This window comes from Paracoccus benzoatiresistens (assembly GCF_026913015.1).
GTDB classification, from domain to species: Bacteria; Pseudomonadota; Alphaproteobacteria; order Rhodobacterales; family Rhodobacteraceae; genus Paracoccus; species Paracoccus benzoatiresistens.
This window is the reverse complement of record NZ_JAPTYD010000015.1, coordinates 1-57,540: the sequence shown is the minus strand read 5'-3', so window position 1 is coordinate 57,540 and position 57,540 is coordinate 1. Positions and strand designations below refer to the sequence as shown.

Sequence of the window (57,540 nt, the reverse complement as noted above, 5' to 3'; positions counted from 1 at the left end):
AGAGCGCGTGTCGCGTCTCGTGCCACTCCTCTCCGATCCGATGCTGTCCGTACGCATCGAGGCGGCCAAGCAGATGGTGGACGCCCCCATCGCCCGCCTGCCGCCCGCCATGGAGAAAGCCTATCGCCGGGCCATGGGCGACTGGCAGGCCGCCCTCGGCACCCGCATGGACTTTCCGGAAACCCATATGGTGCTTGGCAGCGTGGCGCTTGCGACACGCAACATTCCCGCAGCGGAAAGCGCCTTCCGCGAGGTCACGCGGCTGGACCCCCAGCGGGCAGAGGCATGGATCATGCTTGTGCGCCTTGCCGCCGCCACAAGTGGAGATGAGGCCGCGCGGCAGGTCCTGACGGAGGCGCTTGCTGCCGTGCCGAAGGACCGGACGCTTCGCGGGTTCGAAGCCGAACTGGCCGCCGCAGCGCAAGTTGCAAGGCCGTAGGTCCTTCCCCAGGTGACCCGTGACCGCAGGTACGTGCGCAAGCTGGAGCGTCCGGGCCTGCGCCTGCGGTTCTGCTCCGAGGCAGCTCCACCGGCCACGGCCTCAAGCGACCCATCGCGTCGCTCGGTCACGAATGCGCGGTGACTGCACCATCGCCGGTCCCGCGCTGGCCCCATCACGCTCAGCGAATTGATCCCGTGGTCACGAGAGTTGATCGATATTGGAACGCCCTGCAAGTCATGCAAATCTGGAGTTGTGCATCTGCACAAGCGAAGCACTGGAGATCGGTGCCAATGTCACAACGCGATGATGTTTCTCTGCTCGGACCAGACGAACGGCCCTGGCAAAGGCCGTCTCTGCAGCGTCTCCTTGCCGAGCCGATGCTGCATTTTCTGCTCATCGGCGCCCTGGTGTTCGCGGCGCATGCCGTCTTTGCCCCGGCCCCGCCGCCGCCCGCCGAGCGCATCGAGATTACCCGGGAGATCATCGCCCAGCTGGAAGCGCAGTTCGCGGCGACCTGGACCCGGCCCCCGACCGAGGCCGAGCGCAAGGGCCTCCTCGACGAATATCTGCGACAGGAGGTGTTCTACCGCGAGGCCTTGCTGCTCGGACTTGACCGGGACGACGTCGTGATCCGCCAGAGATTGCAGCAGAAGATGGAGTTCATGACTGTCGTCGGAGCCGAGACCGCCGAGGTGACCGAGGATCAGCTTCATGCTCACTACAAGGAGATCAAGGAAGGTCTTGCCATGCCTCCCCTGATGACGTTCTCGCAAGTCTTTCTGGGCGACACGCACCCCGAGCAGGCCGTGGCAGCGCTTGAGAAGCTCCGTTCGGGGACCGATCCGGAAGCACTCGCCCACGGATCGATCCTGCCGCTCCACATGCGTGGCGCTGTGCCGGCGGAGGTGGACGGCACCTTCGGGCCGGGCTTCTTCGACGCCATCAGGGCTCTCGAGAGCGGCCATTGGTCGGGCCCCGTGACGTCGGCCTATGGCCTTCACCTTGTGCGGCTGGAAGCGCTTTCACCGGCGACAACGCCCCCCTTCGAGGAGGTACGGAGGCTGGTGGAGGAGGATTGGCGCCGTCGGGAGGGCGAGCGCCAGCGCGAGGCCCATTACCAGAGCCTGCGTGCCCGATACGATATCATTCTACCCGAAGGCGCGGCGACGCCATGATGCAGGCTTTGCTGACCGCTGTGGCGCTGGTGCTTCTGTTTCTTGCGGGGGGCGAGGCGCACGCCCATGCCCTCCAGCCTGGCTATTTGGAACTGACCCCGGCAAGCGGCGAGCGCTGGAGGGTCATCTGGAAGGTACCTGTCGTGGCAGGGGCGCCCATGGCCATCGAGGCCGTCCTGCCGGAAAGCTGTGACGCCCGCCGCCCGCCCCAGGCCCGCTTCGAGGGGAATGCCTATATCTCTGTCTGGCAGGCGCGCTGCGCGGGCGGGATCGCGGGCGGGCTGGTCACGATAGACGGCCTGGAGGACACGCGGACCGACGTCCTTGTGCGATATGAGGCGACCCCGGGTCAGGCGGCCAGCATCCGCCTGACGCCGTTGGAGCCGGGCGTCACGCTGCCCCAGCGGATGGGCCGGGCGGGCGTTTTCCGGACCTATCTTCTGCTTGGGATCGACCACATCCTCAAGGGGGTCGATCACCTCATGTTCGTTTTCGCCCTGATCCTGCTGATCCGCGACCGCAGGCGCCTTGTCGGTGCGGTGACGGCATTCACCGCCGCCCATTCGGTGTCCCTGGGGGCGGCAAGCCTGGGCTGGATCGTCGTGCCCGCGCCCCCTGTCGAAGCGGTCGTGGCGCTGTCCATCATGTTTCTCGCAGCCGAGATCGTGCGCCCCGCGGGCGCCGGACTTCGCCTGTCGGAACGACACCCCTGGGCCGTTTCCTTCGCCTTCGGGCTGTTGCACGGGTTGGGCTTTGCGCGCGCGCTGCTCGATATCGGCCTGCCGTCGGGGGACATCCCGCTGGCGCTGCTGGCCTTCAACCTCGGGGTAGAGGTTGGGCAACTGCTTTTCATCATGGCTGTCCTGCTTGCCGGATACCTGCTTGCAAGGCTTGATCCCGCGGCGATCCGGACATTGGGCCGCCCCGGCAGCCTGGGTCGCGGCAGCGTCGGCTATCTTCTGGGCGGGATCGCGGCGGTCTGGTTCGTGGGACGGGTCGCGGCCTTCTGACGCCCCGGCTCAGGCGACGGGCAGGGCCAGGGCCATCAGCCCGACGGCCACGATCCAGGCCGCCGCGACAGCGCCCGCGATCCGGGCCCAAGCGGTCCTGCAGCCATGCCACGCCGCCCCAGATGAACAGGGCGCCCAGACAAAGGCCCACGACCCCGCCCAGCCCGGCCAGTGCGGCCTCCCGGGCCGTGGATGTCGGCAATTCCATCAAAAACCCCGCTGCCAGCCCTGCCGCTGCTGCCATGATGGCGCTAATCGCCCGGCCCAAGGGCAACCCGGAAAGGGCAAGGATTGCGAGGAGCAGCGCGGTCAGGCTGCTGACCTAAAGGACATTCGGACCCGCCAGGCCAAGATGCACGGCCAGCGTCGCGGCCAGGACCGAGGCCGCCAAGGCGGCAAAGCCCGCCTGCGCCGCGGCCAGAGGCTGGCGGGCCAGGAAAACCGCCAGCGCGGCGATGACATGGCCTTGCGCAGGATCGGCGAGAAGGTGAAGGACATTCGCGTAAAAGGGCCCGAGGTCGCCAAGGGCATCATGGGCGCGCACCGCTTCGGGCAGGAATGCCATCGCGATGCCAAGGGTGGTCGCTTGCCGCTTCACAGCACGCCGGCCAGAAAGCCGAACCCGGTCGCCCCGATCACGCCGCCCAGGGCGCGCACCGCAAGCAGGCCGCCCGGGCTGTGCACGAAAAGGCCCAGGGCGATCCCTGCCAGATGGAGGAGCCCTGTGCCCAGCACGAAGCCTGCGGCATAAGCGACGGGGTTTGCCGCGTCCGGCATCTCGGTCGCGTGGGCGTGGCCGTGGAAGACGGCGAAGAAGCTCACCACGGCGGCCGCAACCCAGAGCGGCGGCCGCCGGGCCAGCACCACCGCCATCCCCAAGACAACGGCCGATGCAGCGATGCCCGTCTCGACCCCCGGAAGGGGCAGGCCCGCAACGCCCAAGGCGTCCCCAGGCGACATGACGACGGGAAAGGCGACCCGGCAGAACCAGGATGGCAGGATGGCCGAGGATGGCCCCTCAAAGCCCCACGGCCACTATCGCCGCGACATGGTCCCAGCCGAGGACCGGGTGCAGGAAGCCCGTGACAAAGCCCCCGCCGGCAGCGGCTCCGTCATGGGCCCAAGCCGCGCCGGCGGCAAGGCAGATCGCCAGGGCAAGCAAAGGAATCCGCATCACGCTCTCATGCCCTCGATCCCGGATGCGCGCGGAAGGGGTGGAGGAGACGCTTTTCGACATCCGCCGGGCCGGCGCGATCGGCTGCTCCGGCTCGCGTCCGTGACGGCCGTCCTTCCGCGCCGTCACGTCGGGTTGTACCAGATCGGAGACGTATAGGCGCGTTCCTGGTGAACCATCGGAACCTCAGGGGGGATGTTGGCGGTGCCATAGTACTTGGCATCATAGGCGGTCCAGCGGGGCGTCGGAATTTCCATCACGCGGGCATAGTAGAAGGCGCGCTCGGCCGGATCGAAGTCCGGATCCTGCCAGACGGTGATGAGTTCGGGCGCGCCGATGGTGTTGGTCCAGGTGGCATTGACCACGTCCACCGTGTTGCCCACCGCGGGCAGCTTGCCTTGGGCATCGGGCGTGCGGCCGCCCGACCAGGCCACGTCATAGACCTTTTGCTGCAGCGCGCCGGTTGCATCCATCCAGCCCTTGACGATCTGGATGCGGTCCAGATTCGCCCCGATCGGATCCCTGAGCGCGGCGACGAGGAAGCGGGGCGCTCCGCCCTCGGGCGCCTTCGACAGCTGGCCTCCCATCGGCACGCCGCGGGTGTAGCCCTCAACTCCCGGGCTGCGGGTGTTGACGTCCTCGGGAACGAAGTCCCAGCCACCGAACAGACGCACCGACATGCGCGGGCCGGTGGTGGCATAAACTTCGCGCCGCTCGATGGCGTCGAAGATGGCCTCGCGGGTGTTCTCGGTCGCCCAGACTGCGGCATAGCCCCCCGCCACGATTTCCCAGCCAAAGATGGACAGGCCGCTGGACCCCTTGATGAAGGGCTTCAGCATGCGTTCCGGGTTCGGTTCCTCGGAGGCGACCTTGCTGAAGAAGTTGTCCTCCTCGGCGGCGGTGAGCCCGGTGTGGGCGTCGGTCGAGCCGATCATGCCGAACTGGAACGGGTTCACACCCAACTCCGCCCCGAGCGCGAGCCCGTTCAGCAGTGCGGCCCGCGCATACTCGTATTGCAGCATCTCCGGCTTCTTGGGCACGGACAGGTCAAGATTGCCCTTGTCCCAGGTTTCGTAGCCCGCGAACTCGTCGTTGGGTGACAGCGCCGGGTGCGCCTCGCCATCGCCCTTCATCTGCGTGACCTCGTAGACCCGCTCCCAGGTCGCGCGACTCCGGGCATAGGCCTCGTCGAGGGGCTGGCCCGACACCGGCTCGATCAGCGGGAACATCAGGCCGTTCGACAGGTTGCCGTTATGGGGAATGGCCAGGACGTTGCCGCCGGTCTTTTCCTCATAGGCGGCCAGCCAGGTCCAAAGGTCGCGCGGGTCGTCGCTGCCGCCGGAGCCGACCACCGTCAGCGGCACGACCTGCCGGGCAAGATCGCCGCCGTCGCGGAAGATGACGTTGCGGTGCAGGTTGTTTCCGCCGGTGTTGGACGTCCATTCATAGCCGATGAAGGCGGTAAAGGTGCCCGGATCGTTGGCGTCCTCGGCCGCCTGGATGATCTGGTGCCAAGTATTCGTATAGGCGGGATTGCCGGGCAGATACATGAGGTCCTGGGGAAAGGTGCCCTGGGAAAACGCCTTGATAAGCTCGAGCGCGGCTGCAGGTCCCTGGCCCTGCTGGATCATGTTGTACCAGCGTTGGCCCTGCGGGTTGCTTACGATATTGGGGGCGCCAGCCAGGAGGTCGGTAAAAAGACCCATGTTGTCGGAATGATCCGCCACCACCAGAAAGTCGAGCGGCCGGCTCAGCCGCACCGGTTGTCCGGACGAGGCCGTCACCTGTTCTCCTCGGGCAAACCGATATGCGTCCGTGGGCGACAGGCGCGCGCCGAAGGCGCCCGCATCAAGGGAAAGCATCGTGTGCAGATGCGTGTCGCCGAACAGGGGCCGTGCGGGAAAGTTGCGGTCGGCATAGGGCGAATAGGGTCGCCCTTCCGGCATTCCGCGGATTCGTTCGGGCGTGGCGCTTCCCGCGTCGTCTGCCCGGGCCGTCGCGCCTGCCAGGACCATGGCCATCGCGGACAGGCCGAATCCGAAGGCTATCTTGCTCGTGAACATTGCCTTAGTCCCTCTCAACCAAAAAAGCCAAGCCGATCGGCCCGGCCTGTCCTTGAACACCCTGGGTTCCTGCGCCTGACCGCGAAAAGCCGCAGCCCCTTCACCTGCCCTTGCCTCGTCGAGAAGCTTATCCATGATGCGCGCCACCGCCGGCTTCAGAAACGATAGACCCGTCCGACGACCGGTCCTGACATCTCGACCTCGATCTCTCCGTTCCCTTCGTCCCGGTCGGCTTCAAGGAAGCGATAGCCCCTTGGAACGAAAGCTGGTCGTTGACCTCGTGGCCGACGGTTGCAAGCGCCTGCCAAGTAAACTCGGAGCTTACGCCGAATCCGCCGACATCGACCATGGCGGTGGCGAACCAGTTTTCGGCGAACTGCCCGCGGTAGCGAATTGCGATCGATGGATCGGCCCATTCGTCGCCCGATCCGAAGCTGCGTTCGAGCCCCTGAAGCTGGTCAGGGTCACGTCGTTGTCGGTCCAATAGAACCGGGGCCCCACACCCGGGCGACCCGCGCCGAACCCTGGTCCACGATCTGATAGGTCACATAGGTGTTGAGGCTGGTGATGTCGCTGTCGATGTCTGCTTCCCGGATCAGCGCCAGCTTGTCCCTGGTCTTCGTCCTGCCCAAGTCGAAATAAAGCACGTCGGCCAGCATGCTCCACGGTCCGTTCTGCGCCGCAAAGGCGCCCATGAACGCCATGTCGAGCGAATCAAGCGCATCGCCGATGCTGAGTTCGCCTTCGACCTCACCCAGCGGCGTGTCCAGACTGACGCGGGTGTCGGGGAACCAGCCATACAGGGCGACAGAATATTCCCAATCCGCCACCCCATCCTGGGCCCGAGCCTCTCCGGCCATGAGGGCCGCTACAACTGCCAACGGAAAACGCACGACACATACTCGAAGCTGACCTTCGGAAGCATACATCATCCGCTGATTCGTCTCACGCGATCCTGAAGGAAAGTGACCGAGGCATGATGGGGGGAGCAGTGGGCTACAGGACACGATAATCAGACGCATCGAGCCATGCCCGCGAAAAGCAACGTCTTGCGCCAGTTCGTTCGTGGGGGTCGGCCATATGCTTGCCCATGTATCCGCACTGACGCTGCGGTTGCCAAGGCTATTCGATCAACGCGTTGGGGGACGCCAGGGCCTTGAGTTTCTCGACATCCGTTATGGTAACCCGCGCCCCCTGGTTATGGACGCCATGTTCGGCCAGGGCCCGGAAGGCACGGGACAGGCTTTCGGGCGTCATCCCCAGGTAGGAAGCGATCAGCTTCTTTTCATAAGGCAGCGAGAAGCCCCGAGAGCCTCCGTGCTCATCCGCGTTCCTGAGCAGGAAGGCGGCAAGGCGTTCCCGGGAACTGCGCAGCTTGAGGCTCTTGGTGTGACGGACCATGCTGCGGTAGCCTGCCGCCAGTTCGTTGGCGGCATCCACCGCGAAATCCGGATCGCGCCTGAATGCCGCCCTGACATCCGCCGCCGGGATCAGGACCAGCTTGCAAGGCTGCAGCGTCCTGGCGGACATGAGGTGGCGGGCATCGCGCAGGCATGCGGCAAGGATGAAGCTCGTCACCGGCTCGACGATGGCCATCGTCGTCTGCTGGTCGCTCCATTCGGCGAAGAGCTCCACCCGGCCAGCGGTCAGGACATGAAGGAAGTTGGCGCGCATGCCCTGGCGGACCAGTTGCAATTCGGCCGGGAAGTCCTGGGAATAGGCAGCCTGCATGAGCGCTTCGAAGCTGGGCGTGGCCATGTTCCTGAACAGATCAAGGTCCCGAATTTCCCGAAGTTCGTGGTCATGCATGCCTGCGGTGCTCCTTCTTGATCAGCTTGCGAAGCATACCGGACAGCGGTGCACAACCCTTGACTTAAATCAAGCCCGGCGCTGGCAAATGCCGTCTTGCAATACCCCGTTCAAGGATCCGCGGGCCGGGAATTCCCTGCTTCATCTAAGGTGAAGTGCAAGAACAGGCCGAATCTTCGGCCAGAGATTCAACAGTTGATCCAGATCAAGACTGCCTTGTCGCGGATGTGGTGGCTGGCCTCGAACTGCCCTCGGCAGGATCTTTCGGAGCTGTCAAATGCCGGATCGTGTAACCGCATCCATCCCAGAACAGCAGCGTGCGCTGTGGTTGAGCACCACCGCTTTCACGCTTTGCTTCGCTGTCTGGACCATTTTTTCGATTGTCGGACTGACCATCAAGAAAGAGCTTGGTCTGACTGAATTCCAGTATGGCTTGCTGATATCCACCCCCATCCTGACCGGATCGCTGACGCGCCTGATCCTCGGCGTCTGGACCGAGCGGTTCGGCGGCCGGATCGTCTTTGCCTCGCAGATGATCCTGACGGGCCTTGCGACCTGGGCGCTGACCTGGGCGAACACCTATCCGCAGTTCCTGCTGGCCGCGCTTGGCGTGGGCCTTGCCGGGGGCTCTTTCATCATCGGCGTGGCGTACGTGTCGAAGTGGTTTCCCGCCGGTCGGCAGGGCACGGCCCTGGGCATCTTCGGCATGGGCAATGTCGGCGCCGCCGTCACCAAGTTCCTGGCGCCCTTTGTGCTGGTCGCCTGGGGATGGGAGGCCGTGGCCCAGATCTGGGCGCTAGGGATCGCGCTGATGGGCGTGATCTTCTTTCTGATCGCGCGCGACGATCCGGCCTTCGCCGAGCGCCGCGCCAAGGGCCTGGCCGCACCTTCGCTGGCCCAGCAATTCGCGCCGCTGAAGAACCTGCAAGTCTGGCGCTTCGCCCTCTATTATTTCTTCGTCTTCGGCGGCTTTGTCGCGCTGGCGCTGTGGCTGCCGCATTACCTGACCGACGTCTATGGCGCCGATGTCCGCCTCGCGGGCATGGCGGCCGCGGCCTTCAGCCTGGCAGCCAGCGTGTTCCGCGCCTATGGCGGCATGCTGTCGGACCGCTTCGGCGCGCGGACGGTCATGTACTGGACCTTCGGCTTTTCCGCCGTGCTGCTCTTCATGCTGTCCTATCCGCCGACCGACTACGTGGTTCACGGCAAGGACGGCCTGATCAGCTTCTCGACCCGGATGGGCATGCTGCCCTTCGTGCTCACGCTCTTCGTGCTGGGCTTCTTCATGAGCCTGGGCAAGGCTGCCGTCTTCAAGCACATCCCCGTCTACTACCCGAACCATGTCGGCGCCGTGGGCGGTCTCGTGGGCATGATCGGCGGGCTTGGCGGCTTTGTCCTGCCCATCGTCTTCGGCGCGCTGCTGGACCTGACCGGCATCTACACCTCGTGCTTCGCGCTGCTTTTCGGGATCGTTGTCGTTTCGGCGGCCTGGATGCACCTGTCGGTGCGCGCGATGGAGCGGCGGTCCCACGGCAAGGCGCTGGACCAGCTGCCGACCTTCCCGGAACTGGCCGAGGTCCACGATCCGGCCCGCACCGCCATGCCGCGCGTGCTTGAGGACTGGAGCCCCGAAGAGCCGCAGTTCTGGGCCGAAAAAGGGCGCAGGATCGCGCGCAGGAACCTGTGGATTTCCATTCCCGCGCTGCTTCTGGGCTTCTCGGTCTGGATGGTCTGGTCGATGGTGGTCGCCCGCCTTCCGGCCATCGGCTTCAACTTCACAACCGAGCAGCTGTTCTGGCTGGCCGCCCTGCCGGGCCTGTCGGGAGCGACGCTGCGGATCTTCTACAGCTTCATGGTGCCGATCTTCGGCGGCCGCCTCTGGACCACGCTTTCGACAGCCTCTCTGCTGCTGCCCGCCCTTGGCATCGGCTATGCGGTGCAGAACCCGGAAACGCCCTATGTGATCTTCCTGGTGCTGGCGCTGTTCTGCGGGCTTGGCGGCGGCAACTTCGCCTCGTCGATGGCCAACATCGCCTATTTCTTCCCGAAGGCCGAAAAGGGCAATGCGCTGGCCTTGAATGCCGGACTGGGGAACCTGGGCGTCTCGGCCATGCAGTTCCTTGTGCCGGTCGTCATCACCGCAGGCGTTTTCGGCGCCATGGGCGGCGCGCCGCAGCAACTGTCCGAGGGCGGCCAGCTTTGGATGCAGAACGCGGGCTTCATCTGGGTGCCCTTCATCCTGATGGCGACGGCTGCGGCCTGGCTTGGCATGAACGATATCGCCGATGCCCGCGCCAGCTTCCGTGAACAGGCCGTCATCTTCACCCGCAAGCACAACTGGCTGATGTGCGTCCTTTATACCGGCACCTTCGGCAGCTTCATCGGCTATTCCGCGGGCTTTCCCCTGCTGACCAAGCTGGCCTTCCCCGAGGTGAACGCGCTGCAATACGTCTTCCTCGGACCGCTGGTCGGCGCGCTCAGCCGCGCAGGCACGGGCTGGATCAGCGACCGCTTTGGCGGCGGCCGGGTGACCTTCTGGACCTTCCTTGGCATGATCCTGGTGACCTTCGGCGTCATCAGCGCGCTGCAGGCCGGCAGCTTCATGGCCTTTTTCGCAGGCTTCATGGCGCTGTTCTTCCTGACCGGCGTGGGCAATGCGTCGACCTTCCAGATGATCCCCGCCATCATGGGCCGCGAGATCCCGCGCCTGATGCCCGACCTGGATCCTGTCTCGCGCCGCAAGCAGTCCGAGCGTGAGAGCGCCGCCATCATCGCCTTCACCTCGGCCATTGCCGCCTATGGCGCCTTCTTCATCCCGAAGGCCTATGGCAGCTCGATCGCGATGACCGGCTCTCCGGTGGGGGCGCTCTGGGCTTTTCTGGCCTTCTACGCGCTCTGCCTCGGCATCACCTGGGCCTTCTACACCCGTCCCGGCGGCTTGCTGCACGACATCGAACACAGCCGCGCGGCAGCCGTCGCCGCGCAGGCCGCCTGACAACCCCCAAGGAGACAGCAAGATGAGCCATCTTCTGGATCGCCTGAACTTCCTCAAGCCGACCCGCAAGGACGTGTTCGCGGAAGGCCACGGTCAGACCACCACCGAAAGCCGCGAATGGGAAGATACCTATCGCGCCCGCTGGCGCCACGACAAGATCGTCCGCTCGACCCATGGCGTGAACTGCACGGGATCCTGTTCGTGGAAGATCTATGTCAAGTCCGGCATCGTGACCTGGGAAACCCAGCAGACCGACTATCCCCGCACCCGGCCCGACCTGCCCAACCATGAACCGCGCGGCTGCGCGCGCGGTGCCTCCTACAGCTGGTACCTGTATTCCGCGAACCGGGCGAAGACCCCGCTGATCCGCGGCCAGCTGATGCGGCTGTGGCGCGAAAAGCGCAAAATGCTGTCGCCCGTCGCGGCATGGGCTGCGATCCAGGCCGACCCGGTCGCGCGCGCCAGCTATACCCGGACCCGCGGGAAGGGCGGCTTCGTCCGCGCCACCTGGGAGGAGGCGACGGAAATGACCGCCGCCGCCAATGCCTATACCGCCAGGACCTATGGCCCGGACCGCGTCTTCGGCTTTTCGCCCATTCCGGCGATGTCGATGATCTCCTACGCGGCGGGGACGCGCTACCTGTCGCTGCTGGGGGGCACCTGCATGTCCTTCTATGACTGGTATTGCGACCTTCCGCCCGCCTCGCCCCAGACCTGGGGCGAGCAGACCGACGTGCCAGAGTCGGCCGACTGGTACAATGCAGGCTACCTGCTGCTTTGGGGTTCGAACGTGCCGCAGACACGCACGCCCGACGCGCATTTCTACACCGAGGCCCGCTATCGCGGCACCAAGTCGGCCGTGATCTGCCCCGACTATTCCGAGGCCGCCAAGTTCGGCGACATCTGGCTGAATGCCAAGCAGGGCACGGACGCCGCGCTTGGCATGGCCTTCGGTCACGTGATCCTGCGCGAATTCCACCTGGACCGGCAGGCCCCCTACTTCAAGGACTACTGCCGGCGCTATACCGACATGCCGATGCTGGTCCGCCTGGATCGCAAGGGCGACCGGCTGGTTCCAGGCCGACAGCTGCGCGCGGCCGACCTGGCGGGGGGACTGGGGCAGACGGCCCATCCCGACTGGAAGACCGTCGCCATCGACGAGACCAGCGGCGACCTTGTGGTGCCCAACGGCTCGATCGGGTTCCGCTGGACGGACGAAGGCCGCAAGGCCACCGTGCAGGAGCCCGGCACCGACACCGGCGTCACCCATGCCGAGGACATGGAGACCGGGCGCTGGAATCTGGAACAGCGCGCCGGGACGCGCGACGTGCACCTGAAGCTGAGCCTGATCCCCGAGGGGGACCACGACGACGTCGCAGCCGTCGATTTCCCCTATTTCGGAGGCGCTGCGACCAACGGCTTCGAACTTGACGATCGCGGCGACATCCTGACCCGCAACGTGCCCGTCCGCCGGATCACCCTGGCCGACGGCAGCGAGGCTCTGGTGGCGACGGTCTTCGACCTGCTCTGCGCGAACTACAGCCTCGACCGGGGCCTGGGCGGTGGCGATGTCGCGCGCGACTTCGACGCCGACGTGCCCTTCACCCCGGCCTGGGCCGAGCGCGTCACCGGTGTCCGCCGCGACAAGATCATCCAGGTCGCGCGTGAATTCGCCACCAATGCCGAAAAGACGAACGGCAAGTCGATGATCATCATCGGTGCGGCGATGAACCACTGGTTCCACATGGACATGAACTATCGCGCCGTCATCAACATGCTGGTGATGTGCGGCTGCGTGGGCAAGTCCGGTGGGGGTTGGGCGCACTATGTCGGGCAGGAAAAGCTGCGCCCGCAGACTGGATGGACGGCCCTGGCCTTTGCGCTGGACTGGGCGAGGCCGCCGCGGCACATGAACTCGACCAGCGCGTTCTATGCGCATACGGATCAATGGCGCTATGAAACCGTCCGCGCCTCCGAGATCCTGTCGCCGACGGCGCCCGAGGGTGACTGGGACCGCTTGTCCCTGATCGACTACAACATCCGTGCCGAGCGGATGGGCTGGCTGCCATCGGCGCCGCAACTGAAGACCAACCCGCTCGAGGTCGGCCGTGCCGCCAAGGAGGCAGGCGTTCCGGTCAAGGACTATGTCGCCGCGAACCTGAAATCCGGGGCGCTGCAGATGTCCTGCGAGGATCCGGACGCGCCCCAGAACTGGCCGCGCAACATGTTCGTCTGGCGGTCGAACCTGCTGGGTTCGTCGGGCAAGGGGCATGAATACTTCCTCAGGCATCTTCTGGGCACCGAGCACGGCGTCCAGGGCAAGGATCTGGGCGAGGAAGGGCGGCAACGGCCCGTCGAGGCCGTCTGGCATGACCAGGCGCCCGAAGGGAAGCTGGACCTGCTGGTCACCATCGACTTCCGCATGTCCACCACGGCCGTCTATGCCGACATCGTGCTGCCGACCGCGTCCTGGTACGAAAAGGATGACATGAACACCTCGGACATGCATCCGTTCATCCATCCGCTCCAGGCGGCGGTGGATCCGGCCTACGAGTCGAAGACGGACTGGGAGATCTTCAAGGCGATCGCCCGCAAGTTTTCCGAGGTGGCCCCCGAGGTGCTGGGGGTCGAGACGGATGTCGTGCAGCTGCCCTTGCAGCATGACAGTCCGGCCGAGCTTGCCCAGGACGCGGTCCGCGACTGGAAGCGCGGCGAGTGCGACCTGATCCCCGGCAAGACCGCCCCGGCCTATATCGAGGTCCAGCGCGACTATCCCAACCTCTACAAGCGCTTCACCGCCCTCGGGCCGCTGATGGAAAAGGTGGGCAATGGCGGCAAGGGCATTGCCTGGGATACCCGGGACGAGGTGCATCACCTGCAGGCGCTGAACGGCACCGTCAAGGAAGACGGGCCGACCAAGGGCATGGCCCGGATAGAGACCGCCATCGACGCGGCCGAGGTCGTGCTGATGCTGGCCCCCGAGACTAATGGCGAGGTGGCCGTCAAGGCCTGGGAAGCGCTTGGCAAGGCGACGGGCCGCGACCACAAGCATCTGGCCGAGGTCAAGGAGGACGAGAAGATCCGCTTCCGCGACATCGCGGCCCAGCCCCGCAAGATCATCAGCAGCCCCACCTGGTCCGGGATCGAGAGCGAGGAGGTCTGCTACAATGCCGGCTGGACCAACGTGAACGAGTTGATCCCGTGGCGGACACTGTCGGGACGCCAGCAGCTTTATCAGGATCACGAATGGATGCGGGCCTTTGGCGAGTTCTTCGTGACCTGGCGGCCACCGGTCGATCTGAAGACGGTCGGCGCGGATGCGACCAGGTCGCTGGCCAGCGGTGAAAAGCACGTCGTGCTGAACTTCATCACGCCGCACCAGAAATGGGGCATCCATTCGACCTATTCCGACAACCTGCTGATGCTGACGCTGAACCGCGGCGGCCCTGTGGTGTGGATGTCGGAGATCGACGCGAAGAAGGCCGGTCTGGTGGACAATGACTGGGTCGAGGTCTTCAACAGCAACGGCGTGATCGCCGCCCGCGCGGTGGTCAGCCAGCGCATGAAGGAGGGCACGATGTTCATGTATCACGCCCAGGAGAAGATCGTGAACACGCCGGGCAGCCAGATCACCGGCAAGCGCGGCGGGATCCACAACTCGGTCACCCGGATCGTGCCCAAGCCCACCCACATGATCGGCGGCTATGCGCAGCTGAGCTACGGCTTCAACTACTACGGCACCGTCGGCGCCAACCGGGACGAATTCGTGATCGTCCGCAAGATGACATCGGTCGACTGGCTCGACCAGCCCGCAACCCAGGTGGAGGCAGCGGAATGAAGGTACGTGCGCAAATCGGCATGGTGCTGAACTTGGACAAGTGCATCGGCTGTCACACCTGTTCGGTGTCGTGCAAGAACGTCTGGACCTCGCGCGAGGGTGTCGAATACGCCTGGTTCAACAACGTCGAAACCAAGCCGGGCATCGGCTATCCCAAGGACTGGGAAAACCAGAAGCGCTGGAAAGGCGGCTGGACCCGGACAAGGAAGGGCCAGCTGCAGCCCAGGCAGGGCGGCAAGTGGCGCATTCTGGCGAACATCTTTGCCAACCCGAACCTGCCGGACATCGACGACTTCTACGAGCCTTTCGACTTCGACTACGACCACCTGAAATCAGCGCCCGAGATGCAGGCGTTCCCGACCGCGCGCCCGCGTTCCAAGATCACGGGCCAGCGGATGGAAAAGATCGAATGGGGCCCGAACTGGGAGGAGATCCTGGGCGGCGAATTCGCCAAGCGGTCGCAGGACCAGAACTTCGAGGGCGTGCAGAAGGACATCTATGGCGAATACGAAAACACCTTCATGATGTATCTGCCGAGGCTGTGCGAGCACTGCCTCAACCCCGCCTGCGTCGCATCCTGCCCTTCGGGTGCGATCTACAAGCGCGAGGACGACGGCGTCGTGCTGATCGACCAGGAGAAGTGCCGCGGCTGGCGGATGTGCGTCTCGGGCTGCCCTTACAAGAAGATCTACTACAACTGGTCCACCGGCAAGTCCGAGAAATGCATCCTTTGCTATCCGCGCCTGGAATCCGGCCAGCCCACGGTCTGTTCGGAAACCTGCGTGGGGCGCATCCGCTATCTGGGCGTGATGCTTTATGACGCGGACCGGATCGCCGAGGTGGCCTCGGTCGAGGATGAGGCGCAGCTTTACGATGCGCAGCTTGGCATCTTCCTGGACCCGAGCGACCCGGCCGTGATCGAGGCGGCCCGCGCCGAAGGCATCCCGGAGGACTGGATCAGGGGTGCGCAGAACTCGCCCATCTGGAAGATGGCGATGGAGTGGAAGATCGCCTTCCCGCTGCATCCGGAATACCGGACGCTGCCGATGGTCTGGTATGTCCCGCCGCTGTCGCCGATCCAGAATGCTGCCGAGGCCGGCAAGATCGCGGCGCAGGACGACATGCCCGATGTGCGCAGCCTGCGCATCCCGCTGCGGTATCTGGCAAACATGCTGACGGCGGGCGACGAGGCGCCGGTGGCCGCTGCCCTGGAGCGGATGCTGGCGATGCGGTCCTACATGCGCTCCAAGACTATCGATGGCGTGATCAACCTGGGCGTTGCCAAACGTGTCGGCCTGACCCCGCATCAGATCGACGAGATGTATCAGCTGCTGGCCATCGCGAATTATGAGGACCGCTTCGTCATCCCGACCACGCACCGCGAGCTGGTGGAGGATGCCTATGACCTGAAAGGCGGCTGCGGCTTCACCGACGGCAATGGCTGCTCGTCCGGCCACAGCGGGTCGCTGTTCGGGGGCAAGAAGTTCCGCAGCCCACAGGAGTTCATCGCATGAAGACCTTCAAGGTGCTTTCCGCCCTGCTGAGCTATCCGACCGAGGATCTGGTCGCGGCCATGCCCGCCATCGACGAGGTCCTGCATGGCGAGGGGCTGCTTGGTCCCTGCCGCCTGCAGGATCTGACACCCTTGCTGGAACGGCTGGCGACCGAGGATCTTTATGATCTGCAGGAGCGCTATGTCCTGCTGTTCGACCGTTCGCGCACCCTGTCGCTGAACCTGTTCGAGCATGTCCATGGCGAGGGCCGCGATCGCGGCGGCGCGATGGTCGATCTTCTGGAAACCTATCGCACCGGCGGCATGGATCTGGCCGCGACCGAGTTGCCGGATCACCTGCCGGTGCTGCTGGAATACCTTTCCACGCGGCCCCTGGCCGAGGCGCGCGCCATGCTGGCCGATGCCGGCCACATCCTTGGGGTGCTGTCCGAACGGCTTGACCGGCGCGACGCGCCCTATGCCGCCGTCCTTTCGGCCCTGGTCGCCCTGTCCGAGACCGATTGCGAGCCCACGGCCGAACTGGCGCAGATCCCCGACGACAACCCCGAGGATCTCGCGGCGCTGGATGCTGTCTGGGCCGAGGCGCAAGTGGTCTTCGGTCCGGACCCGAACGCGGGCTGCCCCGTCAGCCGCGACCTTCTTGCCCGCATGGACCCGCGTGCGCCAGTCGCCGCCACTGCCCAGTGAGAGACCTGACATGAACAACTTTCTCTTCGGGGTCTTCCCCTACATCGCCATCACCGTGATGATCCTTGGTTCAATCATCCGCTACGACCGCGATCCCTTCACCTGGAAGTCGAAGTCCAGTCAACTGCTGCGCCGGCGGCAGTTCGTGCTGGGCTCGGTCCTGTTCCATGTGGGGGTGCTGATGATCCTGGGCGGACATCTGGTCGGCCTGCTGACCCCGGTGGCGGTCTTCGACGCCCTGGGCGTCAGCCACGGCGCCAAGCAGGTGCTGGCCATGACCGCCGGCGGCATTGCCGGCGTCATGGCGCTGGCGGGCGGCGGGCTGCTGCTGCATCGCCGTCTGACCGACCCGCGCATCCGCATCCATTCGTCCTTCGCCGATACCGGCATCCTTGTCCTGCTGCTGGCGCAGCTGGTCCTGGGGCTGCTGACGATCCTGGTCTCGATGCAGCATCTGGACGGGCATGAAATGGTCAAGCTGATGAGCTGGGCACAGGGCATTGCCTACTTCCGCTCCGGTGCGGCCGATCACCTGGCCGACGTGAACATCCTCTTCAAGATGCACATCCTGCTGGGGCTGACCATCTTCGTGCTGTTCCCCTTCACGCGTCTGGTGCACATGATCTCGGCCCCGGTCCGCTATGTCTGGCGTCCCGGCTATCAGATCGTGCGCAGCAAGCGCCCTGCAGCGCGGTGATTGCCATGCAGATGAAACCCCTGCTGCCGCCGGTCACGGTAAGTGGCGTGACCATCGACCCCGCCCTGATCGCCGCCGAGGCGCAGAACCATCCGGCTCCCAAGGGCAAGCCGGGTGCTGCCTGGAAAGCCGCCGCCCGTGCGCTGGCTGTCCGGGAGTTGCTGCTGCAGGAGGCCCGCCGCCGCGACATCCTCCCCGATCCCGCCGAGATCGAGGCAGGCCGATGGGAGACCGAGGACGAGGCGCTGGTCCGGCAACTGCTGGAGCAGGCGGTGACGCCCGCGCCTGCCGACGAGGCGGCCTTGCGCGCGCTTCATGTGGCCGCGCCCGACAGGTTCCGCGCGCCCTCGCTGTTCGAGGCGGCGCATATCCTGTTTGCCGCCGCGCCGGGCGATGCGGCCGCCCGTGACCAGGCCTGCGCGCAGGCGCAGGACGTGCTGGCCGAACTGCAGCGCCAACCCGGCCGGTTTGCGGAACTGGCCGCCAGCCAGAGCGCCTGTTCCTCCAAGACAGCGGGCGGCATGCTGGGGCAGTTGAGTTCGGGGGACACCGTGCCCGAATTCGAGGCCGCGCTGGAAGCCGCCGAGGAAGGCGGGCTGGTCCTGGCCGAAACGCGCTATGGCATCCATGTCATTCGGCTGGATGCCCGCGCCGAGGGGGCGGTCCTGCCGTTCGAGGTCGTCCTGCCGCTTCTGCGCGAGGCGCATGAAAAAGCGGCCTGGCTGCGCGCCAGCCGCGACCTGATCGCGGATCTTGCCGCCCGCGCGCAGGTGGTCGGCATCGATCTGGCCTAGGGGGAAATCATGCAGCTTGGATATGTCAGCTTGCCCGGGCGGGGCGCGAACGACCAGTTCCTTTGCCAGATCGCGATGCAGCTTCAGGCGCGCGGCCTTCGTCTTGCCGGGACCGTGCAAAGCAATGTGGAACGCCCCGGGCGGAAGAAATGCGACATGGACATCATGGTGCTGCCGGACGGGCCGGTGCTGCGCATCAGCGAGGACCGGGGCGACCTGGCCCGGGGTTGCCGGCTGGACGCAGGAGTTCTGGAACAGGCCGTGGTCGGTGTCGCCCATGCGCTGCCCGGCGCCGATCTGCTGATCGTCAACAAGTTCGGCAAGCAGGAGGCCGAGGGCCGCGGCATGGCGCCCCTGATCGCCGAGGCGCTGGATCAGGGCATCCCCGTCCTGCTGGGCGTCAACGGGCTGAATCTTCCGGCCTTCCAGGACTTCGCCGGAGGCCTTGCAGCAGCGCTGCCCGCAGAACCTTCAGGCGTTCTGGACTGGTGCCTTGGTCGCGTTCGCTGCATGGCCGCATGAAGGCCGTCATAGGTCCAACAGGAAAACGCCCGGTGCCGAAAGGCCCCGGGCGCTTTGCTTCGTCAAGCCGCGCCTTGGCCCGAGGGTCTGCGCGGCGCAAGGCGCGGGCGCAGGAGGATGGGCGCATAGACCAGCGCGAACACGGCAAAGGCGGCGATCCAGAGGACCGCTGAAAGGTGCAAAAGCAGCATCGGGTTGCCTGCCAGCCCGGCCGTCACGCGCGCTATGACCGAGCCGACCAGGGACAGATAGGCTGCCGTTGTCGTTGGCCCCGCGTGAAGCGTCCGTCCCGTGTGGCCAAGAGAGGCGCGGCTCATGACCGCCAGTGTCATCAGCCCGACCGCGCCGGCAAGCCAGACGTGACGGGCTGGTGCCGCCGCGATCAGGTCCTGCTGTGCTGCGGCTTCGGCCCAGAAGCCCAAGGCCAGCATGCCATAGGCCAGGTGCAGCGACCAAAGCAGCGGCTCGGACCGCACCTGCCAACCGCACCACCGTGACAGCCTCCAAAGATTGGCAAGGCCTGCCGCCGCCATCAGCCATGGCGCCGCCTTGGCGTCAGGCACGGCCACGAAGGCGGCAAGGGCCGCGACGGTCATCGCCAGGACGCCGCCATCCGCCCGACCGAATGGCGTCGGAAGCGTTTCGGCGCCCCGGGCCGCTAGCCAGTTGCGGGTGAAGCTGGGGATGATCCGCCCGCCGATCAGGGCGATCAGGACCAGTGCCGTCGCGAGTCCGAGGCGCATTCCCACCCCCTCGAAGGCACTGCCGAGCCGCGCCGCTTCCAGGTGGAAGATCGCGTTCGCGGTGCCATGAAGACCGATCAGCCCCACCACCGGCAGGTTGCGCCAGTTTCTGCCGGTCAGAACCTCGCGCGCCGTGAACACGACCAGGGCGACGGGCAGCGACAGGTCGATCAGCGCGACCGCCTGCCAAGGCAGCAGATCCGACACCAGCATGGCGACGCGCCCCAGTGTCCACAGCACCGCCAGCCCCAGCAGCGGCGTGCCCATCACCGGAAGACGCCCCGTCCAGTTGGGCACCGCCGTCAGGACGAAGCCGCAGATGACAGCCCCCAGGTAGCCAAAAAGGAACTCATGCGCATGCCAGCTGATCGGATCCAGCCGCAAGGGCAGGGGTGTTCCCCCGGACAGCATTGCCATCCACAACAGCATGGCCCCAACCGCCCAAAGAGCCGCAAGAAGAAAGAAGGGCCGGAACCCGTGGCTGAGCCAGGCCGGCCCCGTGAACTGTCGCATCTTCTGGGCGGTGGTCATCTCTGATCCTCTTGAAGTCAGCCGCCCTGATCGGCAGCAAGGGCTGGAGTGCCCTGTCCCCGTTATGCCAAATCGCCGGTGGCAGGTCCTTGTTCTACGTCAAACGTCGGTCCGATCCGGGTTCATCCCTTTGCCCTCATAGGAATGAAAGATCCGTGCAGGCGCGCGACGGGGCACCGGCTGGCGGCCCTGGCCGGTCGCGTGGGGCAGGATCGCCGTCTTCGCCGCAAGGGTGTGACGGCAACGATCAGGCCGACCAGCACCAGCACTTTGGCAAGACCGCTTCCGCCCACTGCGGCTTCGGACAGTCTGCCCCATGCCATGTCCTTGTTTGCACAATGCGCAAATCCAGAACAACCACCGGGCAACAAGGCTCAACCCATGGGCAGAGAACGTTTCCTGCCGTTGGCGTGATTGTCTGGCCGTTTACCTCGCCCCCGGCACGCGGAACGACGTGCTTGTCACGGATCGGCGGGATCAAGGCCCGCCCTGGGCGCAGCAAAGGAAAGTCATGTCGTTTAATTCGGAAGGAATGTCCCGCAGGTCGCTGCTGGGCATGATCGGCACAGTTGCCGGTGCAGCAGCCATGTACGGCGCCATGAGCACGATGGGCCTGGCGCAGCCCTCGGGCTGGAAGGGCCGGCTGAACCTGCAGGGGGATGCCAAGGGCACCTCGGTGCTGATCCTGGGCGGCGGCCTGGCGGGCATGACGGCGGCGTTCGAACTGCGCCATGCGGGGTATCAGGTGAAGATCCTGGAATACCGCGAAAAGGCGGGCGGGCGCTGCTGGACCCTGCGCGGCGGCGACACCTTCACCGAACTGGGCGGCTTCACCCAAACCGTCGAGTTCAGCGAGGGCAACTACATCAACCCCGGCCCTTGGCGGATTCCTTCGGACCACTTCGCGGTGCTGGATTACTGCAAGCGCTTCGGGGTCAAGCTGGAGCCCTTTATCCAGGTCAACTACAACGCCTATCTGCACAACACCGGGGCCTTCGACGGCAGGCCGCAGCGTTTCAAGGAAATCTCGACCGACTTCCGCGGCCATGTCGCCGAGCTTCTGTCCAAGGTGGTGGAACAGAAGGCGCTTGACGCCAACGTGACCGAACAGGACGCCGAACTGCTGATGGCGGCGCTGAAGCGTTACGGCGCGCTGGACGACAACCACCAGTATGTGAAAGGCGAGGCGTCCTCGGCCTTCCGTGGCTGGGCCAAGGCCGAGGGCGGCGGCGCCGGCGGCAAGCCCGAAACGTCCGAGCCGCACCCCCTGTCGGTGATCCTGCAGTCCAGCATGTGGCGCAATCTGACTGCGGGCGACAACCTGCACATGCAGTCGACGATCTTCCAGCCGGTCGGCGGCATGGACATGGTCGCCAAGGGGTTCGAGGCGCAGGTGGGCGACGTCATCACCTACAACGCCAAGGTGATCCGCATCCGCCACGAGGGCGACAAGGTCTCCGCCACCTGGATCCCCAGCACCGGCGAGGGCCCCGAGACGGTCGAGACCGCGGATTATTGCATCTGCACCATCCCCTTCTCGGTCTTGGGGCAGATCGACCACGACTTTTCCCCGCGCATGTCGGGGATCATCGACAGCATGTACTACGAATCCGCCTTCAAGGTCGGGCTGGAGTTCAAGCGCCGCTTCTGGGAACAGGACGAGCATATCTATGGCGGCATCAGCTATACCAACCTGCCGATCACGCTGATCTCCTATCCCTCGACCGGCTTCTTCAGCGACGGGCCGGGCGTGCTTCTGGGCGCCTATCCCTGGGGGGCCTATGCCTTCCAGTGGAACGCCCTGCCGGCCGAGGAGCGGGTGGCCAAGGCCGTCGAATACGGCAGCCAGATCCATCCCCAGTACAAGGACGAATTCCTGTCGGGCGTTGCTGTGGGCTGGCACCGGGTGCCCTGGGTGCTGGGCTGCTATGGGGAATGGAAGGACCGCAACGCCGACTACATGGATGCCACCGCGATGGACGGCCGCACGCTGATGGCGGGCGAGCATATCTCGTACCTGCCCGCCTGGATGGAGGGGGCGATCCTGTCCGCGCTTGATGCCGTCGAACGCCTGCACGCCACCGTCACCGCAGCCTGAGGAGCGACACGATGAAATTCATGCTTTATCCGCTGGCGATGATCGGCCTGACCGCGCTGCCGGCTCTGGCGCAGGACGCGCGCCCCGACACGGCCGGCTGGTTCGAGGATCCGTCGAAGCTGACCCAGACCGACGGCAAGGCGATCTATGACGCCCTTTGCGCGGCCTGCCACATGCCGGAAGGGCAGGGGGCCGTCGGCGCGGGCCTCTATCCCGCCCTGGCCGGAAACGAGAACCTGCTGGCGGCCGACTACCCGGTCCATGTCGTCACCCACGGCCAGAAGGCGATGCCGCCCCTGGGCGATCTTCTGGATGACGCGCAGGTCGCAGCCGTGGTGAACTATATCCGCACCAGCTTCGGCAACGGCTATGCCGAGGACCCCGCGACCGCCGAAAGCGTCGCCGCCGCGCGCTGAACCCCTGGGCCGGGCGTCCGCGCCCGCCCCTTTGAACCACAAGCAAGGACAAGACTATGACATTCCTGAAGACCGCCGCCGCCCTGACCGTGCTGCCCCTGACCGCACTGCCGGTCCTGGCCCAGGACGTCACCCGCCATCCGATCCCCAATTCGGATTTCCCGATCCTGCAGGCGGTCGAGGTGCCGGCGGGCAAGACCACCGTCTACCTCAGCGGCACGGTGCCTTCGGTCATCAACGAAGGCGCGGACAAGACCAGTGTCGAGGCCTATGGCACGACCGAGGAACAGACCGTTTCCGTCATGAACCGCATCAAGGCGCAGCTTGAAGGCATGGGCATATCGTTAGGCGACATCATCAAGATGCAGGCCTTCCTGGTCGCCCCGGAAGGCGAGGCGGTGGATTTCGACGGCTTCATGAAAGGTTATTCGCAGTTCTTCGGGACCGAGGAGCAGCCGAACCTGCCCGTCCGCTCGGCCATGGTGGTGGATGCGCTGGTCAATCCGGGCTGGCTGGTCGAACTGGAGGTGACGGCCGTGCGCCCCTGAGGCGTGGCGGACCGGGCGCGACAAGCGCCCGGCTCCTTTCCGCCTGCCATGCCGGCGCCCCACCGGGCAGCGGTCGGCGGCCCGCACCATCTTTTCCTCCAGCGGCTCACGGCGTCGCGTCCGCCGTCTGGTGCGCCCGAACGGCATCCGAGCCGTCACAGCCGCACATTCAAGCGCAGCACGGAGAACGGTCACGGCCGCAGCGGCCAGCGGCTGCATGGCCCTGGTGATCCTTGCCTTCCTAGCTACGCTTGTCGGTTCGGTCGTCTTGCTGCTCACGATTCAAGGCGGGGGTTGATGCGTCGCTGCGGGCGACATCCTTGCTCAACCTGGACTGCGCGTATTTCGCGACAGCAAGCCCTATCGGAATGACGACCGGCACGACCTTGTATGCGGTCCGTGCGAGCTTCACGAGCCTGAAGATGTTGGCCAAGGAAACCTCCTGAGAAATGAGAACCCGATATGGGTGCTGCCATCCTGTCCGCAAAGACAAAACATCGGTTGATCAGCGCCGGGCGCCGGAACCGGCCTGCCCGGGCCGCGTTCCGGCAAGCGCATTGAGAGATGATTATGTTGAAGAATATCGCCATTGTCGGCACTGGCCCTACGGGCATCTACTGCCTTCGGCAGCTTCTGGAAACGGGCCAGCCGCTGGCGGTCACGATGTTCGAGAAGGGCGAGAAAGCCGGCATCGGCATGCCCTATTCCCCCGAGAACTCCAGCAAGTCGATGCTCGCCAATATCGCGAGCATCGAGATCCCACCCGTTGTCCAGCCCTACTTGGACTGGCTGCAAGCCCAGCCTGCGGCACGCCTGGCCTCCTATGGGCTGGAAGCCGAGGACCTCGATGATCGCCAGTTCACGCCCCGCCTCCTGCTTGGAGAGTATTACCGCGACCAGCTCCTGACGCTCGCAGACGGGGCGCGGGCGGCCGGCCACCGCATCGACATCCATGAGAGCACCGAGGTGCTTGACATCGTCCCGCATCAAGAGGTTCTCCAGGTGAAGACGGCGGACGGGTGGCATGGCCCTTTTGCCCGCGTGATCCTGGCCACGGGACATGACTTCCCCGATGAGGACGAGGCCACCCGAAGCTACTTTCCAAGCCCGTGGTCCGGCCTCATCACGGCGGAAGTCCCGGCAGTGCCGGTCGGCATCATGGGCACGTCGCTCAGTTCGATTGACGCCGCCATGGCGGTTGTGAACCAGCACGGCCGGTTCCGAAGAAAGGGCGAAGACCTCCGCTTCGAGATTGCAGCCGACACGGATCTGCACATCACCTTGATGTCGCGGTCGGGCATCCTGCCCGAGGCAGACTTCTACTGCCCGATCCCCTACCAGCCGCTGACGGTCCTGACCGATGCAGCCGTGGCCGGCTGCGCTTCGGCCGCCAGTCCGCTGGACGCGGTGTTTGATCTTGTTCGCGCCGAGATTGTTCATGCTGATCCCGCCTACGCCCTGCGCAGCGGCCTGGCTGGCCTTGACGCCGACTCCTTCGCCGCGGCCTATTTCGCCGCCCGCCAGGCCGCCGATCCCTTCCGCTGGGCGCGCGAGAACCTTGACGAGGTCGAGCGCAACAAGGCGGACAAGGTTACCATCCCCTGGCGCTACGCCCTGCTGCGGATGCACGAGAAGGTCGAGGGCATTGTCTCGGAGATGCCGGACGCTGACCGCGAGAGGTTCGATGCGGGGCTCAAGAAGGTCTTCGTCGATAATTATGCCGCCGTGCCATCCGAATCCATCCGGCGGTTGCTTGCCCTGCGCGATGCCGGGATATTGTCGATCCTTCCGCTTGGCGAGGATTACGACCTCAAGCGCGAAGCATCCCGGACCGTGATCGAGACCGACACGGGACAGCATGTCTTCGAAGTATTCATTGATGCACGCGGTCAAAAGGCGCTGACCAGCAAGGACATGCCCTTCCCGACGCTACGCCAGGCCCTGCTGGCGGGCGGGCATGAAGTGCCCGAGGTGGCCGAGGATTACAGCCTGATCGGCGTGCCCGGGTATGAAGAACAGCTGTTGCTGGCATCCATCCCCTACCTGATGCACGACCGGCCATTCGTTCAGGGAATCACGGCCTGCTTCGACATCGCCGGCGCCATCGCGGCTGGCGCCGCAACGGGCCGGCGAAGAAGGCAAGCCGCGGTGGCCTGAACCCGGCCGGAAAGACGCGAGGGTGCGGCCTGTGCTTGGATGGCCAGATCGGTTGCCGGGCGCGGCCAGCGCCCTGCGGCCTTCAGGCTGGTGTCGTCCTCGCAAAGGCGTTTCGCAAAGAGCAACATCACGCGGGTCGCTTCGATGGGCCGCGCAGCCCGTTCACCGCATCTGCGCGACGCCTGCCGCGCAAATGCTTCCGGGCCTTCCGTCCTATCTGGAAGCCTCTGCAAGGGCCTGATCGAGATCGGCAATGATGTCACCGACATCCTCGATCCCGATCGAAAGCCGCACGACATCGGGGCCTGCACCTGCCGCGATCTTCTGGGCATCCGTCAGCTGGCTGTGTGTCGTGGAGGCCGAATGGATCACCAGGGACCGTGCGTCCCCCAGGTTCGCGACATGGCTGAACAGCTTCAGATTGTCGACGAACTTCACCGCCGCCTCGTAGCCGCCCTTGATCGAGAAGGTGAACAGCGCCCCGGTCCCCTTGGGATAGACCCGCCTTGCAGTGGCGTTCCATGGCGAGGAAGCCAGCCCCGCATAGGTGACGGAAGCCACGCGCGCATCTCCCTCCAGCCATTCGGCGACTTTCCGGGCGTTCTCGACATGCTTTGCCATGCGCAGGCCAAGTGTCTCAATCCCCATCAGCGTGTAATGCGCGGCTTGCGGGTTCATCGTCATGCCGAGATCGCGCAGCCCGATCGCGATCCCGTGGAAGGTGAAGGCAAGGCTGCCGAATGTCTCGTGGAACTTCAGGCCGTGATACGCGGGTTCCGGTTCGGACAGGCTCGGGAACTTGCCCGAGGCGGACCAGTCGAACTTGCCGCTGTCGACCACCACGCCGCCCGTCACGGTGCCGTTTCCGGTCATGTATTTGGTCAGGCTGTGAACGACAAGCGTCGCGCCCATCTCGATCGGCTTGCAGAGATACGGAGTGCCAAGCGTGTTGTCGACGATCAGCGGCAGACCTGCGGCATCGGCGATCCTGGCCACTTCGGGGATATCGGTGACATAGCCTCCCGGATTGCTGATCGACTCGCAGAAGATCGCGCGGGTGTCGTCATCGATGGCCGTGCGCAGCGCATCCAGATCGTCCAGATCCACGAATTTCACGCCCCATCCGAAGCGCTTGATGGTCTGGCTGAACTGCGTGATGGTTCCGCCATAAAGCCGGGTCGAGGCGACGATATTCTTGCCCGGCCCCATCAGCGGGAAAAGGGCCAGGATCTGCGCGGCGTGGCCGGAGGAGCAGCAGACCGCGCCTGCGCCGCCTTCCATCGCGGCGATCCGTGACTGCAGCGCGCTTACCGTCGGGTTGGTCAGGCGGGAGTAGATGTAACCGACCTCCTGCAAGCCGAAGAGCCGTGCGGCATGGGCCGCGTCTTTGAAGACATATGCCGTTGTCTGGTAGATGGGCACCTGCCGCGCGCCGGTAGCCGGATCGGGCTCGGCGCCCGCGTGAATGGCGGTGGTGTCAAAACCCCAGGTCTTGGTCATGATCTCTCCTCTTGATCAGCTGAGCCAGACAATCGAAGCGCCTGATCGCATGATGTCCTGCCAGTGCCGTTGTGGGCTATCACCCTCAGCGCGACAAGCATTTCCGCACCGGCGGGACGGACTTGGAAGGACAACATCGGGGACACGAGCCTTGAAGGAAGAAAGGATCTGATACCGTCGCGTTCGACGGCAGGAACATTTCCGCCCCTCGGCGCGGCAACGACGTTCTGCTCGGTGTCGCGCCGTCGCGTCCGTGGTCTGATTTCTCATCACCACGCAATCGGCCAGCGTCTGCCGGCACTGTTGCCCCTCAAATCTTTCGGGATAGGCCGTTGGCTTTCCTCGCACAGGGCAAAGAACATGATGGCTGCTGGCTTGTTCCGCCGTTCGCCAGCATGATGCAGACAGGCCATCCCATCGCTGGCGAGGACTGGCCCGAACGTCACCGCTAATCAGCACCGTCAGCGCAAGCGACGGCCGGCCTGATCGAAGTGGAACAATCGCGCCGGGTCGAAGGTGATGCCCAGTTCGCTGCCCACGGCGCGGTTGTGCTCGCCAAACAGCCTTGCGGTCAGAAGGCCGTGATCCTCGGTATGGACATAGACAAGGGTTTCGCCGCCCAGCCGTTCGACATGGCTGACCGTGCCGCTGATCGCGCCCGGGATGTCGCCAAGACGCAATTCCTCGGGTCGGATGCCCGCGCTGTGCGAGGACAGGCCCAAGGCGCCGGATTTCAGGAAGTTCATCTGCGGCGAGCCGATGAACCCTGCCACGAAGGTATTGTCAGGGTCGTTGTACAACTCCATCGGGGCGCCGATCTGTTCGACCTGGCCTGCCCGCAGCACCACGATCTTGTCGGCCAGCGTCATGGCCTCGATCTGGTCATGGGTGACATAGACCATGGTCGCGCCCAGTTCGCGGTGAAGCTTGGCGATCTCGATTCTGGTCTGGACGCGCAGCGCGGCGTCCAGGTTCGAAAGCGGCTCGTCGAACAGGAAAAGCTTCGGGCGTCGCACGATGGCCCGGCCGATCGCGACGCGCTGGCGCTGCCCGCCGGAAAGCTCGGCCGGGCGGCGATCCAGAAGCGCGTCCAGCAACAGCATGGCGGCGGCGCGTTCGGTCGCTGCGCGGATTTCGGCCCGGGGGCGGCCCGCCTGCTTCAGCGCCAGCCCCATGTTGTCGCGAACCGTCAGGTGCGGGTAAAGGGCATAGGACTGGAAGACCATGGCGATCTCGCGGCGGGCGGGCGGCACGTCGGTGATGTCGCGCCCGTCCAGAGCCACGGTGCCGCCGGTGACATCCTCCAGCCCGGCGATCATCCGCAGAAGCGTGGATTTTCCGCAGCCCGAGGGGCCGACGAAGACACAGAATTCGCCATCCGCCACCCCAAGGTCCACGCCCTTGATCACCTCGACAGGGCCGAAGTTCTTCGTCACGCCGGAAAGACTTAGCTGGCCCATTCCACGTCCCTTACAGTGTCACGATCCGGCCGGTCCGCACGCTTTGATCCGCCGCAAGGCAGATGGCCAGCGAGCGCACGGCATCCTGCATATGGCGCGCAAGATCCAGATCCTCGGCGATGGCGCGGGCCATGAAGGCCTGTTCCCGGTCGCAGAGCTCCTGATGCCCCGGCTCGTCGGCCATGGACAGATCCTCATGTCCCAGGCCCACGCGGTGCACCCGGAGGGTCGAGGTCCGGGTATGGGTGTCGATGTCGTCCGACCGCGCGCTTTCGGGCATGCGGATCGAGACCGCGCCCCGGGGGCTGACCACATCCTTCACGAAGAAGGCGGTATCCGACATCATCGGCCCCCATCCCGCCTCGTACCAACCAAGCGAGCCATCCGTGAACAGAACCTGGAAATGGCCATAGTTGTACATGTCGGGCGCGATGTCATCGGCCAGCCGCAGGCCCATGCCGCGCACCTCGACAGGGGCGGCGTCGGTGATCTGCAGCATCACATCGACATAATGCACGCCGCAATCGACGATGGGCGGCGTCGTCTGCATCAGCGCCTTGTGCACCTCCCAGGTCGGACCCGAGCTTTGCTGGTTGAGGTTCAGGCGAAAGACATAGGGTCCGCCAAGCGCCCGCGCCTCGGCAATCAGGCGCTGCCAGCTTGGGTGATGGCGCAGGATATAGCCCACCACCAGCTTGCGGCCCAGACGAATGGCGGCATCGACGACGCGCTGCGCATCGGCAACGGTGGTAGCAAGGGGCTTTTCGACAAAGACATGGGCACCCGCCTCCATCGCCGCCACGGCATAATCGGCGTGGCTGTCGGAATAGGTGGCGATGCAGACCAAGTCGGGCTTCGTGGCGGCCAGGGCTTCGGCGTAATCCTGGAAAAGGGAATAGCCTTCCAGTCCTGCCGCCAGGGGCCGCGGGCCGCGGTTCACCAGCCCGACGATCTGACAGTTCGGATCCTTGTGATAGGCGAGCGCGTGGCTCTGGCCCATGTTGCCAAGGCCTGCGACAAGGACGCGGATCATTTGACGGCTCCTGCGGTGATGCCCCGGATCAATTGCCGGGAAAAGATCAGGTAAAGGACCAGCACCGGCAGGATCGCAAGCGACAGCGCTGCCAGAACGGCGTTCCAGTTCGACACGAACTGGCCCAGAAAGACCTGGCTGCCCAGGGTGATGGTCTTTGTGGATTCGGATGGTGCAAGGATCAGCGGAAACCACAGGTCGTTCCAGATCGGGATCATCGTGAAGACCGCCACCGTCGCCATGGCGGGCCTGACCAACGGCAGCACCAGCCGAAAGAAGATGCGGTATTCCGACAGCCCGTCGATCCGTCCGGCATTCTTCAGGTCGTCCGAGACGGATCGCATGAATTCCGACAGGATAAACACTGCCAAGGGAAGGCCTTGCGCCGTATAGACCAGAACCAAGGCGGTCAGCGTATTCACCAGCCCCGTCGCCACCATCATCTGCAGGATCGCCACCGTGCCCAGGCGGATCGGGATCATGATGCCAAGCGCCAGGTAAAGCCCCATCAGGGTGTTGCCCCGGAAGCGGTATTCCGACAGCGCGAAGGCCGCCATCGCGCCGAACAGCAGGACGCAGAACAGGCTGAGGCAGGTCACCACAAGCGAGTTCTGGAAATAGGCGACGAAGTCGCCCTGATTGGCCACGGTCCGATATCCTACAAGGTCGAAGCTTTCAGGCCCCGGCAGCGCCAGGGGCTGCGTGAAGATCGCCTTCTTCGACTTGAAGCTGTTCACCACCGTCACGAAGACCGGGAACAGCGCGATCAGTGTCCAGACGATCAGCACCGCATGGGCGGCAATGGCGCGGCCGGGGGAGTGGCGGGTCTGGCTCATGGCTCTGCCCTCAGAACTGATAGCGGCGCAGCCGCGTCTGGATCAGGAAAAGATAGAGGCAGACGCCGACCAGGATGATACCGAACATTGCCGTGGCGATGGCCGCCCCCATATGCGGATCGCCAAGCTGCAACTGGAAGCCGAAAAAGGTGCGATAAAGAAAGGTGCCCAGGATATCGGTGGCGAAATTCGGCCCGGCCAGGGCGCCCTGGCTGACATAGATCAGGTCGAAGGCGTTGAAGTTGCCGACAAAGGTCAGGACCGAGATGATGCCGATGGCGGGCAGGATCAGTGGCAGCTTGATGCGCCAGAACTGCGACCAGCCGGTGATCCCGTCCATCTCGGCCGCTTCGATGATCTCATCCGGGATGGACAGCAGCGCGGCATAGATCAGCATCATCGGAATGCCGACGAACTGCCAGACAGAAATCAGCGCCAGCGTCGTCAGCGCATATTCCTCTTTTCCAAGCCAGGGGGCGAACAGGCTTTTCAGCCCGACCATGTCCAGCAGGTCCGGCGCGATCCCCCAGAGCGGCGAAAGGATCAGCTTCCAGATGAAGCCCACGACGACAAAGCTGAGGATGGTCGGGATGAAGATGGCGGTGCGGTAGAAGGCCGAAAAACGAAGCCTGGGCAAGGACAGAAGCGCGGCCAGCAGGATGCCGATCGGGTTCTGCACCAGCATGTGGACGGCAAAGAACCACAGGTTGTTGCCAAGAGCATTCCAGAACGCCGCTGACCAGCGGGGATCGCCGAACAGGGTGCGAAAATTCTGCAGGCCCACGAAGCCCGTTCCGCCGTCGGTCCTTGTGAACAGCGACAGGTTCAGCGTGCTGAACAGGGGCAGGATCATGATCGCGCTGTAGACCAGAACCGCCGGTGCCAGAAACACGGCGATGTGCCAGCGGACGGGCCGTTTCTTCGCCATGATCGCACCCCTTGAAAGCAAACATTCTCTGCGGAAAAAGGCCGGGACCTCAGCCCCGGCCTTCCGAAGTGCGGAAAGCCCGATCTTGCGGCTTACTGCGCCTTCTGCGGTTCATACCAGGAGGCCAGCCCTTCCTGCAGGCGCTTGGCCGCGTCTTCCGGCGTCTCGGCGCCCCGGACCACGTTGGCCGAAGCGTTCCAGGTTTCGTTTTCCAGGTTCGGCGTGCCGCGCGACAGGATCTGGTAGGTGGACCGGATCGTCGGCTGGCACTTCTCGCGCCACGAGACGAATTCCTTGGCCAGCGGATCTTCCATCTCGACCGCGGTCGAATTCAGAGAGAAGAAGCCCGGCAGCGCGTTGGCATAAAGCGTGGCGAATTCCGGCGAGCCGACCCATTCAAGGAACTTCTTTGCTTCCTCGGGGTGGCCGGTCTTGGCGTTCATGCCAAGCGCGATGTCGGTGTGGTCCGAGATATAGCACTCGTCCCCTGCCTTCGGCACAGGCGGCGGGAAGGCGCCCATGGTGAAGGAAACCTGCGGGTTGAACACCCCGATTTCCCACGAACCCGTCGGATAGATCGCGGCGCGGCCCAGGGTGAACAGGTTCTGGCTGTCAGGATAGGTCTGCGCCTCGAAGCCGTCGCCCAGGTAATCCTTCCACTTCGCCAACTGGACGAAAGGCGCGACCCAGGGCTCGTCGGTCAGCTTCTGCGTGCCCTCGATCAGCGCCTTGCGGCCTTCCTCGCCCTTCCAATAGTTCGGGCCGATGTTCTGATAGCCCATGGTCGCGGCTTCCCACTGGTCCTGGGTGCCCATGGCCATCGGAATATAGGTCCCGTCCTCCTTGATCTTGTCCAGAACGGCGAAGAATTCCTCCTCGGTCGTCGGCGGCTCGATCCCGAGTTCCGCAAAGGCATCCGCATTATAGAGGAAACCGTGGATCACCGAAGCCATCGGCACGCAGAACGTGGCTGCGCCGTCGTCGGTCTGCCATGCGGACTTCGCCACATCCGAGAAATTCGCCATGGACGCAAGCGAGGTCAGATCGGCAAGCTGGCCCTTGTTGTAAAGCTCCAGCGAGGCGTCAAAGGGGCGGCAGGTGATCAGGTCGCCCGCCGAACCTGCGTCCAGCTTGGAATTCAGTACGGCATTGTAATCGGCCGGGGCACTGGGGGAAAAGGCCACCTTGATGCCGGGATTGGCCGCTTCGAACGCCGGGATCAGCGTTTCCTGCCAGATGGTGATGTCATCGTTGCGCCAGCTTTCGATGGTCAGCGTGACATCCTCGGCCCAAGCGGCTCCGCCCAGCACCGTGCCTGCCAGAAGGGCCGTTCCGAGGGTCTTTTTCATCGTCATCTCCCTGTGAAGGACACTGTCGCGCCCGTTGACTATGGTTCCGTCGCGGTCAGGCTTTCTGCAGCAGGGGCGCCAGATGGCCGCCGCTTTGCCGCAGCGCCTGTTCCGCATCATGCGGCGTGCGACCCTGCGCCACCAGGATCGCCCGTTTCACCCCGCCTTCGGACCGCGCCAGGGCGGCCCTGGCCGTGTCTTCATCGACGCGGGCCACGCCCGCCACGATCCGTGCGGCACGGCCGACCAGCTTGGCGTTGTCGGCCTGCACATTGACCATGTAGCCGTCATGCACATGCCCAAGCGCGATGCCCACCAGCACCGACACAAGGTTCAGCGCAGCCTTTTGCGCCGTTGCCGCGCCGAGCCGCGTCGAGCCCGCCACCAGTTCTGCCGCAGTCGCCAGATGCATCGCGATGTCCGCCTGCTGCAAAAGCGGCGAGGGGGCCACATTGGCCAGGCCGACCACGGTGACACCAACGGCCTTGGCGGCGTCCGCCACCGCTAAGGAATAGGGTGTGCTGCCTGATGCCGAGACGACGATCAGCACATCGCCGTTGGACAGACCGCTGCGCCGGAAATCCTCGGCCCCGGCAGATGTGTCATCCTCGACATCGCCAGGCATGTGCGAAAGCGCAGACAGGCCGCCGGCGAAAAGGATGGGTGTGCGGTCGGGGGGGATGCCGAAGGTGCCGGCCAGTTCCAGCGCGTCGGCAAGAGCCATCAGGCCCGAGCTTCCCGCCCCGGCATATCCCAGCCTGCCGCCCCGCCGCAGGGCCGCCGCAGCGACTTCGGCTGCCGCCTCGATCGCGGGAAAGGCTGCGGAAAGGCTCTGGATGGCATCGCTCTGCGCCTGCACGAAAAGCGCGCCGATCTGGGCTGCGGGTCGCAGATGCAGCCCGTCGGCCTGAGGATGGCGCTGTTCGGTAGGACGAGAGTCCATGTGATTCCTCCTCTGGCCAGAGGATGCCAAACCAATACCTTCTGTAAAGTCTCTTGTCTGAAGATTGCTTAAAGGTGGCGTTTGTTCGGTTTGGCAAGATTTCACCTTCCGATTGGCATTGCGCTGGTATTATTGTGGCGGCAGGAGAATCTCATGTCGCTTTATCTGAGCTCTGGCGAGGGTGGCACGGGGTGGCGCGCAGCCCTGGGTCTTGCCGGATCCTCGCTCGACCGGGCCGTCGCGCTTGCCCTTGATCTGGCGCAGGCGTCATGACGCAGGATCCGTTCAGCCCCGAGGGTTTCGAGGAGACTGGCCGAGGCCCGCTTTATCTGCAGTTGCAGCGCCGCATCGCGGATGCCATCGCCTCGGGCCAGCTACGCCCCGGCGACAGCCTGCCGCCGGAACGCGAGATGGCAAGCCTGACCGGCCTGTCGCGGGTGACGGTGCGCAGGGGCGTGCAGGAACTCGTAGCCTCGGGGCAACTTGTGCAGCGGCGCGGATCGGGGACGTTCGTCGCGCGAAAGATGGAAAGGCTGGAACAGGCACTTTCGTTGCTGACCTCGTTCACCGAGGACATGGCCCGGCGCGGCCGTTCGGTCGAAAGCCGCTGGCTCCGGCGCGGGCTTTTCGCGCCCACCCCCGAGGAAATGATGGCCCTCGGTCTTGGCTCCGTCGACCGGGTGGCGCGTCTGGAAAGGGTGCGCCTTTCCGACGGGGTTCCCTTGGCCATCGAGCGCGCATCTCTCTTGCAGCAGGTCCTGCCCCAGCCCGAAGCAGTGGAAGACTCGCTGTATGAAGTTCTCGAGGAGCGGGGCTTGCGGCCCGTGAGGGCCGTACAACGCATTTCCGCCACCAATCTGGGCGAGGAGGATGCAGGCTTCCTGCATGTCACGCCGGGGGTGGCCGGACTGAGGATGGAGCGCATTTCCTACCTGCCCTCCGGGCAGGTGATCGAGTTTACCAGGTCGCTTTATCGCGGTGACGCCTATGATTTCGCAGTGGAGCTGAAATCGGCCGCCGCCACGGACGGGAGGCCCGCATGACCCAAAGCCATATGGCGCGAGAAGTCGCCGAAATTCCCGAAGCTGCACGCCGCTTCCTGGACGGCAGCCGGGACGCCGTGCGGGCGGCAGCGGCGGCGATGCGCGAAAGGCGGCCCGTCGTGGTGACGACCGTCGCGCGCGGTTCCTCCGATCATGCGGCCACTTACCTGAAATATGCCATCGAACTGGAACTGGGCCTTCCTGTCGCCTCGCTCGGGCCCTCGATCGCCTCGATCTATCGGCGTTCGATGTATCTGGCGCAGGCGACCTGCATCGGCATTTCGCAATCGGGCCGCAGCCCCGACATCGTCGAGATGGTTCGCAGCGCCGACCAGGGGGGCGCGCTGTCGATCGCCATCAGCAATGCCCCCGACAGCCCCTTGGCCGAGGCTTCGGCCCATTCGCTGCCGCTGCTGGCCGGTATCGAGCAAAGCGTGGCCGCCACCAAGACCTTCGTCACCAGCGTGCTGGCAGGCCTGGCGCTGCTGGGCGAATGGGGTCAAAACGCAACTCTTTGCCGTGCCGTGGCAGAGTTGCCCGAGGCTTTCGCCAAGGCGCTGGAGTGCGATTGGTCACCCCTTTCGGAACGCCTGTCGCGGGCCAGTTCGGCCTATGTCCTGGGTCGTGGCCCCACCTTGGCCATCGCCAACGAGGCCGCGCTCAAGCTGAAGGAAACCTCGGGGCTCCATGCCGAAAGCTTCAGCGCGGCCGAGGTCCTGCATGGGCCGGCAGCCATCGTGCTGCCCGGCTTTCCGGTGCTGGCCCTGGGCGTTGCGGATGCTGCCCTGCCGCAGCTTGTAGCCACGGCTGAACGCCTGGCCGGGCAGGGGGCCGATGTCTTCCTGACCGGGGCCGAGGCCAAGGGCGCAGTGACGCTGCCTTCCGTGCCGGACCTGCACCCGATTGTTGCGCCCCTGGTGCTTGCGGTTTCGTTCTATGCCTGCGTCGAAGGATTGGCGCGGCGGCGCGGCTTTGATCCCGATGTGCCTCCGCATCTGCGGAAGGTGACGGAAACCATCTAGCGGGCCGCGCCCTTCAAGCTGTTCTGGCCTTGCGCGAATTTTCGGCGCAGAGGAGTTCCTGACCCGTGGCTGTCGTGGTCGGTGGCGGATTGCGGCCTTGCTGCCATTGCGGGCCAGATGTTGAGCGATTCACGCGGCTCCTGAGCGAAAGAGATGGACCTGCCGCAGTTTGGTGCCGCTCCTTTGACAGCATACTGTGCGGCAAAGGAGATAGATCATGGGCACAAGCAGGACGGATGGATTTCGCAAGGATGCTGTGCGAATTGCGCTAAGGAGCGAGCTATCGCGGTGTCCGGTCGCGGGGGACTTGGGGATCGGCATGTCGATCCTGAACAGGCGGGCGAACACGCACCGCGACACGGGTGTGGCATTCGCCGATGATCGCGAGCTTGCACGCGAGAACGAGTGGCTTCGGCGCGAGATCCGCATCTTCAAGGATTTGAGCCGGACCAGAAAACGGCCCGGTGGACTGTTTTTCCGACGAACAAGATCATCTAGCTTTATGCCACCGGGCTGGCGGCGCGCGACATCCGGGTCCATTTGCTTGACCTTCATCGCCTGAAGGTCGCGCCTGCCCTGGTCAGCCGTGTCCCCGACGCCGTTCTGGAGGAGGTTCGGGAATGGCAGAACCGGGCCTTGGACCGGACGTATTCGATCCGTCGTCCAGAAAACGGAGCCCCACCCCGTTTTCTGATCCTCCTCCATCTTCGACGCCTTGCGGATAAAGGTCCGGGATGCCGACAGCCGCACGGTCAAGAACAAGGCCGTCCATGTGGCCCTTGGTGTCGCCCACGACGATTTGCAGCCCGCGATCAGCTGGCCATGATGTTCGGCAATCGCTTCGGCGCTAAACCGCATGGACCGGGCCAGATACACAAAGATCAGGACATTCCAATTTTCATCGTCTTTTTCTCGTTTCGGCATTAGCTTACATAAAATAGCAAAACGTCCACAAAACCTCCCTTGAGTCTTATGCCTGTCACCCTTCAGCCTGGCCAACATCTGCTCTCGGCCGCCATTGCCGCAGCCAGCCGCATCGCGGCAGAAACGGGCGAGCTGCCGCGTTTGAAAGTCGTGGCCAAGGCACTTGGCGTCGAGAAGGAAGCGCTGAAAACGGTCATCTTCGACCGGGATCATCTTCTGGTGGTCATGGCCGATGTGGCCTTGCAACGATTGCTGCACACGATCACGTGCGAGATTGCCTTCTGTTCCTCGCCGGTCGACCAGCTGGAGGCGATCGCTGTCGCTTATGTCGACTGGGCCTGCCTCTACCCCCAGGAGTTCCGGCTTGTCGGAGAGATGCCTGCCAGCCTGTTCGAAGCTCATCCGCGCCTGCTGCAATATGAGCAATCGGTCCATGATCTCGTCCTGAAGATCCTGCAGCGTGCGCAGCACGATGGCTATCTGGATCCGGATGAGGACCTGGTCATGCTGCGGGCGATGAGCCACACCTATCTCTACGGCGTCATCACCAAGATGATGCTCGGCGATCTGGCCCGCTGGACGCCCGGCATCAGCGATCAGGACGCCGCGCGGACCGCGGTGCGCCTGTTCAACAGAAAACTGTTCAAGCCCGGAGACTTCTCCTCCGTTGCCAGACGGGCAGGGGCAGGGTCTCGTCCGCGCCTCAGACCTGTATGACCGCGCGTTCGCTGATCCGGGCGAAGGGTGATCGGCGTGCTTTCACGCAACGCCGTACAGCAACGCCAGGGCAGGCAGCCAGGCGGTAAGGATACCGCTTGCCAGGGTGGCGACAGCAGTTTCGCGGCCAAGCGGCAGCCTGAGCGCGAGAAGCAGGAAGTACAAGAACCATAGCGCGGACCAGCAGGCCCAAGACACACCCAGCCACATCGCCATTCCATCACCGGCGTGCCGCAGGGCGCCCACAGCTTCGGGCAGAACCGAAATGGACACGAGCAGGCTGAACCATCCCAGCCCGCGGCCGTCCGAACCCGTCAGGCGGTTTACGCCGACCCAAAGATAGGTGATGCTGAACAACAGCGTCAGCGCTGCGGTCTTGACGGCTGCCGGCGTGTCTGCCCCGAACATGACCAGCAGCGCCACGGCGCCAGTAATGAACGCCGCGGCAAGATTGATGACCACGATCTCACCTTCCGAGATGCGGTTCATCATCCACAGCCCGTTGAGTGTCAGGACGGCGCCGACAAAAAGAAGCGAAAGCGGAAGAAGCATCAGGCGCTTTCGATCGCCAAGTTGCAGACCGAACGTGCAGTCCAGAACGTTACTGACATGGGCATGGCATCCTACTCCCGGATGCCCTCGCCTACGGCAAAGCACAGGAGAGATTTATGCAGAAATTCTCCATGATGAATGTGGCGCCCGTATAAAGTCTCAGGGACATGCGGCGGCTGCTCTCATGCAAAGTGGTTTGACGATGATGGGGGAACCGGAGTCCCGCCAACCGACCTCTACTGACACAACGCGCGGAAAGCGGCCCGACGGAGGCGCGGCACGAGTTGCAGGACATCCTGCGGGGGCGGCCGTTCGTCGCCGGTTAGAAGTGCCGCATCATCGGCGCGCGGGCACCTGGCTTACAGTCCTTGGTAATGCCCGCTACGGCGGCCTAGAATATCCTCGGCTCGATTTCGCGAGGGTCGGTAACATCCACATGCCAGAACTGCACCGCACCTTCGGGTAAACTCGCCAGGATCCGCTCCAGGTCGGCCTTGTTCATGTAGCGACGCAGGGACCAAGCGGTCGCCTCGATGGCATTGTCTGGCGTGAGATTGTGGTTCTGCCTGACCTTCTTCACCTCTCGCACCAGGGCTTCTCGCTCTACGAAAGGCAAAGGGCGGGTTTGAACCTGCCATCCGGCAACAAAGATCGCGCGCGGGACCGCGGGCAGGACCGATGCGAAATCCAGCCCTTGCTGGGCGGTGAGCCGCCGCCGAAAGACCTGCAACACCCCATCCATCGCGGTATACGCCGAATTCTCGGAGGTGAGGTCCATGCGATCCCGTAGATCATCCAGTATCGCTCGCCATTCCTTTGACGCATGACGGTAGGTCCAAGGCATCGGCATGGTTGTCGCCTATTTTCTGTCGGGTCGGACATCATGCGACCCTAGCTCACGGCGGCTGCTTTGTCCCACAAGGCAGACGCGGCCTGGGCGCCTGACCCGCCAGCATCATCAGGAGAGAGACGGCCATGTGCGAAGACGGGTTTCGATCCGCCCCTGCGGATCACCCGGGTGACAGCAAACGGCACCGGCGGTTTCGACCTGGTGAGGGAACGCACCATATCGGAAATACGTCTCGTCAGAAGCCGACCATGGTGGACCGAGAAGACCCCTGCACTCGTCAAGAGGACGCGATAGATGATGAGAGATGGATTTCTGCCAAGGCTCATGCTCGTGACCCTTGCTGCGATCCTGGTCGCCCTGGTCTGGCGCGGCGTTCCCCTGCTGGAACTGGCCCTGCGGGAGCCCACGGGGCAGCCGAGGGTCGTCGTGCCTCGCGGCGACCTGGCGCCGGCCGAGCAGACAACCATCGCCATCTTCGAGAAAGCCAAGAACAGTGTCGTCTCGATCACCACCGAAAGCCGCGTGGTCGATTTCTGGACCCGCAACGCTTATGACGTTCCGCGCGGCAGCGGCTCGGGGTTCATCTGGAATGCGCAAGGCCATGTGGTGACCAACAACCACGTCATCGAGGGCGCAACCGGAGCAATGGTGCGGCTTGCCGACGGCCGCGCTTATCCCGCCCGCCTTGTGGGGGCGGCGCCCGAACATGACCTGGCGGTGCTTCACATCGAGGCGGGGTCCGAGCAGCCCCTGCCGCTGGCCGTCGGGATCAGCGAGCACCTGCAGGTCGGCCAAGGCGTCTTCGCCATCGGCAATCCCTTCGGTCTCGACTGGTCGCTGACCACGGGGATCGTCTCTGCCCTGGATCGGGAGCTTCCCGGCGAGCGCGGCGCGATGATCCGCGGCCTGATCCAGACCGACGCCGCCATCAACCCCGGTAATTCCGGGGGGCCGCTTCTGGACAGCGCCGGGCGGCTGATCGGCGTCAACACCGCTATCTACAGCCCTTCGGGGTCGAGTGCCGGGATCGGCTTCGCTGTTCCGGTGGACACGGTGAACAGGGTCGTGCCGCAGTTGATCGCCACGGGCCGTTATGCGCCGCCCGTGCTGGGCGTCGCGCATGATCCGCGCGGCGATGCCCTGCTGGCGCGCGCCGGAATGACGGGGGTGATGGTTCTGGATGTCACGCCAGGCAGCCCCGCGGATGCAGCAGGCCTCAGGCCGGCAAGGATCACGCGCGACGGACGGTTGAGCCTGGGCGACGTGATCGTCTCCCTTGACGGTGCCGCGGTGAAAAAGTCCGAAGACCTGCGGGCTGCCCTCGACATGCGGCAGGCAGGTGACGCAATCAAACTGGGAATCATGCGAAACGAACGCAGGATCGAGGTCGAGGTGACCTTGGCTGCCGGGCAGTGACGATGCGCCAGGCGTGGACATTCAAGAGTGCTTGCCGCAGCCCTGCCACTTGCTCTTTTTCCCGCTTCGATCCACAAGCGAACATTCGCGAAACGCTGGACCATTTCTTGTGTCTGACCGCTCCGCGTATCTGATGCGAACATGATCTGCCGGTGTGCCGAGCGGCAGTACGGCGCAATGCCATCCCTGACCGTTGGCTCAGGGCCGCTGTCCACGCTGCACTGCATCCGCGGTGGTACCAGCAATCATCGGTGAGAGGGTATCAAGCCGTCTGAAAGGTTTGTGCTCGCGTCTCTGCCGCACGTCATGCGGGAAGGCGATGACTTTCGCTCGGATGCTTGTGATGGCGGATTGCGAGGCGCCTGTGTTAGAGCCAATGGACGCGCCGAGGGCGCGTGGAGGACAGAACCGTGGATGAGCTGACCCTATCGAGCCGCAGCCGCATTTTCCCCGGCGATAGCGAGATGGCTGCGCTCATGCGCGCCAAGGACTGGAGCGCGACGGACCTTGGCGATCCCGAGCAATGGCCGCAGGCGCTGAAGGTCGCGGTTGGCATCCTGCTGACCTCGCGCTTCGAGATGTGGCTGGGTTGGGGTCCTGAGGTCAATTTCCTCTATAACGACGCCTATCGGCCGACGCTGGGCCTCAAGCATCCGGATTCCCTGGGCATGCCGACACGCGAGTTGTGGGCCGAGATCTGGGACGATGTCGAACCCCGGGTCCGAAGCGTTTATGACCAAAGCAAGGCGACATGGGACCGCGCCCTGCGCCTGATCCTGCAGCGCAATGGCTATCCCGAAGAAACCTACCACACCTTTTCCTACAGCCCAGTCCTGGGCGAGGATGGGAAAGCCGCCGGCCTGCTGTGTGCGGTGTCCGAGGAAACGCTGCGCGTCATCACCGAACGACGCATGGAAACTCTTCGGGTGTTGTCGGCCCGGCTTGCGGGGACGACGGACCGGAACTCGGTCTTGGCGGCGGCTCGGGCGGCCCTGAGCGAGAACCAGCACGACCTGCCGTTCACGCTGACCTACCTGGCGGATGACGCTGCGCCCGGCCCGGCCTTCTCCACCGGCCTGCCCGATGGCTTCGATCCGCAGGTCATCCGCCGAATGCTGCACCTGGACAGCGAGGCTCCGCAGCCGTTGCTCGCGCCCTTGCCCCACGATGCCTGGGACCGCCCGCCCACCCAGGCCGTTGTCGTCCCGCTGACGGGGCAGGGCACCGGCTCCGATCTGGGGGCGATGCTGGTTGGTCTGAACCCGCTGCGGCCCTTCGACCAGGATTATGGCGATTTCCTGAAGCTTGTGGCCGGCCAGATCGCGGCGGGGCTGTCCGGCGCGGCGACCTACGAGTCCGAGCGGCGCCGCGCCCAGTCACTTGCCGATGCATTGCGCATGCGCCAGGACGCCGCCGCTGCGCTGGAGCAGGCGAACGCCATCCTCAGTTCCGAGATCGACAAGCGCACGGCCGAGCGTGACCGCCTGCGCGCCCTGTTCCAGCATGCGCCCAGCTTCATGTGCGTGCTGAGCGGTCCTGACCATGTCTTCGAGTTTGCAAACGAGGCCTATCTGCAACTGGTCGGGCATCGCGATCTGGTGGGCAAGTCCATTCGCGAGGTCCTGCCCGATATCGAGGGCCAGGGATATTTCGAGCTTCTGGGCACTGTTTATCGCACGGCCGAACCCTTCATCGGCCGGGAACTGCCCGTCACGGTCCAGCGCGGCCCGGGAGCGCCGGGCGAGGAGCGCTTTGTCAACCTGGTCTATCAGCCGATCCTGGACGATGCGGGCCGCGTAAGGGGGATCTTTGCGGAAGGGCACGATGTCACTCACCGCAAGCGCGCCGAGGAGGCGTTGCGCGCGCTGAACGATACCCTGGCCGCGCAGGTCGAGGCGCGCACCCATGAGCGCGACATGACGTGGCGGATCAGCGAGGATCTGTTCCTGATCTGCACCCCGGACGGCGTCCTGCAAAGCGTCAACCCGGCCTGGCTGACGGCCTTGGGCCATGCACCGCAGGACTTGGTGGGCACCCGCCTGGACGCGCTGGTCCATCCCGACGACGTCGTCGTGACGGTTGAAGGGGGCCGGGCACTGGCGCGCGGGCAGGTGCTGCGCGACCTCGACCTGCGGCTGCGCTCCAGGGATGGAGAGTTTCGCTGGTATTCGTTGACCTGCGTGCCCGAGGGCGGCCGGATCTATGGCGCCGGGCGCGATGTCACGGCCCGAAAGTCGCTGGAGGAACAACTGCGCCGCTCCCAGAAGATGGAGGCCCTGGGGCAACTGACCGGTGGCGTGGCGCATGACTTCAACAACCTGTTGCAGGTGATCAGCGGCAACCTGCACCTGCTGTCCAAGGACGTCGCGGGCAACGAACGGGCGGAAACGCGGGTGCAAAACGCCCTGGCGGGGGTCATGCGGGGATCGAAGCTTGCTTCGCAGTTGCTGTCCTTCGGCAGGCGCCAGCCGCTGGAGCCCAAGGTGGTCAATCTGGGGCGCTTCCTGCAAGGCATGGACGACATGCTGTGCCGCACCCTGGGCGAGGAGATCGAGTTGAAGACCGTCGTCGCCGCCGGGTTGTGGAACACCCTGGTCGATCCCAACCAGATCGAGAATGCGGTGCTGAACCTGGCCATCAATGCGCGCGACGCCATGGCCGGGCAGGGCCACCTGACGATCGAGGCGACCAATGCCTCGCTGGACGATGTCTACGCGAGCAACAACGACGCCACGCCCGGCGAACATGTGCTGATCGCCGTCACGGACACCGGCACAGGAATGGATGCGGAGATCCTCGACAAGGTGTTCGAGCCGTTCTTTTCCACAAAGCCCGAAGGCAAGGGGACCGGCCTGGGCCTGTCAATGGTGTACGGACTGGTCAAGCAGTCGAACGGCCACATCATGATCTACAGTGAGGTGGGCCACGGCACCACGGTCAAGATTTATCTGCCGCGGAACATCGCGTCCGAGGATGTGCTGACCGACCTGCGCAGCCAGCCCGTGCAGGGCGGAACCGAAACCGTGCTGGTGGTCGAGGACGACGACGAGGTGCGCGACACAACCGTGGCGCTGCTGACCGACCTTGGCTATCGGACCTTGCGCGCACGCGATGCGGCAAGCGCGTTGCAGGTGGTGGAAAGCGGCGCGCCCATCGACCTGGTGTTCACGGATGTGGTGATGCCCGGTTCCCTGCGCAGCACCGAGCTGGCGCGGATGGCCCGGGAACGGCTGCCCGGCGTGGCGGTGCTGTTCACCTCGGGCTACACGGCAAATTCCATCGTCCATTCCGGACGGCTGGATCCTGGGGTGGAACTGCTTCCCAAGCCCTATTCCCGCGAAACGCTGGCCCGCAAGATCCGGCACGTGCTGGCCAATCAGCAGCATGCCAATGGCGTTGCCGGGCGGCAGGCAACCTTGGCCATTGAGCACCGCGATGGCTCGCGGGCCGCCTCTGCCGCTGAGGCGCTCAATATCCTGCTGGTGGAGGACGATGATCTGATCCGGCTCGGCACGGCGGACATGCTGGAGTCACTGGGCCATTCGGTCGTCGCTGTCGGGACCGGGGCGCAGGCCTTGGCCCGCTTGTCACCCGATCTGGACATACTGATGACCGATCTGGGCCTGCCGGACATGAACGGCAGGGATCTTGTGGCGGCTTGCCGCCGCCAGCTGCCGGACCTCCGCGTGGTCCTGGTCACGGGCGATCCAGGGGCGGCTGGCGAGGTAGAGAATGCCATCGCGGTGATCAAGCCCTATGTGGAAGCCGATCTGGAGCGCGCATTGGCGGCCCTGTCCGACAAGGGGCGATAGCACGTCCTGTCCGCATCAGGTTCATCTGGGCCGCAAGCACGCCGCGAAGATCCCTTGTCTGACTTCGGCCTTATTCGCCTTTATCAGCAAGAAAGCCTCTTGCAAGCATGCCGAAGGCTTCAAGGGCCTTGGGCAGGGCGGCGCCTGGATCAGAACTGGTTGCGACCCACAAGGCGGCATTGAGTGCGGCGCCGTTCAACAGACGCGCTGCCGCATCAATGTCGACAGCCTTGACGATGCCGGACTGCGAAAGCTGCCCTAGAGCCCGGCGCGTGTCTTCAAGGCAGGCGTTCTGACTCGGCCAGAGAGAGGGATCCCCGAGGAAAGCTGGGCCGTCCAACAGCACGATTCTCTGGATTTCCGGGTCGAGAGCAGCCTCGATGTAGCTTGCGCCTTGTGCCTCGAGCGCGGCCCATCCCTCTCCGGCATCGGCTCCGGCCGCTGCGGCCCGCGCCGCCATTTCGCCGTCAAGCTGCTCCACCACTGCCGCAAGCAGGCCTGTCTTGTCGCCGAAGTGATGATAAAGCGCGCCGCGTGTCAGGCCCACGGCCGCCGTAAGGTCATCCATGGAAGCCCCCGCAAAACCCTTTTCTGCAAAGGCCTTGCGCGCTGAAGCGAGAAGCTTTGCACGGGTCTCGCCAATCATTTCCGCTCGGGTTCTCTTGGGCATCCCACTCATCCAGGCAGCTTCCATGCGTGCCGTGCATTGACATACGTCATGTATGTAAAATAGACATACGAACCGTATATATCATCACCTCCAGCCCGTGAAGGCTGGTATGCCGATCAGGATCATGAAGTGACCAAACCCACACCCGTTGCCCCTGGCAATCGCCATGCCCTTTACGAAGCGCATGGCTACTCTGCTGCCATCCGTTCCGGCGACCTGCTGTTCGTTTCAGGGCAGGTCGGAAGTCGCGAGGATGGCAGTCCGGAGCCTGACTATTCGACGCAGGTCAGGACGGCATTTGCCAATCTCGAGGCTGTCCTGAGCGCAGGTGGCTGCACCTTCCAGGATATTGTTGATGTCACCAGCTTCCACACTGATCCGGAAAGGCAGTTCGAGGCTTTCATGAAAGTAAAGAACGAAGTCTTCCCTGAAGCACCCTATCCGAACTGGACCGGCATCGGGGTGAATTGGCTGTCTGGGTTCGACTTCGAGATCAAGGTTATTGCCCGAATTCCGGCCACCCCGACCGCCTAGCTGCAAAGCCAGTTTTCAGCGACCTTCATCAGCGGCTTCTGCAGCACGCACACGGGCATAAAACGGCGGCCTGGAGATGCCGAGCATCAGCCAGCCGCCAACAAGGCATCTGCCTGGAGAGGCGGACGAGATGAAGATCCCGTGGCATGAGGGGATCGGCATGTCCCTGTTTGTGAAGTGTAACGAGGCCGGCAAATTCGTCTGGCCAGCTCAGCCGCGGGCGGGGCTCTCGCCCCATCGGCGGTATGGCCGGGCTATCTTCCGGGACCGGACAGCTTGCCGGCCGAAGCCCGACTTCTGATCGCGGGAAAGGTGGGCCAGTCTTCGCCCCCCGCCTGCGAAGCGCGTCGCGCAGGGTCGCGCCCTCAGGCCACGCGCAATCGAAAGTTGCATTATTTCCAGCAATGAAGCCGCCCTTCGCGCCGCTTGGAAAAGCCGGGTCCAAGCAGCTTGACCGCAAACATGTTCCATTCCTCGGAACGATGTGCCAATAATCGGGACGGGAGAGGAGAATCACCATGCGTTTTCTGAAAGCAGGCTGTCTGGCGATGGGCTTGGCCATGGGGGCAACGATGCCCGCCGGTGCCATGACCCTGATCTACGGAGAGGCGGGACCCAACCGGGGGGTGAGGGCCGAGGCGACCCAGTGGTTCGTCGACCAGGTCGCGGAACGGACCGGCGGTGAACTGACCATCGACGTGAACTGGGGCGGGGCCCTGTTTTCGGAAAAGGCGGCGGTCCAGTCGCTGCGTGACGGCGTGGCCGACATGGGCTCGGTCATCGGCGTCTATTTCCCGCAGGACATGATCGCCTATGGCCTGGCCGACCTGCCGATCCCGAACCCCGACCCCTGGGTCGGCATGAAGGCCGTCGACCGGCTGATGCGCGAGAACGAGCAGATCCGCGAAAACCTGGCCCGGCAGAACCTAGTCTATATCGGCACCTATACCACCTCGGCCGTGCAGGTCGGCTGCAAGGGCAAGACGATCACGACGCTGGACGACGTCAAGGGCGTCAAGATCCGCGGCGTGGGCGCTTATGGCAAGGTCTTCCACGACCTGGGCGCGACCCCCGTCGACATGTCGGTCTACGAGGCCTATCAGGGCCTGGACACCGGGCTGATCGACTGCACGCAGACCTATCCTTATCTGGTCGAGGCGCTGAAGTTCGACGAGGTCTTCGACAGCTATACCGAGATCGATTTCGGCCAGATCGGCGCCCTCGGCATCATGATGAACAAGGACAGCTTCGACATGCTGCCCCCCGAGCAGCAGCAGGCCCTGCTGACCGCGGGCGAGGGGCTGGCCGACGAATTCGGGCGGATCCTGACGGATGCGAACCAGCGGTCCGTCCAGATCCTCAAGGACAAGCAGGTTCCGATCGTCAAGATCTCTGATCAGGACCGCGCCCGCCTGGCCGAGCTGGGCGACAAGTATGTCGAGGAATGGATCGGGCGGGCCGATGCGGCCGGTCTGGATGGCCGCGCCCTGGTGGACGAATACACCGCCCTGATCGCCGAATACACCAAGGTGCGCGACGAACAGGGGTATCCCTGGGCCACGAAGGCCGACTGACCGGCCGGTTTCGGCTGTTCCGGGGACGCCGCGCCGACCCGCGCCCGCGTCCCCGGCAACCTCGCCTGGTCCGAACTTGACCAAAGTCCCGACCGTCTTGCCACGTGCCCAATCCGGGAGGTGCGGCCATGAAGGCCATCGAACGTATCATGCTTGAATTCGCCGTGGTGTCTGCCCTGGCCCTGGCCCTGGCGATCACCGCCAATGTCATCGGCCGCCAGATCCTCGGCTGGAGCGTCCCCGACATCGTCATCATCGTGCGCGAGCTGATGATCCCGACCATCATCTTCCCGTTGGGCGTGGCAACCGCCGGGCGCGCCCATATCGCAGTCACCTTCCTGACCGACCGCATGTCGCCCCGCGCGCGTGGCCAGCTGATCATCATGGGCTGGTTCGTGGCGCTTCTGGCGATGCTGCCGCTGATCTACGCCAGCTGGCGCAACTTCTCGGGGTCCTGGATATCGGGCGAGTTCTACGACGGGCTTCTGGGCATTCCCCGCTGGCCGATGAAGCTGGCCTTCCTTCTGGGCCTGATCGTGATGGTCATCCGCCTTGTCCTGGTCGCGCTGAGCGACATCGCCGAACTGCGCCGGACCGGCACCGTTTCCGACGGCGGCCACATCACAGAGGAGTCTGTCTGAGATGGATGCTTCCACCATCGGGCTTGTGGCCTTCGGCCTGGTCATCGTCCTTCTGGCCCTGCGCGTGCCGATCGCCTTCGTGCTGGCGGGCGTCGCCACCGTCGGCACCTTCATGATCTATGCGTTTCGCAGCGGCAGCTTCATGCCGGAACGCGCGGTCAACCCCACCTCGTCGATGGTCGTGAACAGCTTCTTCGAACTGATCCATTCCTACGACCTGTCGATGATCCCGCTGTTCGTGGCCCTGGGCAACATCGCCTATTACACCGGTATCACCACGCGCATCTATGACGCCGCCAATGTCTGGCTGCGCAGCGTGCCGGGCGGCGTCAGCGTCGCGTCGCTGATGGGCTGCGCGGGCTTTTCGGCCATCTCCGGGTCCTCGATCGCCTGCGCCTCGACGATGGGCCGCATCTGCGTGCCGGAAATGCTTCGCCTGGGCTACAACCCCAAGCTTGCCACGGCCTCGGTCGCGGCGGGGGGCACGCTGGGATCGCTGATCCCGCCGTCGGTCCTGTTCATCCTCTACGGCATCTTCACCGAAACCTCGATCAGCAAGCTGTTCCTTGCGGGCATCCTGCCGGGTCTGCTGACGCTGGCGGGCTATATCCTGGTGGTGATCTGGTGGACATCGCGCGACGCCAGTGCCGCGCCGGTCGATCCGACGCCGCTGCCCAGGGGCGCCCGCCTGAAGGCCGCGATTTCGGCCTGGCCCGCCTTGATGCTGTTCGCCGTCATCATCGGCGGCATCTATGGCGGGTTTTTCACCGCGACCGAGGCTGCCGCGATCAGCGTCGTCCTGACCATCCTGATCGGCTTTTTCGAACGCACCCTGACGCTGCGGTCGATGTGGACCGCGATCCGCGAAAGCTTGGTGCAGACCTCGGCCATCTTCCTGATCGCGGCCTGCGCCAAGATCTTCGTGTCCTTCGTGGCCCTGACCGGGGCCGCCGGAATGGTGTCGCAATGGGTGGCCGATGCGGGGCTGTCGCCGCTGATGCTGATGGCCGCGATCTGCGTGCTGTATCTGTTCCTGGGGATGTTCCTGGACCCGGTGGGCATCATCGTCCTGACGCTGCCCTTCGTCATTCCGATGGTGGACAACCTGGGCATGGACCTGATCTGGTTCGGCGTCATCGTCGTCAAGCTGCTGGAGATCGGGCTGATCACCCCGCCCGTGGGGCTGAACGTCTTCGTCATCGGCAACGTGACCGACCGCAGCATCAAGGTGGACACGATCTTCGCGGGCGTGTCGCGGTTCCTGGCGATGGACATCGTCGTGCTGGCCATCCTGGTGCTGGTCCCGGCAATATCGACGATGATCCCCAACGGCTTGTGAGGCCAGATGACCGACCTGCATGATCCCCGCTTCGCGACGACCCTGGCCCGGGGCCTGTCGGTATTGCGCGCCTTCCGCGTGGGCGACGACGGCCTCAGCAACGCCGAGATCGCGCAGCGGACCGGCCTGCCGAAATCCACCGTGTCGCGGCTGACCTTCACGCTGGGGCACCTGGGCTATCTGGTCCAGTCGCCCCGCGACGACCGGTTCCGCCCGGGTCCGACGCTGGTGGCGGTCGGTCATGTTGCCGCGACGTCGCTGTCCTTCCTGATCCCGGCGCATGACCTGATGCAGCGCCTGGCCGAGGAAACCGGGACCCTTGTCGTCCTGGCGGTGCGCGACGCCGACAAGCTGGTCCTGATCCGCACCTGGCGGCCGCGCTACATCGCGTCGATCTGGCTCGAGGTGGGGCAGCGGATCTCTCTGCAGCCCTTCTCGTCGGCGCGCGCCTTCATCGCCGCCGCGACGACCGAGGAGATCGGCCGCATCGCGGCCGAGCAGGTGGCCGACCGGCAGGTGCTGGACGACCTTCTGGCGACGCGGTCCCAGTCCTGCGCCGAGATGGCCCGGAACGGCTTCGTCTTCACCCCGGCGGGCAGCGGCATCCCTGCCGCCTACAATGCCGTCTCCGTGCCCTTCCGCACCAGCAACCTGGCCGAGCCGGTGGTCTTCACCTGCGGCGCCCTGCCGCCCGAGGCCACCGCCGAACGCATGCAGTCCGAAGTCGGCCCCAGGCTGGCCGAGGCGGTGCGCAGCCTGGAGCGTCTGACCGGACAGGCCCCCCACCTTACCCGAACCGAGACATGACCATGACCGACCAATCCCCCGTCCGCTATCGCCGGGAGGGCAAGATCGCCTTTATCGACATCGACAATCCGCCCGTCAACGCCCTGTCGGCGGCGGTGCGGCAGGGGCTGGCCGCGGCGGTGGCGCAGCTTGCCCAGGACGAGGACGCGCGGATCGCCGTGCTGTCCTGCGCGGGGCGGACCTTCATCGCCGGGGCCGACATCTCGGAATTCGGCAAGCCCCCGGTGGCGCCGGTCCTGCCGGATGTCGTGGCGCTGATCGAGGCGTCGGAAAAGCCCATCGTCGCGGCGCTGCACGGCACCGTCCTGGGCGGCGGGCTGGAAGTCGTCCTGGGCGCCCATTACCGCGTCGCGCTTCCGGGCACGCGGATGGGCCTGCCCGAGGTGACGCTGGGCCTTCTGCCCGGCGCGGGCGGCACGCAGCGTCTGCCGCGCCTGGTGGGGCTTGATGCCGCTATCGACCTTGTCACCTCGGGCCGCCAGATCGATGCCCGCAGGGCGCTTGAGCTGGGGCTGATCGACGACCTGGCCGAAGGCTCGGACCCCCGCGCGGCCGGAGAGGCAGGCGCGCGCCGCCTGCTGAGCGAAGGCGTCGGTCACCGCCGCCTGTCCCAGATGGCTGCACCCACGGTCGAGGCCGACATGCTCGACGCATGGCGCGCCAAGGTTGCGAAATCCGCCCGCGGCCAGGTCGCGCCGCTGCGCGCCCTGGAAACCATCGTGGACGGCCTGGCCCTGCCCTTCGACAAGGGAATGGCGCAGGAGCGCCAGGCCTTTCTGGATCTGATGCAGACCCCCGAGCGCGCCGCGCTGATCCACGCCTTCTTCGCGGAACGCCGCGCGGCGCAGCAGGACGATGTGGCGGGGGCCACCCCCCGTCCGGTTCAGCGCGTTGGCATCGTGGGCGGCGGCACGATGGGGCAGGGGATCGCCGCATCGGCGCTGACGGCGGGGTTGGACGTGACGCTGGTGGAACGCGACGAGGCGGCCGCCGCCAAGGCCGCCGCCGGCATTGGCAAGATGCTGGATGGCGCGGTCAAGCGCGGCAAGCTGGATGCCGACGCGGCAGCCCGGATGCAGTCGCAGGCTTTCCGCGCCGTATCGTCCTATGACCCCCTGGCCGAGGTCGATCTGGTCATCGAGGCGGTCTTCGAAAGCCTCGAGGTCAAGCAGGAGGTGTTCCGCACGCTGGACCGCATCTGCCGGCCCGGCGCGGTGCTGGCGACGAACACGTCGTATCTGGACGTGGATCTGATCGCAGGGGCAACGACCCGGCCGCAGGACGTGATCGGCCTGCATTTCTTCTCGCCCGCCAATGTCATGCGTCTGCTGGAGATCGTGGTGGCCGACAGCACCGCCCCCGATGTGACCGCGACAGCCTTCGCCCTGGCGAAGAAGATGGGCAAGATCGGCGTGCGGTCCGGGGTTTGCGACGGCTTCATCGGCAACCGCATGATGCTGGCCTATCGCACGGCCGCCGATCACCTGGTGCTGGACGGCGCCTCGCCCTATCAGGTCGACCAGGCGGTCGTGGCCCTGGGCTTTCCGATGGGCCCCTATCAGGTCGGCGATTTGGCGGGGCTGGACATCGGCTATGCCACCCGGCAGCGCAAGGCGCCCACCCGCGATCCGCGCGAACGCGTGCCGGTCTTCGCGGACCGGCTGGTGGAATCGGGCCGTCTGGGGCGCAAGACCGGGCGCGGCTATTACATCTATGACGACGCCAGCCCGCAGGGCCGCCCCGACCCGGAAATGGACGGCATGCTGGCCGGCATCCGCACCGACCTGGGCATCACCCCCCGCGACTTTTCAACCGAGGATATCCAGGCCCGCTACATGGCGGCCATGGTGAACGAAGGAGCGAAGATCCTGGAGGAGGGCATCGCCGCGCGGGCGTCGGACATCGACGTGGTGTTGCTGCACGGCTATGGCTTCCCGCGCTGGAAGGGCGGGCCGATGCATTGGGCCGATGCGACCGGGCTGGACTGGATCGCCGCCGATATCGGGCGCTACGCCGAGGAAGACCCCTATTTCTGGCAGCTATCCCCCCTGCTGGCCCGTCTGGCGGCCGAAGGCGGGACGCTGGCCGAACCGAAGACCGGAAAGGACGCAGCATGACAGACGCGGTCATCGTCTCGACCGCCCGCACGGGCATTGGCAAGGCCGCGCGCGGTAGCCTTAACCTGACGCACGGGGCCACGATGGGGGGCCACGTCGCGGCCGCCGCGATCGAGCGCGCGGGTATCGACCCTGCCCTGGTCGAGGACAGCATCTGGGGATGCGGCTATCCCGAATACGTCACCGGCGGCAACATCGCCCGCCAGATCGTGATCCGCGCCGGCCTGCCGGTCAGCGTGGCGGGCACCACCGTGAACCGGTTCTGCGCATCCGGCCTGCAGGCGCTTGCCACGGGCGCGCATATGGTCCGGCAGGAAGGCGCGCGGGCCGTGCTGGCGGGCGGCGTCGAATCCATCAGCCTGGTCCAGCCGCCCCCCCGCCACGCGCGCGAAGCCTGGATCGAGACGAACAAGCCCGACCTCTACCTGCCGATGATCGACACGGCCGACAACGTCGCCGCCCGCTATGGCGTCGGCCGCGCGGCGCAGGACGAATACGCCCTGCGGTCCCAGCAGCGCATCGCGACCGCCCAGGCAGCGGGGCTGTTCGCGGACGAAATCGTGCCGATGCAGGTGACGCGCGCCGTCACCGACAAGGCCAGCGGAGAGACCCGGCACGAGGCCTTCACGCTGGATGCGGACGAATGCAACCGTCCCTCGACCACGCTGGACGGGCTGGCGGCTCTGAAGCCGGTCAAAGGCGAGGACAAGTTCGTCACCGCAGGCAATGCCTCGCAACTGTCGGATGGGGCGGCGGCGCTGATGGTGATGGACGGCGATCTGGCCGCGCGCGAGGGTCTGACGCCGCTTGGCGCCTTCCGCGGCTTCGCCGTCGCGGGCTGCGAACCCGACGAGATGGGCATCGGCCCGGTCTTCGCCGTGCCGCGCCTGCTGGAACGCGCGGGCCTGACTGTGGACGACATCGACCTGTGGGAATTGAACGAGGCCTTCGCCAGCCAGGCGCTGTATTGCCGCGACCGGCTGGGCATCGACCCCGAAAAATACAACGTCAACGGCGGCTCGATCGCCATCGGCCATCCCTTCGGCATGACGGGCGCGCGCATGGCAGGCCACATCCTGCTGGAGGGGCGGCGGCGGGGCGCCAAATGGGGCGTTGTCACCATGTGCATCGGCGGCGGCCAGGGTGCCGCAGGACTTATCGAGATTTTCTGAGGACACGCGACATGGACATGAGCTTTTCCCCCCAGGACCAGGCCTTCCGCGCCGAGGTCCGCCAGTTCCTGCAGGACCGGCTGCCCCAGCGGCTGTCCGAAAAGGTCCGCCTGTTCCAGGAGCTGACCAAGGCCGAGATCGAGGAATGGCACGCCATCCTGAACGAAAAGGGCTGGTTGGCCGGAAACTGGCCGCGCCAATTCGGCGGGGCGGGCTGGACCGCGATCCAGCGCCACATTTTCGAGGAGGAAAGCGCGCTTGCCCATGCGCCGCGCATCTTGCCCTTCGGCATCGCCATGCTGGGGCCGGTGCTGCAGAAATTCGGCAGCAAGGAACAGCAGGACCGCTTCCTGCCGCGCATCCTGGACGGGCAGGACTGGTGGTGTCAGGGCTATTCGGAACCGGGTTCGGGATCGGACCTGGCCTCGGTCAAGACCACGGCGGTGCGTGACGGCGATCATTACGTCGTCAACGGCCAGAAGACCTGGACCACGCTGGGCCAGCACGCCAACTGGATCTTCTGCCTGGTCAGAACCGATCCGGCCGCCAAGGCGCAGGAAGGCATCAGCTTCCTGCTGGTCGACCTGAGATCTCCGGGCATTACCGTGAGGCCCATCGTGTTGCTGGACGGCAACCCCGAGGTGAACGAGGTCTTCTTCGACGACGTCCGCGTCCCCGCCGACAACCTGGTGGGCGAGGAGAACAAGGGCTGGACCTACGCCAAGTATCTGCTGACGCATGAACGCACCAACATCGCAGGCGTGGGCTTTGCGACGGCCGGTCTTGCCGCGCTGAAACGCATCGCGCGGGGCCAGATGTCCGGCGGCAAGCCGCTGTCGCAGAACCCGCTGTTCGCGGTCCAGATCGCGCAGGTCGAGATCGACCTGATGGCAATGGCCACCACGAACCTGCGGCTTCTGGCGCAGGCGGCGGCGGGGCAGGTGCCCGGCGCCGAAAGCTCGATGCTGAAGCTGAAGGGCACCCAGATCCGGCAAGCCATCAACGACCTGACGCGCCGCGCGGTGGGACCCTGGGCGCTTGCCTTCCCGTCCGAGGGGCTGGAGGGCGCGAACGACGACCTGCCGCCTGGCCCGCCCGAGGCCGCCGGCGCCACGCGCGCTTATCTGAACAACCGCAAGCTGTCGATCTATGGCGGCTCGAACGAAATCCAGCGGGGGATCATCGCGAAATCCCTGCTGGGCCTCTGAGGGGGATCGGCTGATGGACTTTGGCTTTACCGAGGAACAGACGATGCTGGGCGACAGCCTGGCCCGGACGCTGGAACGCAGCACTGATGCCGCCGCCCTGTTCGACCTGGGCGCGGGCGCCGCGCTGATGACGGAAGACGCCGGCGGCTTTGGCGGCACCGGCCCGGACATCCTGATGGTGTTCCGCACCCTTGGCCGCGCCGGCGCGGTCACGCCGCTGCTGGACAGCGTGGTCCTGGGCGCGGGCATCCTGTCCGCCGCGGGCGAGGGCGATCTGGCCGAGGCCGCAGTCGGGGGCGAGGCCCGTATTGCCGTCGCCCTTGACGAACCCGGCCAGCGATACGAAGGCACGGTCTCCACCACGGCCATCGACGGCCGCCTCACCGGCGAGAAGTCGGTGGTCCAGGGCGCCGAGGACGCGACGCATCTGATCGTGCGGGCGACCGACGGCCTCTACCTGATCGAAGGAGGGGCCGAGGGGCTGAGCCTGCGTGGCTATGGCCTGATGGACGGTGGCCGCGCGGCCGAGGTGTCGCTGAAGGACGTGCCCGCCCGCCGCATCGGCGATGCGGATCTGCTGGACCGCCCGCTGGCCGCCGCGATCCTGGCGCTGTGCGCCGACGCCCTGGGGGTGATGGAAAGGGCGGTCGATCTGACGACCGACTATCTGAAGACCCGCAAGCAGTTCGGCCGCCCCATCGGATCCTTCCAGGCGATCCAGCACCGCATGGCCGACCTGCTGACCGAGGTCGAGCAGGCCCGTTCGGCCGTCTGGAACCTGGCCGGAAACCTGGACGGCCCCGACCGGGACCGCCATGTCGCCGCGACCAAGTCGCTGGTGGGCCGCACCGCGCGCCTTGTCGCCGAGGAAACGATCCAGCTGCATGGCGGCATCGGCATGACCGAGGAATACGAGTTGGCCCCCATGGCCCGCCGCCTGCTGGCCGCCGACGCCAGATTCGGCGACAGCGACCACCATCTGGAACGCTTCATCGCGGTTTGCGCGGCATGACCGATGCGCCGGGCCTGATCGTCGATGAAACCGGAACGCAGCGGCTGGTCGGCTATACGCTGGACGTGGGCCAGCCGGACCGGCGCGCCCGCTGCCATCTGGTCGTGGACGACCGGCACACCAACCGCCACGGCGTCCTGCATGGGGGCATCGCCTCGATGCTTCTGGACAGCGCCTGCGGGGCCACGGCCAGCCTGACGATCGACGACAGCGGGCGGCGGCCGTTCCTGACCATCTCGCTCAACATCGACTTCGTGGGTGCGGGGCGGCAGGGCGGCGTGACCGCCACGGGTCGCGTGATCGGGGGCGGACGCAGCCTGCTGTTCGTCGCGGGCGAGCTGGTCCATGACGACGGCACCCTGATCGCTACCGCGTCCGGGGTCTTCAAGCGCGTGCCCGGCGGGACGGGGGAAGGCTGATGTCCGATCCGATCACCGTCGCCGAGCGGGGCGACCATCTTCTGGTCACGCTGGACAATCCCGGCCGCCGCAACGCGCTGGCCCCCGCGATGCATCCTGTCCTGCGAGAGGCGCTTGCCCGCGCCGCCGCCGAGGATCGGTTCGGCGCGGTCGTGCTGACCGGCGCGAACGGCTATTTCTGCGCAGGGGGCGATCTGAACGCCCTGTCGCAGCGGGCGGCCATGACCCGCGACGAACGCCGCGCCCGCATCGACGACCTGCATGCCACGATCCGCGCGATCCGCGCCTGCCCGCGCCCGGTGATCGCCGCGGTTGAAGGGGGTGCCGCGGGCGCGGGATTTTCGATTGCGCTTGCCTGCGACCTGCTGGTCGCGGCCGAGGATGCGACCTTTGCCGCCGCTTATGTCCGCGTGGGGCTGGTCCCGGACGGAGGGCTGACGGCCTCGCTGGCGCGGCGTGTGCCGGCCTCCCTGGCAGCCAGGATGTGCCTGACGGGCGATCCCGTCGGCGCGGCCACGCTGGCCGCGATGGGGGTGGTGACGGATCTGTGCGCGCCAGGCGGGGCGGTGGACTGCGCCGCGGCACTGGCGGCGCGGCTGGCAAGGGGGCCGGCCCTGGCGCAGGGGGCGATCAAGCGCCTGCTGGACGATGCCGGCCGGACGGCCTTCGACGACCAGCTTGACCGCGAACGCGATGCGATGGCCGACGCCCTTGCCACGACCGAGGCTGCGACGGGCCTGCAAGCCCGCCTTGATCGCATCGCCCCGGATTTTGGGCGCGTCGCGCCCGAGAAGGAGGAGAAAGACCGATGACCACGCGAATCCACCACCTGCTCGATGCGCAGCGCGCGGTCCGGCCGGGCGGCCTTGCCCTGATCGACCACGACGGAATCCCATTCGATTACGGGCGGCTGGCCGATGCGGTGGACGCGATGGCCGCCGATCTTGCCGCACGCGGCCTGGAGCCCGGCGACCGCCTGCTGATCGTGGCCGAGAACTGCGCCGCCCTGGCCGGGCTGATCCTGGCCGCGTCGCGGCTGGACGCGGTGGCGGTCCCGGTCAACGCCCGCATGACCGATCACGAATTGCGCCGCATCGCCGACCATACCGAGGCGCGGCTTACGGTCTTTCTGTCGAACGCCTCGGCCCAGGCGGCGACCCATGGCGCGGCAGCGGGGGCGGCATCCTGGACCACGCCCCTGGGCAGCCTCGACATCGCAGGGCCGGACCTGTCCGCGACCCCCGAGCCGGTGGCGCCGGGAACCGAACAGCCGGCCGTGATCCTGTACACGACGGGATCGACGGGCACGCCCAAGGGCGTGATGCTCAGCCACGGGAACCTGCTTTTCGGGGGCGGCACCTCGGCCCGGATGCGGGGGATGACGCATGACGACCTGATCCTGGGCGTGCTGCCGATCACCCATGTCTTCGGCCTGACCTCGATGACGATCGCGGCCCTGTCGGCGGGCGCCGCGCTGCGGCTTTTCGCGCGCTTTTCCGCCGCCGCCGTGCTGGACGGCCTGCAGGGGGGCGCCAGCGTCCTGCCCGCCGTGCCGCAGATGCATGCCCTGATCATGGAGGAGGCGGCGGCACGCGGCCTGGACCGGTTGCCGCCGGGGCGGCTGCGCTATGTCTCATCGGGCGCGGCGCCCCTGGACCCGGACTGGAAACGCCGGGCCGAGGCCTTCTACGGCGTGGCCCTGCAGAACGGCTATGGCCTGACCGAAACGACGGCGGGCGTGACCCTGACCACCAATGCCATCGGCGTGCCCGATGTCAGCGTCGGCCCCGCCCTGCCGGGCGTCGATCTGCGGCTGCGCAATGTCGGAGCCGACGGGGTCGGCGAAATCCAGACCCGCGGCCCCCACGTCATGCCCGGCTATTTCCGCAACCCCGAGGCCACTGCCGCCGCCTTCGACGACGAGGGGTTCCTGTGCACCGGCGATCTGGGCCGGTTCGATGCGGAAGGCAACCTGCATGTCGCGGGACGGGCGCGCGAACTGATCATCCGCGGCGGCTTCAACGTCTATCCGCCCGAGGTCGAGGCCGCGCTGAACGATCATCCGCGCGTGATTCAGACCGCCGTGATCGGCCGCAGGATCGAGGGCGGCAACGAGGAGGTGCTGGCCTTCTGCCAGACCGATGACCCCCGCCAACTGACCGAGGACGACCTGAGGCGGCACGTGGCCCAGCGGCTGTCGGCCTACAAGCGGCCGGCGCGCATCATCGTGACGACCGCGCTGCCCACCTCGCCCAACGGCAAGATCCTCAAGCAGCAGCTGATTGAGACCTTCCGCGACGCCTTGGACCTTCAGGAGAACCGCCCATGACCGACGCGACGCAGATCGAACGCGAGTCGATGGAGTATGATGTCGTGATCGTGGGGGCGGGTCCTTCGGGGTTGTCGGCGGCGATCCGGCTGAAGCAGGTGGACCCGGATCTGTCGGTGGT

50 protein-coding genes and 2 pseudogenes (1 of these 52 only partly in view) are annotated in these 57,540 nt (G+C 65.5%); 34 read left to right on the top strand and 18 right to left on the bottom strand.

What is annotated here, in order from left to right; all coding sequences use genetic code 11:
• The 3 genes from OU682_RS12090 to OU682_RS12080 form a co-directional block, all read left to right on the top strand.
• A protein-coding gene (locus tag OU682_RS12090; RefSeq protein WP_268942377.1) for a multiheme c-type cytochrome crosses the window boundary here: on the top strand, positions 1-439 show its 3' end. Its footprint begins 1,511 nt before the window's first position; the window shows 439 of its 1,950 coding nt (coding positions 1,512-1,950); its start codon lies off the left edge, out of view; the stop codon is at positions 437-439.
• Positions 440-819: 380 nt separating this feature from the next.
• Entirely contained in the window at positions 820-1,617 is a 798-nt protein-coding gene (locus tag OU682_RS12085) for a peptidylprolyl isomerase (protein ID WP_268942376.1), read from the top strand.
• Positions 1,614-2,627 (top strand): HupE/UreJ family protein, encoded by a 1,014-nt coding sequence (locus OU682_RS12080; RefSeq protein ID WP_268942375.1) that lies wholly within the window; start codon positions 1,614-1,616, stop codon positions 2,625-2,627. The genes OU682_RS12085 and OU682_RS12080 overlap by 4 nt, the downstream gene beginning before the upstream one ends.
• Positions 2,628-2,949: 322 nt before the next feature.
• On the opposite strand, the gene OU682_RS12075 is transcribed toward OU682_RS12080, so the two are convergent.
• The 6 genes from OU682_RS12075 to OU682_RS12050 form a co-directional block, all read right to left on the bottom strand.
• Positions 2,950-3,225, bottom strand: coding sequence for a hypothetical protein (locus OU682_RS12075; protein WP_268942374.1), 276 nt, complete (start codon positions 3,223-3,225; stop codon positions 2,950-2,952).
• Positions 3,222-3,569, bottom strand: coding sequence for a HupE/UreJ family protein (locus OU682_RS12070; protein ID WP_268942373.1), 348 nt, complete (start codon positions 3,567-3,569; stop codon positions 3,222-3,224). The genes OU682_RS12075 and OU682_RS12070 overlap by 4 nt, the downstream gene beginning before the upstream one ends.
• 76 nt (positions 3,570-3,645) lie before the next feature.
• On the bottom strand, positions 3,646-3,801 hold the full coding sequence (locus OU682_RS12065) for a HupE/UreJ family protein (RefSeq protein ID WP_268942372.1): 156 nt from the start codon (positions 3,799-3,801) through the stop codon (positions 3,646-3,648).
• 125 nt (positions 3,802-3,926) lie between these two features.
• A complete protein-coding gene (locus OU682_RS12060) occupies positions 3,927-5,864 on the bottom strand; it encodes a DUF3604 domain-containing protein (protein ID WP_268942371.1) in 1,938 nt (645 codons plus the stop codon).
• 464 nt (positions 5,865-6,328) lie between these two features.
• Positions 6,329-6,694 (bottom strand): hypothetical protein, encoded by a 366-nt coding sequence (locus OU682_RS12055; RefSeq protein ID WP_268942370.1) that lies wholly within the window; start codon positions 6,692-6,694, stop codon positions 6,329-6,331.
• A 292-nt stretch (positions 6,695-6,986) separates the two neighbouring features.
• Positions 6,987-7,673 carry a helix-turn-helix domain-containing protein gene (locus OU682_RS12050; protein ID WP_268942369.1) on the bottom strand — a complete coding sequence of 229 codons (687 nt, stop codon included), beginning with the start codon at positions 7,671-7,673 and terminating at the stop codon, positions 6,987-6,989.
• Positions 7,674-8,001: 328 nt separating this feature from the next.
• On the opposite strand from OU682_RS12050, the gene OU682_RS12045 reads away from it, so the two are divergent.
• From OU682_RS12045 to OU682_RS12015, 7 genes are read left to right on the top strand one after another with little or no spacing between them, the layout of a single operon-like run.
• Positions 8,002-10,668, top strand: coding sequence for a nitrate/nitrite transporter (locus OU682_RS12045; protein WP_329609800.1), 2,667 nt, complete (start codon positions 8,002-8,004; stop codon positions 10,666-10,668).
• Between the two features lie 22 nt (positions 10,669-10,690).
• Complete coding sequence (locus tag OU682_RS12040) at positions 10,691-14,506, top strand: nitrate reductase subunit alpha (protein WP_268942367.1); 3,816 nt, start codon at positions 10,691-10,693, stop codon at positions 14,504-14,506.
• A complete protein-coding gene (gene narH / locus OU682_RS12035) occupies positions 14,503-16,020 on the top strand; it encodes a nitrate reductase subunit beta (RefSeq protein ID WP_268942366.1) in 1,518 nt (505 codons plus the stop codon). Before OU682_RS12040 ends, narH begins: the two co-directional genes overlap by 4 nt.
• Positions 16,017-16,706, top strand: a complete 690-nt coding sequence (narJ, locus tag OU682_RS12030) for a nitrate reductase molybdenum cofactor assembly chaperone (RefSeq protein ID WP_268942365.1) — start codon at positions 16,017-16,019, stop codon at positions 16,704-16,706. The genes narH and narJ overlap by 4 nt, the downstream gene beginning before the upstream one ends.
• Positions 16,707-16,716: 10 nt before the next feature.
• A complete protein-coding gene (gene narI, locus OU682_RS12025) occupies positions 16,717-17,403 on the top strand; it encodes a respiratory nitrate reductase subunit gamma (RefSeq protein ID WP_268942364.1) in 687 nt (228 codons plus the stop codon).
• A gap of 5 nt (positions 17,404-17,408) precedes the next feature.
• Positions 17,409-18,197: a peptidylprolyl isomerase gene (locus OU682_RS12020; RefSeq protein WP_268942363.1), complete on the top strand. Its 789-nt coding sequence runs from the start codon at positions 17,409-17,411 to the stop codon at positions 18,195-18,197.
• Positions 18,198-18,206: 9 nt separating this feature from the next.
• Entirely contained in the window at positions 18,207-18,719 is a 513-nt protein-coding gene (locus tag OU682_RS12015; RefSeq protein WP_268942362.1) for a DUF2478 domain-containing protein, read from the top strand.
• Positions 18,720-18,781: 62 nt separating this feature from the next.
• Here the strand turns inward: OU682_RS12015 and OU682_RS12010 are convergent, their stop codons facing one another.
• Entirely contained in the window at positions 18,782-19,993 is a 1,212-nt protein-coding gene (locus OU682_RS12010) for an NnrS family protein (RefSeq protein ID WP_268942361.1), read from the bottom strand.
• Positions 19,994-20,504: 511 nt separating this feature from the next.
• Here OU682_RS12010 and OU682_RS12005 point away from each other — a divergent pair.
• From OU682_RS12005 to OU682_RS11995, 3 genes are read left to right on the top strand one after another with little or no spacing between them, the layout of a single operon-like run.
• On the top strand, positions 20,505-22,091 hold the full coding sequence (locus OU682_RS12005) for a flavin monoamine oxidase family protein (protein ID WP_268942360.1): 1,587 nt from the start codon (positions 20,505-20,507) through the stop codon (positions 22,089-22,091).
• A gap of 11 nt (positions 22,092-22,102) precedes the next feature.
• Positions 22,103-22,507: a c-type cytochrome gene (locus OU682_RS12000; RefSeq protein WP_268942359.1), complete on the top strand. Its 405-nt coding sequence runs from the start codon at positions 22,103-22,105 to the stop codon at positions 22,505-22,507.
• Positions 22,508-22,563: 56 nt separating this feature from the next.
• Complete coding sequence (locus tag OU682_RS11995; protein WP_268942358.1) at positions 22,564-23,055, top strand: RidA family protein; 492 nt, start codon at positions 22,564-22,566, stop codon at positions 23,053-23,055.
• Between the two features lie 241 nt (positions 23,056-23,296).
• Here the strand turns inward: OU682_RS11995 and OU682_RS11990 are convergent, their stop codons facing one another.
• A complete protein-coding gene (locus tag OU682_RS11990; RefSeq protein WP_268942357.1) occupies positions 23,297-23,488 on the bottom strand; it encodes a hypothetical protein in 192 nt (63 codons plus the stop codon).
• A 137-nt stretch (positions 23,489-23,625) separates the two neighbouring features.
• On the opposite strand from OU682_RS11990, the gene OU682_RS11985 reads away from it, so the two are divergent.
• Positions 23,626-25,212: an FAD/NAD(P)-binding protein gene (locus OU682_RS11985; RefSeq protein ID WP_268942356.1), complete on the top strand. Its 1,587-nt coding sequence runs from the start codon at positions 23,626-23,628 to the stop codon at positions 25,210-25,212.
• Between the two features lie 213 nt (positions 25,213-25,425).
• Here OU682_RS11985 and OU682_RS11980 read toward each other — a convergent pair whose 3' ends face one another.
• The 7 genes from OU682_RS11980 to OU682_RS11950 form a co-directional block, all read right to left on the bottom strand.
• Positions 25,426-26,712, bottom strand: a complete 1,287-nt coding sequence (locus tag OU682_RS11980; protein WP_268942355.1) for an O-acetylhomoserine aminocarboxypropyltransferase/cysteine synthase family protein — start codon at positions 26,710-26,712, stop codon at positions 25,426-25,428.
• Positions 26,713-27,173: 461 nt separating this feature from the next.
• Positions 27,174-28,172, bottom strand: coding sequence for an ABC transporter ATP-binding protein (locus OU682_RS11975; protein WP_268942354.1), 999 nt, complete (start codon positions 28,170-28,172; stop codon positions 27,174-27,176).
• A 10-nt stretch (positions 28,173-28,182) separates the two neighbouring features.
• On the bottom strand, positions 28,183-29,205 hold the full coding sequence (locus OU682_RS11970; protein ID WP_268942353.1) for a Gfo/Idh/MocA family protein: 1,023 nt from the start codon (positions 29,203-29,205) through the stop codon (positions 28,183-28,185).
• The gene (locus tag OU682_RS11965) at positions 29,202-30,041 is read right to left on the bottom strand and encodes a carbohydrate ABC transporter permease (RefSeq protein WP_268942352.1); all 840 of its coding nucleotides are present in this window, start codon (positions 30,039-30,041) and stop codon (positions 29,202-29,204) included. Before OU682_RS11965 ends, OU682_RS11970 begins: the two co-directional genes overlap by 4 nt.
• A 10-nt stretch (positions 30,042-30,051) precedes the next feature.
• The gene (locus OU682_RS11960) at positions 30,052-30,969 is read right to left on the bottom strand and encodes a carbohydrate ABC transporter permease (RefSeq protein ID WP_268942351.1); all 918 of its coding nucleotides are present in this window, start codon (positions 30,967-30,969) and stop codon (positions 30,052-30,054) included.
• A 92-nt stretch (positions 30,970-31,061) separates the two neighbouring features.
• Positions 31,062-32,318: an ABC transporter substrate-binding protein gene (locus OU682_RS11955; protein ID WP_268942350.1), complete on the bottom strand. Its 1,257-nt coding sequence runs from the start codon at positions 32,316-32,318 to the stop codon at positions 31,062-31,064.
• A 55-nt stretch (positions 32,319-32,373) separates the two neighbouring features.
• On the bottom strand, positions 32,374-33,261 hold the full coding sequence (locus OU682_RS11950) for an N-acetylmuramic acid 6-phosphate etherase (protein ID WP_268942349.1): 888 nt from the start codon (positions 33,259-33,261) through the stop codon (positions 32,374-32,376).
• Between the two features lie 269 nt (positions 33,262-33,530).
• Here OU682_RS11950 and OU682_RS11945 point away from each other — a divergent pair, with 269 nt between their 5' ends.
• From OU682_RS11945 to OU682_RS11925, 5 genes and pseudogenes are all read left to right on the top strand, one after another.
• Positions 33,531-34,304: a GntR family transcriptional regulator gene (locus tag OU682_RS11945; protein ID WP_268942348.1), complete on the top strand. Its 774-nt coding sequence runs from the start codon at positions 33,531-33,533 to the stop codon at positions 34,302-34,304.
• Positions 34,301-35,326 (top strand): SIS domain-containing protein, encoded by a 1,026-nt coding sequence (locus OU682_RS11940; RefSeq protein WP_268942347.1) that lies wholly within the window; start codon positions 34,301-34,303, stop codon positions 35,324-35,326. The genes OU682_RS11945 and OU682_RS11940 overlap by 4 nt, the downstream gene beginning before the upstream one ends.
• Before the next feature lie 217 nt (positions 35,327-35,543).
• Positions 35,544-35,765, top strand: a pseudogene (locus OU682_RS11935) (IS3 family transposase); the annotation flags it as partial.
• Positions 35,766-35,824: 59 nt separating this feature from the next.
• Positions 35,825-36,122, top strand: a pseudogene (locus OU682_RS11930) (transposase); the annotation flags it as partial.
• Positions 36,123-36,475: 353 nt separating this feature from the next.
• Positions 36,476-36,967 carry a TetR-like C-terminal domain-containing protein gene (locus OU682_RS11925; RefSeq protein ID WP_268942393.1) on the top strand — a complete coding sequence of 164 codons (492 nt, stop codon included), beginning with the start codon at positions 36,476-36,478 and terminating at the stop codon, positions 36,965-36,967.
• A gap of 42 nt (positions 36,968-37,009) precedes the next feature.
• Here OU682_RS11925 and OU682_RS11920 read toward each other — a convergent pair whose 3' ends face one another.
• A complete protein-coding gene (locus OU682_RS11920; protein ID WP_268942345.1) occupies positions 37,010-37,519 on the bottom strand; it encodes an AmiS/UreI family transporter in 510 nt (169 codons plus the stop codon).
• Positions 37,520-37,910: 391 nt separating this feature from the next.
• On the bottom strand, positions 37,911-38,363 hold the full coding sequence (locus OU682_RS11915; protein WP_329609801.1) for a DUF2267 domain-containing protein: 453 nt from the start codon (positions 38,361-38,363) through the stop codon (positions 37,911-37,913).
• 330 nt (positions 38,364-38,693) lie between these two features.
• Between OU682_RS11915 and OU682_RS11910 the strand changes: the two genes are divergently transcribed.
• Positions 38,694-39,785: a S1C family serine protease gene (locus OU682_RS11910; protein WP_268942392.1), complete on the top strand. Its 1,092-nt coding sequence runs from the start codon at positions 38,694-38,696 to the stop codon at positions 39,783-39,785.
• A gap of 410 nt (positions 39,786-40,195) precedes the next feature.
• The gene (locus OU682_RS11905) at positions 40,196-43,597 is read left to right on the top strand and encodes a hybrid sensor histidine kinase/response regulator (RefSeq protein WP_268942343.1); all 3,402 of its coding nucleotides are present in this window, start codon (positions 40,196-40,198) and stop codon (positions 43,595-43,597) included.
• A 70-nt stretch (positions 43,598-43,667) separates the two neighbouring features.
• On the opposite strand, the gene OU682_RS11900 is transcribed toward OU682_RS11905, so the two are convergent.
• Positions 43,668-44,267 carry a TetR/AcrR family transcriptional regulator gene (locus OU682_RS11900; RefSeq protein WP_268942342.1) on the bottom strand — a complete coding sequence of 200 codons (600 nt, stop codon included), beginning with the start codon at positions 44,265-44,267 and terminating at the stop codon, positions 43,668-43,670.
• Positions 44,268-44,396: 129 nt separating this feature from the next.
• Here OU682_RS11900 and OU682_RS11895 point away from each other — a divergent pair, with 129 nt between their 5' ends.
• The 13 genes from OU682_RS11895 to OU682_RS11835 all read left to right on the top strand — a co-directional run.
• Positions 44,397-44,801 carry a RidA family protein gene (locus tag OU682_RS11895; protein WP_268942341.1) on the top strand — a complete coding sequence of 135 codons (405 nt, stop codon included), beginning with the start codon at positions 44,397-44,399 and terminating at the stop codon, positions 44,799-44,801.
• 518 nt (positions 44,802-45,319) lie between these two features.
• A complete protein-coding gene (locus OU682_RS11890; RefSeq protein WP_268942340.1) occupies positions 45,320-46,375 on the top strand; it encodes a C4-dicarboxylate TRAP transporter substrate-binding protein in 1,056 nt (351 codons plus the stop codon).
• A gap of 128 nt (positions 46,376-46,503) precedes the next feature.
• Positions 46,504-47,016 carry a TRAP transporter small permease gene (locus OU682_RS11885; protein ID WP_268942339.1) on the top strand — a complete coding sequence of 171 codons (513 nt, stop codon included), beginning with the start codon at positions 46,504-46,506 and terminating at the stop codon, positions 47,014-47,016.
• A 1-nt stretch (position 47,017) separates the two neighbouring features.
• The gene (locus OU682_RS11880; RefSeq protein ID WP_268942338.1) at positions 47,018-48,355 is read left to right on the top strand and encodes a TRAP transporter large permease; all 1,338 of its coding nucleotides are present in this window, start codon (positions 47,018-47,020) and stop codon (positions 48,353-48,355) included.
• A 6-nt stretch (positions 48,356-48,361) separates the two neighbouring features.
• Positions 48,362-49,162, top strand: a complete 801-nt coding sequence (locus OU682_RS11875; RefSeq protein WP_268942337.1) for an IclR family transcriptional regulator — start codon at positions 48,362-48,364, stop codon at positions 49,160-49,162.
• A 2-nt stretch (positions 49,163-49,164) separates the two neighbouring features.
• Positions 49,165-51,279 (top strand): 3-hydroxyacyl-CoA dehydrogenase NAD-binding domain-containing protein, encoded by a 2,115-nt coding sequence (locus tag OU682_RS11870; RefSeq protein ID WP_268942336.1) that lies wholly within the window; start codon positions 49,165-49,167, stop codon positions 51,277-51,279.
• Positions 51,276-52,451 carry an acetyl-CoA C-acyltransferase gene (locus OU682_RS11865; protein ID WP_268942335.1) on the top strand — a complete coding sequence of 392 codons (1,176 nt, stop codon included), beginning with the start codon at positions 51,276-51,278 and terminating at the stop codon, positions 52,449-52,451. Before OU682_RS11870 ends, OU682_RS11865 begins: the two co-directional genes overlap by 4 nt.
• Positions 52,452-52,462: 11 nt before the next feature.
• Entirely contained in the window at positions 52,463-53,659 is a 1,197-nt protein-coding gene (locus OU682_RS11860) for an acyl-CoA dehydrogenase family protein (protein WP_268942334.1), read from the top strand.
• A 13-nt stretch (positions 53,660-53,672) separates the two neighbouring features.
• The gene (locus OU682_RS11855; protein WP_268942333.1) at positions 53,673-54,671 is read left to right on the top strand and encodes an acyl-CoA dehydrogenase family protein; all 999 of its coding nucleotides are present in this window, start codon (positions 53,673-53,675) and stop codon (positions 54,669-54,671) included.
• Entirely contained in the window at positions 54,668-55,090 is a 423-nt protein-coding gene (locus tag OU682_RS11850) for a PaaI family thioesterase (RefSeq protein WP_268942332.1), read from the top strand. The genes OU682_RS11855 and OU682_RS11850 overlap by 4 nt, the downstream gene beginning before the upstream one ends.
• Complete coding sequence (locus tag OU682_RS11845) at positions 55,090-55,902, top strand: oxepin-CoA hydrolase, alternative type (RefSeq protein ID WP_268942331.1); 813 nt, start codon at positions 55,090-55,092, stop codon at positions 55,900-55,902. The genes OU682_RS11850 and OU682_RS11845 overlap by 1 nt, the downstream gene beginning before the upstream one ends.
• Positions 55,899-57,419, top strand: a complete 1,521-nt coding sequence (locus OU682_RS11840) for a class I adenylate-forming enzyme family protein (protein ID WP_268942330.1) — start codon at positions 55,899-55,901, stop codon at positions 57,417-57,419. The genes OU682_RS11845 and OU682_RS11840 overlap by 4 nt, the downstream gene beginning before the upstream one ends.
• Positions 57,416-57,540 (top strand): FAD-binding protein (locus OU682_RS11835; RefSeq protein ID WP_268942391.1); only part of this gene is annotated, 125 nt, incomplete at its 3' end. The genes OU682_RS11840 and OU682_RS11835, both read left to right, overlap by 4 nt.

What these genes read in the sequence shown, in the direction of transcription:
- OU682_RS12085 (WP_268942376.1), top strand. Translation starts at nt 820, where the DNA reads ATGCTGCATTTTCTGCTCATCGGCGCCCTGGTGTTCGCGGCGCATGCC.
- OU682_RS12080 (WP_268942375.1), top strand. Translation starts at nt 1,614, where the DNA reads ATGATGCAGGCTTTGCTGACCGCTGTGGCGCTGGTGCTTCTGTTTCTT.
- OU682_RS12065 (WP_268942372.1), bottom strand. Translation starts at nt 3,801, where the DNA reads ATGCGGATTCCTTTGCTTGCCCTGGCGATCTGCCTTGCCGCCGGCGCG.
- OU682_RS12060 (WP_268942371.1), bottom strand. Translation starts at nt 5,864, where the DNA reads ATGTTCACGAGCAAGATAGCCTTCGGATTCGGCCTGTCCGCGATGGCC.
- OU682_RS12050 (WP_268942369.1), bottom strand. Translation starts at nt 7,673, where the DNA reads ATGCATGACCACGAACTTCGGGAAATTCGGGACCTTGATCTGTTCAGG.
- OU682_RS12040 (WP_268942367.1), top strand. Translation starts at nt 10,691, where the DNA reads ATGAGCCATCTTCTGGATCGCCTGAACTTCCTCAAGCCGACCCGCAAG.
- narH (WP_268942366.1), top strand. Translation starts at nt 14,503, where the DNA reads ATGAAGGTACGTGCGCAAATCGGCATGGTGCTGAACTTGGACAAGTGC.
- narJ (WP_268942365.1), top strand. Translation starts at nt 16,017, where the DNA reads ATGAAGACCTTCAAGGTGCTTTCCGCCCTGCTGAGCTATCCGACCGAG.
- narI (WP_268942364.1), top strand. Translation starts at nt 16,717, where the DNA reads ATGAACAACTTTCTCTTCGGGGTCTTCCCCTACATCGCCATCACCGTG.
- OU682_RS12020 (WP_268942363.1), top strand. Translation starts at nt 17,409, where the DNA reads ATGCAGATGAAACCCCTGCTGCCGCCGGTCACGGTAAGTGGCGTGACC.
- OU682_RS12015 (WP_268942362.1), top strand. Translation starts at nt 18,207, where the DNA reads ATGCAGCTTGGATATGTCAGCTTGCCCGGGCGGGGCGCGAACGACCAG.
- OU682_RS12010 (WP_268942361.1), bottom strand. Translation starts at nt 19,993, where the DNA reads ATGACCACCGCCCAGAAGATGCGACAGTTCACGGGGCCGGCCTGGCTC.
- OU682_RS12005 (WP_268942360.1), top strand. Translation starts at nt 20,505, where the DNA reads ATGTCGTTTAATTCGGAAGGAATGTCCCGCAGGTCGCTGCTGGGCATG.
- OU682_RS12000 (WP_268942359.1), top strand. Translation starts at nt 22,103, where the DNA reads ATGAAATTCATGCTTTATCCGCTGGCGATGATCGGCCTGACCGCGCTG.
- OU682_RS11995 (WP_268942358.1), top strand. Translation starts at nt 22,564, where the DNA reads ATGACATTCCTGAAGACCGCCGCCGCCCTGACCGTGCTGCCCCTGACC.
- OU682_RS11985 (WP_268942356.1), top strand. Translation starts at nt 23,626, where the DNA reads ATGTTGAAGAATATCGCCATTGTCGGCACTGGCCCTACGGGCATCTAC.
- OU682_RS11980 (WP_268942355.1), bottom strand. Translation starts at nt 26,712, where the DNA reads ATGACCAAGACCTGGGGTTTTGACACCACCGCCATTCACGCGGGCGCC.
- OU682_RS11975 (WP_268942354.1), bottom strand. Translation starts at nt 28,172, where the DNA reads ATGGGCCAGCTAAGTCTTTCCGGCGTGACGAAGAACTTCGGCCCTGTC.
- OU682_RS11970 (WP_268942353.1), bottom strand. Translation starts at nt 29,205, where the DNA reads ATGATCCGCGTCCTTGTCGCAGGCCTTGGCAACATGGGCCAGAGCCAC.
- OU682_RS11965 (WP_268942352.1), bottom strand. Translation starts at nt 30,041, where the DNA reads ATGAGCCAGACCCGCCACTCCCCCGGCCGCGCCATTGCCGCCCATGCG.
- OU682_RS11960 (WP_268942351.1), bottom strand. Translation starts at nt 30,969, where the DNA reads ATGGCGAAGAAACGGCCCGTCCGCTGGCACATCGCCGTGTTTCTGGCA.
- OU682_RS11955 (WP_268942350.1), bottom strand. Translation starts at nt 32,318, where the DNA reads ATGAAAAAGACCCTCGGAACGGCCCTTCTGGCAGGCACGGTGCTGGGC.
- OU682_RS11950 (WP_268942349.1), bottom strand. Translation starts at nt 33,261, where the DNA reads ATGGACTCTCGTCCTACCGAACAGCGCCATCCTCAGGCCGACGGGCTG.
- OU682_RS11945 (WP_268942348.1), top strand. Translation starts at nt 33,531, where the DNA reads ATGACGCAGGATCCGTTCAGCCCCGAGGGTTTCGAGGAGACTGGCCGA.
- OU682_RS11940 (WP_268942347.1), top strand. Translation starts at nt 34,301, where the DNA reads ATGACCCAAAGCCATATGGCGCGAGAAGTCGCCGAAATTCCCGAAGCT.
- OU682_RS11925 (WP_268942393.1), top strand. Translation starts at nt 36,476, where the DNA reads ATGGCCGATGTGGCCTTGCAACGATTGCTGCACACGATCACGTGCGAG.
- OU682_RS11920 (WP_268942345.1), bottom strand. Translation starts at nt 37,519, where the DNA reads ATGCTTCTTCCGCTTTCGCTTCTTTTTGTCGGCGCCGTCCTGACACTC.
- OU682_RS11915 (WP_329609801.1), bottom strand. Translation starts at nt 38,363, where the DNA reads ATGCCTTGGACCTACCGTCATGCGTCAAAGGAATGGCGAGCGATACTG.
- OU682_RS11910 (WP_268942392.1), top strand. Translation starts at nt 38,694, where the DNA reads ATGCTCGTGACCCTTGCTGCGATCCTGGTCGCCCTGGTCTGGCGCGGC.
- OU682_RS11900 (WP_268942342.1), bottom strand. Translation starts at nt 44,267, where the DNA reads ATGCCCAAGAGAACCCGAGCGGAAATGATTGGCGAGACCCGTGCAAAG.
- OU682_RS11890 (WP_268942340.1), top strand. Translation starts at nt 45,320, where the DNA reads ATGCGTTTTCTGAAAGCAGGCTGTCTGGCGATGGGCTTGGCCATGGGG.
- OU682_RS11885 (WP_268942339.1), top strand. Translation starts at nt 46,504, where the DNA reads ATGAAGGCCATCGAACGTATCATGCTTGAATTCGCCGTGGTGTCTGCC.
- OU682_RS11880 (WP_268942338.1), top strand. Translation starts at nt 47,018, where the DNA reads ATGGATGCTTCCACCATCGGGCTTGTGGCCTTCGGCCTGGTCATCGTC.
- OU682_RS11875 (WP_268942337.1), top strand. Translation starts at nt 48,362, where the DNA reads ATGACCGACCTGCATGATCCCCGCTTCGCGACGACCCTGGCCCGGGGC.
- OU682_RS11870 (WP_268942336.1), top strand. Translation starts at nt 49,165, where the DNA reads ATGACCGACCAATCCCCCGTCCGCTATCGCCGGGAGGGCAAGATCGCC.
- OU682_RS11865 (WP_268942335.1), top strand. Translation starts at nt 51,276, where the DNA reads ATGACAGACGCGGTCATCGTCTCGACCGCCCGCACGGGCATTGGCAAG.
- OU682_RS11860 (WP_268942334.1), top strand. Translation starts at nt 52,463, where the DNA reads ATGGACATGAGCTTTTCCCCCCAGGACCAGGCCTTCCGCGCCGAGGTC.
- OU682_RS11855 (WP_268942333.1), top strand. Translation starts at nt 53,673, where the DNA reads ATGGACTTTGGCTTTACCGAGGAACAGACGATGCTGGGCGACAGCCTG.
- OU682_RS11850 (WP_268942332.1), top strand. Translation starts at nt 54,668, where the DNA reads ATGACCGATGCGCCGGGCCTGATCGTCGATGAAACCGGAACGCAGCGG.
- OU682_RS11845 (WP_268942331.1), top strand. Translation starts at nt 55,090, where the DNA reads ATGTCCGATCCGATCACCGTCGCCGAGCGGGGCGACCATCTTCTGGTC.
- OU682_RS11840 (WP_268942330.1), top strand. Translation starts at nt 55,899, where the DNA reads ATGACCACGCGAATCCACCACCTGCTCGATGCGCAGCGCGCGGTCCGG.